The following is a 56,903-nucleotide window of genomic DNA, read 5'->3' on the forward strand; positions in this document are numbered from 1 at the left end:
CCGCGGCGGCGGGCGGCCTGCGCCCGGTCGCGCGCCTGCTGGCCGACGCCGTCGACCGGTTCGCGGACCCCGCGGCGCTGGTCCGGCTGCTGGCCGCGGCGCGGGCGTCGACCGACCTGCCGAGCCGGCGGCTCGCGCTGCTGGCGTCATGGTCGCTCGCGGAGAACGACGCGGACCTCGGGGCCTCCATCGGGTACGCCGAGGAGGCGTACCACCTCGCCGTCGGCACGGACGACCCGTGGACCGCGGTCATGGCCGCGGTGTCGCTCGCAGGCGCGTACAGCCAGAGCCTGCGGCCCCGGGAGGCGATGGACTGGCTGACCGCGGCGCGCACGGCCCTCGCGGCCCCGCAGATCACCCACCGCGACCTGATGGTCCAGGCGTTCGAGGACAGCCTGGAGCAGGTCTACGGCGTGACCCTGCTGAGCCTGGGCGAGTGGGACGAGGCGGAGCGGGTCTTCGAGGACGTCGCCCGCGCGACCACCGACGTGCGCGACGCGGAGGTGATGTCCGGCCTCGGGCTCGCGGAGGCCGAGCGCGGGCGCGGCGAGGTGGACCGCGGGCTGGCCCGGTACCGGGCGCTGCTGGCGCGCGCCGCGTCGCGGGGGAGCTCCGGTCCGTGGGTGCTGGTCGCGGTCGGGGCGGCGCTCGCGGCGCACGTGCTGGAGGGCCGGGCGGACGAGCCGGCGATCCGCGAGGCCGTGCGCGCGATCCGCGAGGACGACCTCACCGGCCGGGCGGGGTTCACCGACCGGCCGGTGCTCGGCACGCTGCTGACCGGGGTCGGGTCGTGGCGGGTCGCCGTGGCGCCCGAGGACCCGGGCGGCCTGGAGCTGCTGGCGCTGGCCGAGCGCATCGGCGCCCGGCAGGACTTCCCGTGCGGGGTGCTGGCGCCGCACCTGGCGCTCGCGGCCGCCCGGTACGGCGAGGCCGCTGTGGCGCGCGCGCGGGCCGGGGCCGCGGCGCTGGGGCACGGGGACGACGTGCTCCGCGCCCTCGCGCTGCTGCGCGCGGCGGGGGTGGGGGCGGCCTAGACCCGGCCCGTCCTCACCCCCCGCCGTCGCCCGACGCCGCGGCCCGGCGCCGGTCAGGCGCGGCGCATGTACGCCCGCACGGTCAGCGGCGCGAACACCGCCACCACGACCGCGGCCCCGAGCAGCGCCCAGCCCGCGTCCGCCGTGATCCCGTTGCCGACCGTCAGGTCCCGCGCGGCCGTCACCAGGTGCGACACCGGGTTCACGTCGACGAACGACCTCAGCCACCCGGGCAGGGTGTCCGCGGGGACGAACGCGTTGGACGCGAAGGTCAGCGGGAACAGCACGATCATCGAGATGCCCTGCACCGACGACGCGGACCGGGCGATCACGCCGAAGAACGCGAAGATCCAGGACAGCGCCCAGGCGCTGACGATCACCAGCAGCCCCGCCGTGACCACGCCGACGGCGCCGCCGTCCGGCCGCCAGCCCATGATCAGGCCCATCACCATCGTCAGCGTGGTGGCGATGAGGTAGCGGATGGTGTCGGCGAGCAGCGCGCCGGCCAGCGGGGCGATCCGGGCGATCGGCAGCGACCGGAACCGGTCGAAGACGCCCTTGTCCATGTCCTCGCGGAGCTGCACGCCGGTGACGACGGACGTCGTGATGACCGTCTGCACCAGGATGCCGGGGATGAAGAACGGCAGGTAGGACTGCACGTCGCCGGCGATCGCCCCGCCGAAGATGTACGTGAACATCAGCGTGAACAGGATCGGCTGCAGGGTCACGTCGAACAGCTGCTCGGGGGTCCGGCGGACCTTGAGCAGCCCGCGCCAGCCCATCGAGAACGACTGCCGGACGGTCGCGCCGAGGGTGACGCGGTTGCTGGCCGCGCGGGCCAGGGCCTGCGGGTCGACGACCGGGCGCGCCGGTCGGGTCGGGGTGAGCGTGGTCATGCGCGGGCCTCCTCGAGGTCGCGGTCGGCGGCGTCCTCGGCCGGCGCGGGCGCCGCGGAGGCGTGCCCGGTCAGCGTCAGGAACACCTCGTCGAGCGTGGGCTCCTGCACGGCGATGTCGTGCAGCGGGATGCCGGCGGAGCGCAGGGCGACCAGCAGGTCGCCGGCGGAGTCGGCGGTGGGGACCGGCGCGGAGAGCCGGCCGTCGGGCGCGCGGGTCGGCTCGACGCCGAGCACGGAGCGGGCGATCCGCAGCGCCTCGGGCTCGTCGGCCGGCTCGGCCAGGCCGATCTGCAGCCGCGAGGTGCCGACGGACGCCTTGAGCTCCGCGCCGGTGCCCTCGGCCACGAGCTGCCCGCGGTCGATGACGGCGATCCGGTCGGCCAGCTGGTCGGCCTCGTCGAGGTACTGGGTGGTGAGCAGGACGGTGGACCCGCCGGCGACGAGGCGGCGCACGGTGTCCCACATCTGCAGGCGGGTGCGCGGGTCGAGGCCGGTGGTCGGCTCGTCCAGGAAGATCAGCGGCGGCTGCGCGATGAGCGAGGCGGCCAGGTCGAGGCGCCGGCGCATGCCGCCGGAGAAGTTCTTCAGCGGGCGCGCGGCGGCCTCGGCCAGCCCGAACTCGTCGAGCAGCGCCGCGGACGTGCGGCGGGCGTCCGCGCGGGACAGGCCGAGCAGCCGCGCGAACAGCACGAGGTTCTCGGTCGCGGACAGGCTCTCGTCGACCGAGGCGTACTGGCCGGTGACGCCGATCAGCGAGCGCACGGCCTGCGCCTCGCGGGCGACGTCCCGGCCGAACACGGTGGCCGTGCCGGCGTCCGGGCGCAGCAGCGTCGCGAGCATGCGGATGGTGGTGGTCTTGCCGGCGCCGTTCGGGCCGAGGAAGCCGTACACGGCCCCGGTCCGGATCTGCAGGTCGATGCCGTCGACCGCGCGGTTGTCGCCGAAGGTCTTGACGAGCCCGCGGGCCTCGACGGCCCACGTGCTGCCGCCCGTGGATGTGGTCATGGTGGTGGTCCTCCCTGGTTGACGCGGACCACCCTCCGCCGCGACGCTCACACGGCGCTCACGTCCCGCTGACACCGCGCGTTTCGGCCGTGTGAACTCTTGCGCGGCACCGTGGCGCCGCCGGCGGCGGGCTGCGACAGTACCGACTGGGTCGACCGACCCACAGCGAGCCCGGCGACGAGGAGCACCACCATCGACCAGCCCGTGCGCCCCGTGGCCGTCGTCACCGGCGCCTCCTCCGGGATCGGCGCCGAGTTCGCGCGGCGGTTCGCCGCCCGGGGCTACGACCTGGTCCTCGTGGCCCGCCGCGCCGACCGGCTGGCCGAGGTGGCCGCCGGGCTCGAGGCCGAGCACGGCGCGCGCTCGACCGTGCTGACCGCGGACCTGACCGACCCGGGGGCGCCGGCCGCGCTCGCCGCCGCGCTCGCGGGGCGGGGGCTGCTGGTCGACGCGCTGGTCAACGCCGCCGGGTTCGGCACCTACGGGCCGTTCCACGCCGCGGACCCGGAGCGGGTGGCGGACGAGGTCCAGGTCAACGTCACGGCCCTCACGCTGCTGTCCCGGCTGCTGCTGCCGGACCTGCTGGCGTCGCGCCGCGGGATCCTGGTCAACGTCGCGAGCACGGCCGCCTACCAGCCGGGTCCGTCGCTCGCGGTGTACGCGGCGACCAAGGCGTACGTGCGCTCGCTGACCGAGGCGGTCTGGCAGGAGCACCGCGGCTCGCGGCTGCGCGTGCTGGCCCTCGCGCCCGGACCCGCCGAGACGGAGTTCTTCGCGGTCGCGGGGTCGGACCGGTTCCGCGTCGGCCAGGTCCTGCCGGTCCCGCAGATCGTGGACGTCGCGTTCCGCGCCCTCGACCGCCGGGACCCGCCGCCGTCGGTGGTCGCGGGCCTGCGGAACCGCGTGACCGCGGCCCTCGCGGGCGCGCTGCCGCGCCGCCTCGTGCTCGGCGTCGCCGGCCGCCTGACCGGGGGCGAGTGACGTGCGCCGGATGGCGGTCGAGCAGCGGCGGCGCGAGCTGGTCGACGCGGCGGTGCGGGTGATCGCGCGGGACGGGGTCGCCGCCGCCACCACGCGCGCGATCGTGGCGGAGGCCGGGATGTCGCTGGCGAGCCTGCACTACGCGTTCCCGTCGCGGGACCACCTGCTGGAGGCGGTGATCGCCGAGGTCACCGCGCAGGAGCGCCGCGCGGCGGAGGTGGGGCTGCTGCCGCTCGCGGCGGGGCTGCACGCCGGGGCCGCGACGCCCCCGCGGCTCGAGGACGTCGTCGCCGAGGGGCTGCAGCGGTACGTCGACCTGCTGGTCGAGCGCCCGGAGCGGGAGCAGGCGCTGTTCGAGCTCGCGCTGTACGCCATGCGGACCCCGGGGCAGCGCGCGGCGCTCGTCGCGCAGTACGCCGTCTACCAGGAGTCGGCCCGGGCCACCCTGGCGGCCGCCGCGCTCGCGGCGCGGAGCCGGTGGACGGTGCCGCTCGACCGGGCGGCGCGGGCGCTGGTCATGGCGACCGAGGGCCTGACGACCGTCTGGCTCGCGGACCGGGACACCGACGCCGCCCGGGAGACCGCCCGGTTCGCGGCCGGTGCGCTGGCGGCGCTCGCGGAGCCGGTGCCGGGCGAGCCGACGCCCGTCGGCGCCGCCGCGGGGACCGGGACCGCGGCGGGGACCGAGGAGGACGCCCGTGCTCACTGACACCGATCCGCGTGCCGCGGCGTACGTGAACCTGTACGCCGTGCTCGGCACCCTGCCCGAGCTGGTGCGCCGCGTCCCGGAGGCCCGCGAGCTGCTCGCCGCCAACCCGCGGCCGGTGACCGTCGCGTTCGTCGTCCGCGGCGGCCCGCGCGGCGTGCTCGCGTTCCGCGACGGGGCGGTGCGCGTCGTGCCGGACCGCTCGGTCGCCACCGTCGTGCTGCCGTTCGCCTCCCCGGCCGCGTTCAACCGGGTCGTCGACGGGACGGCGCAGCCCGTCCCGGTCACCGGCCTGCACCGCGCGGGGTTCCTGCTCCGGGTGCTCGCGCCGCTCACCGCGCTGCTCGCCCGGTACCTGCGGCCCTCCGACGAGGACCTCGCCGACCCGGCGTTCCGCGCCACGAGCACGGCGCTCGCGCTGCACGTCGCCGCGGCCGCGGCCGCCCAGCTCGGGAACGAGGACCGCGCCGGCCGGTTCAGCGCCGCGCACGTCGTCGACGGGGACGTCGCGCTCGAGGTCGACGGCGTGCTCGCCTGGACCCTGCGGGCGCGCGACCACCGCCTGACCTTCCTGGCCGAGCCGTCGCCGCGGCCCCGGGCGGCCCTCACGTTCGCCGACCTCGAGGTGGCCGGGGCCCTGCTCGCCGGCCGGGTCAGCGCGCTCGCCTGCATCGGCGACGGCCGGATGGCCATGCGCGGCACCATCTCGATGGTCGACAACGTCAACCGCATCCTCGACCGCGTCGGCCAGTACCTGGGGGAGTGACCATGACCACCACCGCACCGCGGACCCCGACCACCCCGTACACCTACGCCCGCAGCCGGGAGGCGTTCGAGCGCGCCCTGCGGGTCGTCCCGTCCGGGATCTACGGCCACCAGGGGCCCGCGGAGGGCTGCTACGTCCCGACGTCCGCCTACCCGCTGTTCTCGCAGCGCGCGGAGGGCACCCGGTTCTGGGACGTCGACGGCAACGAGTACATCGACTACATGTGCGGCTACGGCCCCAACGTGCTCGGCTACGGCGACCCCGACGTGCGCGCCGCCGCCGACGCGCAGGCGCGCCTGGAGGACGTCGTCACCATCCCGTCGACGGTGATGGTCGACTTCGCCGAGCTCCTGGTGGACACGGTCGCGAGCGCCGACTGGGCGTTCTTCGCCAAGAACGGCGGCGACACCACGACGCTCGCGGTGATGACGGCCCGCGCGGCCACCCGGCGCAAGAAGATCGTGTTCTTCGAGGGCTTCTACCACGGGGTCGCGCCCTGGACGCAGAAGCTCGACCACCCCGGGGTGCTCGAGGAGGACGTCGCGCACGCCGTGTACGCGCCGTGGGACGACCTCGCCGCGCTCGAGCGGCTGCTGTCCGAGCACCGCGGCGAGGTCGCGGGCCTGATCGCGCAGCCGTACCTGCACGGCAACTTCGCCGACAACCGGCTGCCGAGCCCGGGGTTCTGGGCGGGGGTCCGCCGGCTGTGCGACGAGCACGGCGTGGTGCTGATCGTCGACGACGTCCGCGCGGGGTTCCGGCTGGACCTGGCCGGGTCGGACCACCACTTCGGGTTCCGGGCCGACCTCATCTGCTTCTGCAAGGCGCTCGCCAACGGCTACAACGTGTCGGCGCTGTGCGGCCGCGACTCGCTCAAGGACGTGGTGAGCAGCCTGACGTACACGGGCTCGTACTGGATGAGCGCCGTGCCGTTCGCCGCGGGCATCGCCACGCTCACCAAGCTGCGCGAGCTGGACGCGCCCGCGCTGTTCGACCGGCTGGGCACCGAGCTCACCACGGGGCTGGTCGCCGCCGCGGCCGACCACGGGATGACGCTCGTGGCCTCCGGGGCGCCGGCGCTGTTCTACCTGCGGGTCGCCGACGACGACTCGCTGATGCTGCACCAGGAGTGGGTCGCCGAGTGCGTGCGGCGCGGCGTCTTCCTCACCTCGCACCACAACCACTTCATCAACGCGGCCCTGACCGGCGCGGACATCGCGCGGACCGTCGAGGTCGCCCACGAGGCGTTCGGCGTCGTCCGGGCGCGGCACCCCGAGCTCGGCTAGGCACGACGGCACCGCCCGCACCAGGGCACCACCCGCACCAGGCACCACCCAGCACCACGGCACCACCCAGCACCACCGGCACCACCACCAGACGGCCCGAGGGCGCGCCGCCGGCGACGACGACGGACGACGACGGGCGGGGCGATGGACGGCACGGGGACGGGCGCGCGCACGGCGCGGGTCGCGGTCGGGGCGGCGTACGCCGCGCAGGGCTTCGGCTACGCGACGGTGGTCACCGCGCTGCCGGCGTTCAAGGAGCGGCAGGGCATCGACGACACCGCGGTCTCGCTGGTGGTCCTGCTGGTGTGCGTGGCGGCCGCGGCCGGGTCGATCGCCGCCGAGCGGCTGGCCACGCGGCACGGCAGCCGGGCGGCGCTGCTCGCGGGCCTCGCGGCGCAGGCCGTCGCGCTGCCGGTGGTGGCGGTGTCGACGCCGGCGGTGCCGTTCGTGGCCGGGTTCGCGCTGTACGGGCTCGGGCTCGGGACGGTGGACGCCGCGGCGGGGATCCAGGGCGTGCTGGTCCAGCGGCGGTACGGGCGGCCGGTGATGTCCGGGTTCTTCGCCTGCTACACCGCGGCGGCGGTCGTGGGCGCCCTCGCGATGTCCGCCCTGGTCGGAGCGGCGGGAGTCCCGGGCGCGGCCGGCGCCCTGGTCGCGGCCGCCGCGGTGCTCGCCGGGGCGGCGCTGCTCGGGCGGTCGCGGCTGGTGCCGGTCGACCTGGCGCTCGCGGGCGGCGCGACGCCGGCCGCGCCCGCGGCCCCCCGTGGGCCCCTGCCCACCCGGGGCATCTGGGTGCTCGGCGCCGTCGTCCTGGCGGCGTTCGTCGCCGACTCGGCCGTCAGCACCTGGAGCGCCGTCTACCTGCACGACGTCCTGCTCGCGTCGGCGGCCGCCGCCCCGCTCGGCTACGCCGCCTACCAGGCGGCGGTCCTCGTGACCCGGCTCGCCGGGGACCGCCTCGTCGCCCGGCTCGGCCGCGCCGCGCTCGTGGTGACCGGCGCGGCGGCCGGGACGGCGGGGCTGCTCCTGGTCGCCCTGGTGCCGGCCGTCGGCGTCGCGGTCGCCGGGTTCGCGGTCGTGGGGGTCGCCGTCGGCGTGCTGGTCCCGCTCGCGTTCTCGGCGGCCGGCGACCTCGACCCTGCCCGCACGGACGAGGTGGTGGCGCGCGTGAACCTGTTCAACTACGCCGGCGCGGTGCTCGGCGCGGTCGCGGTCGGGCTGCTCGCCGACGGGCCGGGGCTGGCGCTCGGGTTCCTGCTGCCCGCCGTCCTGGTGGCGCCGGTGGCGGCCACCGCGCGCTCGCTCGCGCGTGGCGACGACGCGGCGGCGCGCGTGGGCGCACACTGAGGGCACCCGAGTCGAGGAGGCCTCCCGTGCTGACCAGCGTGCACCCGTTCCTGTGGTTCGACACCCAGGCCGAGCAGGCCGCCGCGCTCTACACGTCGCTGATCCCGAACTCGTCGGTGACGTCGACCCGCCGGTACCCCGACGGCGCGCCCGACGGCCTGGCGGGGACGGTGATGTCCGTGTCGTTCGAGCTCGACGGCCTGCCGGTCGAGGCGCTGAACGCGGGCCCGCAGTTCCGGTTCACCGAGGCGTTCTCGTTCTTCGTGTCGGTCGACACCCAGGACGAGGTCGACCGGCTGTGGGACGGGCTGATCGCGGGCGGCGGCGAGCCGTCGCAGTGCGGGTGGCTCAAGGATCCGTACGGCCTGTCCTGGCAGATCGTGCCGCGCGTGCTCGGCGAGCTCCTGGGCGACCCGGACCCCGCGCGCGCCCAGCGGGCGATGCAGGCGATGCTCGCGATGCAGAGGCTCGACGTGGCGGCGCTCCGCGCGGCGGCCGACGGCTGACCGGCCCCCGCCGACCTACCCTGGGGCGGTGACCGACACCGCCTCCACCCCCGGCCGGCGCGGACGCGTGACGATGCAGGTGCGGTGGTCGGACGTCGACCTGTTCGCGCACGTCAACAACGCCGCCTACCTCCGGTTCCTCGACGACGCCCGGTTCGCCCTCTTCCCGTCGATGGGCGTCGACCCGGCGGGCCGGCCCACCGACTCGCTGCTGGTCGTCGTGAAGCACGAGATCGAGTACCTGGCGCCGCTGCCGTTCCGGCCCGAGCCCATCGCCGTGGACGTGTGGGTGCCGCGCACCGGCCGGTCGTCGGTCGACTTCGGGTACGAGGTGCTGGACGTGGCGGGCCGGGACGGCGCCGATCCGGTCGTCTACCTGCGCGCCCGGTCCCGGATGGTGCAGCTCGACCGCGGGACGCACCAGCCGCGGCCGTTCGCGCCCGACGAGCGCGCGGTGTTCGAGACGTACCCCGGCGAGGCACCGGTCCTGCACGGCTGGTGACCGCGGGCGGCGGACCTCAGCCCGCGGGCGTCATCCCGAGCGCCGCGGCCAGCGTCCGCGTCACCCCGTTGCGGGTGTTCGCCGGCACGACGTACCGGGCCCGCGCCCGGACGTCCGGGTGCGCGTTGTCCATCGCGCACGACCAGCGGGCGCCGTCGAGCAGCCCGGCGTCGTTGAGGTAGTCGCCGAACGCCATCGTCTGCTCCGGCGTGACGCCGAGCCGGTCCTGCACCCGGCGCAGGGCGTGGCCCTTGTCCGCCGCGGGGCTCATCACGTCGATCCAGTGCTGCCCCGACACCACGACGCGCAGCCGGCCGGCGAGGTCGTCGAACGCGGGCGCGGTGACCTCCTCGACGGACCCGAAGTCGAAGACGGCGACCTTCAGCACCACGTCGTCCACCGCCGTGACGTCGGGGACCTCGACCAGGCGCGCGTAGTGCCGGCCCGCGTGCTCGGCGAACGCGTCGCCCACCCGCTCGATGTACGCGGCGCGCTGCCCGCACAGCACCAGGCCGACGTCGGCGCCCCGCCCGGCCAGGGCGCGCACCCGGTCGACGACCTCCGGCACGGCCTCGGCGGGCAGCGGGTCCGTCGACAGCGCCTGCTCGTGCTGCACGACGTAGGAGCCGTTCTCGGCGATGAACACGAGGTCGTCGCCGCGCGCGCCGAACAGCTCCCGGAGGTTCGCGTACTGCCGCCCGCTGGCCGGGGCGAACGCGATCCCGCGCCGCTCGAGCTCGTCCAGCACCGGCCAGAACGTGTCCGGCACCCGGCCGTGCCCGTCGAGGAGCGAGCCGTCCATGTCGGACACGACGAGGCGCACCTCGTCGACGTCGGGCAGGGCGGGCGGGTCGAGGACGGGCTCGGTGGTCGTCGCGGCGGGCATGCGCCCAGTCTCGCAGCCGCGCCGGGGTCCTCCGTCCGGGTGACGCGGCACCCAGCCCGCGCACAGCCGGGTCACGGGGACCGGCCGCACCGGATACGGTCGTCGGGCACCGAGCCGCGCCGCGCGGCCGGCGCGCAGGGGGCGCGGCGACGTCGCGCACGCGTGCCGCGCCGTCGACGGCCGGCTCCCCACGATCGAGGAGTCCCGCTATGCGCGTCACGCGCGGCATCGCCGCCCTGTCCCTGACGGCCGTCGCCGTCCTGGGCCTGTCCGCCTGTTCCTCCGACGCGGGCGAGAAGGCCGACAAGCCCGCCGCCGGCGCCGAGGCGTCCGCCCCGGCCGAGGAGGTCGCCGAGACCGGGTCCGACTTCGACCTCACGAAGGACGACTTCGTCGAGCGCGTGACCGCCGCGGCCCAGGCCGCCGGCACCGTCACCATGGACATGACCACCACGGGCTCCGGCGTCACGCAGACCGCCTCGGGCGTCATCCGCTACACCGACGGCGCGCAGGACCTGGCGATGACGATGGAGGTCCCGGGCGCCGGCACCATCGACTTCACGATGGTCGGCGGCGTCGTCTACATGCAGATGCCGGAGCTCACGGGCGACAAGTACCTGCAGATCGACCCGGCCGACACCAGCAACCCGCTCTCGCAGTCGTTCGCCGGCATGGAGGGCCAGTTCGACCCGACCGGCACGCTCGCCGGTCTCGGCGATGCGGTGAAGTCGTTCGAGAAGGTCGGCGAGCCGCAGGAGGTGGGCGGCGCCCTCGCGCAGGAGTACGCCGTGGTCATCGACTCGGCCGCGCTGTCCGACCCGGCCGTCGCCGAGGAGCTCGCCGCCGCGGGCACGTCCCTGCCGCCCGAGCTGACCTACAGCTACTGGATCGACGCCGACGACCAGATGCGCCGCGTGACCACCGAGGTCGCGGGCGTCAGCACGGACGTCACCTTCTCGGGCTGGGGCGAGCCGGTCGAGATCACGGCGCCGGCCGCGGACCAGCTCACCGACATGAGCAGCCTCGGGTTCTGAGCACCCCGCTCCGGCGACGGGCCGGGCACGCCTCCGCGGCGTGCCCGGCCCGTCGCCTGTGAGGCACACCTCGAGCGTTCGCCCGGCCGATCCGCTCAGGGCGCTGCCGCCCGGGCCGATCCGGACGTCGGCAGGGCGGGCGATCGGAGGTCGGCGGATGGGTGCGGTGGCGGACGGGCGGAACCGGTGGAGCGGGCTCCGGGCGAAGGTCCTGGGGGTCGCGGCGATCGGCGTGGCGACGGCCGTGGTGGCCGGGGTCGGGTCGCAGGTGTTCCTGGGCCGGGTCTCGGCGGCGAACGAGCGGCTGGCCGGGCTCCAGGAGGTGTCGACCGAGGTCGGCGAGGTCCGGACGATGAACGCCGACGTGTCGGGCTGGCAGGTGGCGTACGCGTGGGACACCCGCCGGATCGGCGGCCCGGAGGCGGTCGCGGCGGACAGCCCGAACCGCGCGGGCTACCTCGACTCGGTGCAGCGGCTCCGGGCGGCGCTCGACGCCGTCGACACCGACGGGCTGACGGCCGACGAGGCGGCGACCTTCGAGCGGGTCGCCACGCTCTGGGAGGACTTCTTCGCGGTCGACGACCAGGTGGTCGCCGCGTACCAGGAGGGCACCCCCGAGGCGCTGGACGCGGGCGACGCGCTCGTGACCGGCGACGGCTACGACGTCTACTACGCGATCGGCGACGCGACCACGGAGCTGCTCGGCTCGCTGGGCGACCGCACCGTGCAGGCGACCGAGGACGCCGCGTCGGCCGCGGCGACCGGCCGCGTCGTCACCGCGGTGCTGCTCGTCGCGGGCGTGGTCGCGGCGCTGCTCGCGGGGCTGCGGGTGTCCGGCAGCATGGCCCGCGCGGCGTCCCGGGTGCGGGCGTCCGTCGAGGCGATGGCGACCGGCGACCTGACCCGGGAGCCGGGCGTCCGGTCGCGCGACGAGCTCGGCGAGATGGCGACGGCGCTGGCCTCGGCGCAGACCAGCCTGCGCGCCACGATGGCCGGGGTCGTGGAGACCTCGCAGGCGGTGGCGGCCGCGGCCGAGGAGCTGTCGGCGGCGTCGTCCCAGGTCGCGTCGGGGTCCGACGAGACCTCGGCCCAGGCGGGCGTGGTCGCCGCGGCGGCCGAGCAGGTGTCCCGGAACGTGCAGACCGTGGCGGCGGGCGCCGAGGAGATGGGGGCGTCGATCCGGGAGATCGCGCAGAACGCCGCTCACGCCGCGAAGGTCGCCGGCCAGGCCACGGACGCGGCGACGGTCACGAACGAGCAGGTCGCCCGCCTCGGGGCGTCGTCCCAGGAGATCGGGAACGTCGTCAAGGTGATCACCTCGATCGCGGAGCAGACCAACCTGCTCGCGCTGAACGCCACCATCGAGGCCGCGCGCGCCGGCGAGGCCGGCAAGGGCTTCGCGGTGGTGGCCGGCGAGGTGAAGGAGCTCGCCCAGGAGACCGCGAAGGCGACCGAGGACATCGCGCGCCGGGTCGAGGCCATCCAGGGCGACACCGCCGGCGCCGTCGCGGCGATCGGCGAGATCGCCGAGATCGTCGCGAGCATCAACGACTACCAGCTCACCATCGCGAGCGCGGTGGAGGAGCAGACCGCCACGACGACGGAGATGTCCCGCTCGGTCGCGGAGGCCGCGACGGGGTCCGGCGAGATCGCGGTGAACATCACCGGGGTGGCGTCGGCGACGGCGACGTCCTCGCAGACGCTGGGGCAGATGGGCGACGCGATCCACGAGCTCGCGCGCATGTCCGAGGACCTGCGCGGCCGGGTGGCGCGGTTCACGTACTGACGCCGGTCGGGCGTGGCCGTCACGCCAGGGGCGAACACGGGACGCCCGACGCACCCCCCGCCGTTAGCATCGAACAACGCCGCCTCGCCGTGCGTGGGAGACCGGGCCGCAGAGCCCGACCGCGCCGGCGAGCACGCCGCTCGTGAGGAGTGCACATGTTCGAGAGATTCACGGACCGAGCCCGTCGCGTGGTCGTCCTCGCCCAGGAAGAGGCGCGGATGCTCAACCACAACTACATCGGCACCGAGCACATCCTCCTGGGTCTCATCCACGAGGGGGAGGGTGTCGCGGCCAAGGCGCTCGAGTCGCTCAACATCTCGCTCGACGCGGTGCGCGCCCAGGTGCAGGAGATCATCGGCGAGGGCCAGCAGGCCCCGAGCGGGCACATCCCGTTCACGCCGCGTGCCAAGAAGGTGCTGGAGCTGTCGCTGCGCGAGGCGCTGCAGCTCGGCCACAACTACATCGGGACCGAGCACATCCTGCTCGGCCTCATCCGCGAGGGCGAGGGCGTCGCGGCCCAGGTGCTCGGCAAGCTCGGCGCCGACCTGAACCGCGTCCGCCAGCAGGTCATCCAGCTGCTGTCCGGCTACCAGGGCAAGGAGCCCGTGGCCGCCGGCGGCCCGCAGGAGGGCCAGCCCTCGGGCTCCGCCGTCCTCGACCAGTTCGGCCGCAACCTGACGCAGGCCGCGCGCGAGGGCAAGCTCGACCCGGTCATCGGGCGCGAGAAGGAGATCGAGCGGGTCATGCAGGTGCTGTCCCGCCGCACCAAGAACAACCCGGTGCTGATCGGCGAGCCCGGCGTCGGCAAGACGGCCGTCGTCGAGGGCCTGGCCCAGGACATCGTCCGGGGCGACGTGCCGGAGACGCTGAAGGACAAGCAGCTCTACACGCTGGACCTCGGCGCCCTGGTCGCCGGCTCCCGCTACCGCGGTGACTTCGAGGAGCGCCTGAAGAAGGTCCTCAAGGAGATCCGCACCCGCGGCGACATCATCCTGTTCATCGACGAGATCCACACCCTCGTGGGTGCGGGTGCCGCCGAGGGCGCGATCGACGCCGCGAGCATCCTCAAGCCGATGCTGGCCCGCGGCGAGCTGCAGACCGTCGGCGCGACGACCCTGGACGAGTACCGCAAGTACGTGGAGAAGGACCCGGCCCTCGAGCGCCGGTTCCAGCCCATCCAGGTCTCCGAGCCGAACCTGCAGCACGCCATCGAGATCCTCAAGGGCCTGCGCGACCGGTACGAGGCGCACCACCGCGTCTCGATCACCGACGGCGCCCTGGTGGCCGCCGCGACCCTGGCCGACCGGTACGTCAACGACCGGTTCCTGCCGGACAAGGCGATCGACCTGGTCGACGAGGCCGGCGCCCGCCTGCGGATCCGCCGCATGACGGCCCCGCCGGAGCTGCGCGAGCTCGACGAGCAGATCTCGGACACGCGCCGCGACAAGGAGTCCGCGATCGACGAGCAGGACTTCGAGAAGGCCGCGCGCCTGCGCGACCAGGAGAAGCAGCTCGGCCTCAAGCGCCAGGAGAAGGAGAAGGCCTGGAAGTCGGGCGACCTGGACGCGGTCGCCGAGGTCGACGAGGAGCTCATCGCCGAGGTGCTGGCGCTGGCCACCGGGATCCCGGTGTTCAAGCTCACCGAGGAGGAGTCGAGCCGCCTGCTCCACATGGAGGACGAGCTGCACAAGCGGGTCGTCGGCCAGGAGTCGGCGATCAAGGCGCTCTCCCAGGCCATCCGCCGCACGCGTGCGGGTCTGAAGGACCCGAAGCGCCCCGGTGGCTCGTTCATCTTCGCCGGCCCCACGGGCGTCGGGAAGACCGAGCTGGCGAAGGCGCTCGCCGAGTTCCTGTTCGGGGACGAGGACGCGCTGATCCAGCTGGACATGTCCGAGTTCTCCGAGAAGCACACGGTCTCGCGGCTGTTCGGCTCGCCCCCCGGCTACGTCGGGTACGACGAGGGCGGCCAGCTCACCGAGAAGGTGCGCCGGAAGCCGTTCTCGGTCGTCCTGTTCGACGAGGTCGAGAAGGCGCACGCGGACATCTTCAACTCGCTGCTGCAGATCCTCGAGGACGGTCGCCTGACCGACTCGCAGGGTCGGGTGGTCGACTTCAAGAACACCGTGATCATCATGACCACGAACCTCGGCACCCGGGACATCGCCAAGGGCGTCCAGACCGGCTTCCAGGCCGGCGGCGACCTGTCGACGTCGTACGAGCGCATGAAGTCCAAGGTCAACGACGAGCTCAAGACGCACTTCCGTCCGGAGTTCCTCAACCGCGTCGACGACGTGGTCGTGTTCCCGCAGCTCTCGCAGCCGGAGATCTTCGCGATCGTCGACCTGATGATCGCCAAGCTCGACGCCCGCCTGCGGGACAAGGACATGGGCATCGAGCTCACCGAGGCGGCCAAGAAGCTGCTCTCGGAGAAGGGCTACGACCCGGTCCTGGGCGCCCGGCCGCTGCGCCGCGCGATCCAGCGGGAGATCGAGGACGCGCTGTCCGAGAAGATCCTGTTCGGCGAGCTCCACGCGGGTCAGCAGATCGTCGTGGACGCGCACGGCGAGGGCCTGCTCGGCGAGTTCGTGTTCCGCGGCGAGGAGCGCGGGCCGCGCTCGAAGGAGCCGGTCGGCGCGGGTGCCCGCACCGCCGGGACGCCGGGCTCCGGCACGGACGTCCCGCCGGCGCCGCCGATCGCGTCGTCCGGTGACGGCGGCACGGGCCTCCTGCCCGCCTGACGCACCGACCCACGACAGGGCCGGGTCGCACCCCAGGGGTGCGACCCGGCCCTGCGTGCGTCCGGGGTCGGCCGGCCCGTGCGCGGGCGGGTGACCAGGGCGAACAGGGCCCGAGAGCGGTTCACCCGGTCGTGCGCCCGGGTCCTGGGTGCCTGCACCCACCGGTCCCGGGAGCCCCTGGAGGAATACGCCTACCGTGGCGAGCATGCCGGGACAGGTGACGCTCAGCGACGTGGCCCGCGAGGCGGGCGTCTCCCTCGCGACGGCCTCGCGCGCCCTGAACGGCTCCGCGAACCGCACGGTCGGCGAGGACCTCCGCAAGCGGGTCCAGGCCGCCGCCGCGCGGCTGCGCTACTCCCCGGACGGCATCGCGCAGGCGATGGCCCGCGGGCGTACCACCTCGCTCGGGCTGGTCGTGCCCGACATCGCCGACCCGTACTACGCCGCGATCACCGCGGGCGTCGCCGAGGCCGCCGACCTCGCCGGCCTCACGCTGACCCTCGCCTCGACCGGCGGGGACGCGGCGCGCGAGGTCGAGATCGTCCGGCAGCTCGAGCGGCAGCGGGCGCGCGGCGTCGTCCTCGCGGCCGGCCGCGCGAGCGACGCGGCGGCGGACGAGCCCGTGCGCGCCGCGCTCGAGTCGTTCCGGGGCATCGGCGGCGCGGTCGCCGCGGTCGGCGGGCACGCGCTCGGCGTGAACAGCGTGGTGCTGGCCGACCGGGACGGCGCCGCCGACCTCGCCCGCGCCCTGCACGAGCGCGGCTACCGGCGGTTCGCGGTGCTCGGCGGGCCCGAGGGGAACGCCGCGGCGGACGACCGGCGGGACGGGTTCCTGGCGGCGCTGGCCGGGCTCGGCGCGCCGGTGCCGACGGCGCGGGTGCTGTCCGCTCCGGCCACCACGCGCGACGGCGGCCACGAGGCGATGTCGCGCCTGCTCGCCACCGGGGTCGACGACGTCGAGGCGGTGTTCGCGGTGACCGACGCGATGGCCGCCGGCGCGCTCGCCGCGGCGCACGCGGCCGGGGTGCGGGTGCCGGACGACCTCGCGCTCGCCGGCTTCGACGGGGTCGACGTGCTCCAGGACGTGCTGCCCGGGCTGACCACCGTGCGGCTGCCGCTCGCCCGCATCGGGCAGGAGGTGACCCGGCTCGCGCTGCGGCCCGCCGCGGCGGAGGCCGAGCTCGTGCCGCTGGCGGGCGAGGTCGTCGTCCGCGGCTCCACCCCGGGGATCCCGGCACGCTAACCGGTACGGTCGGGCACGTGGACGACGCCGGGTTGCACGTGGCGGACGCGGGATCGGGTCCGGTGGTCCTGCTGCTGCACGGGAACGGGGAGGACGGCGCCTCGCTGGCGCCCGTCGCCGCCGACCTGGCGCGGGACCACCGGGTGCTGTCGCCCGACGCGCGCGGGCACGGGCGCTCGCCGCGCGGGACCGGGCCGCTGACGATCGTGCGGATGGCGGACGACGCGGCGGCGGTGCTCGCGGCCGCGGGCGGCGCCGCCCCCGGCCCCGCGGACGTCGTCGGCTACTCGGACGGGGGCAATGTCGGCCTCGTGCTGGCGCTGCGGCACCCCGGCCTGGTCCGGTCGCTGGTCGTCTACGGCGCCAACGTCGACCCGGGCGGCCTCACCGCCCGGGCCCGTGCGGAGGTCACGGCGGCCTGGCTCGCGCAGCGGGCGCGCGGCGTCGTCGACCCGGCGGCGCGGGCACGGGCCGAGGTCACCGACCTGATGGTCCGGCAGCCGCGCATCCCGCTGCGGGCCCTCGCGCGGGTGCGGGTGCCGGTGCTGGTGGCCGCGGGCGAGCACGACGTGATCCGGCGCGCGCACACCGAGGCGATCGCGGCGGCGCTGCCGGCGGGGGAGTGCGCGGTCGTGCCGGGCGCGGACCACGGGCTGCCGATGTCCGACCCGGCGGCGTTCGTGCGGCTGGTGCGGGGGTTCTGGGCGGCGCACGCGGACTGACGGGACCGTCCCCGGTCGGGTCGGGTCGGGAGGGGCGAGGCGGTGGCGGCGCGGTGCCGGGCCCCTGGTCAGGGGACCGCGAGGGCCGCCAGCAGGTCCGCCACCTCGACCGGCCGCCCCGGCAGCGGGTCCCCGCCCGGCCGCAGCGCCGCCCGCAGCAGCGGCGCGCGCCGCGCGAGCAGCGCCGCGTTCAGCTCGTCCGGGAGCCCGGGCAGCGGGCGCAGCGCGGACGCGAAGGTCAGCAGGATCTCCGGGACCCCGATGTCGTCCCGCACGAGCCCGAGCCGCTGGGCGGTCCGGACGACCTCGCCCGCGGCGAGCGCCGTGGCCGCGCGGCGCTCGACGAGCTCCGGGGTGAACACGTCCGCGTCGCGGGCGCGCGGGACCAGCACGGGCAGCAGCAGCGGCAGCCCGGAGTCGAGGAAGCCGGTGAGGAACTGCTCCCACGCCGCGTGCGGGTCGTCGCCCGCCAGCCCGGCGCCGGCACGGTCGAGCAGGCCGCCGACGTGGGTCAGCCGGTCGGCCACCACGGCCCGCACCAGCGCGGACCGGTCGGGGAAGTGCCGGTAGACGGTGCCCACGCCCACGCCGGCGGCGCGGGCCACCGCCTCCATCGGCTCGTCGAGCCCCCGGGCCGAGTACAGGGTGCGAGCGGCGTCGAGCACCCGCTGCCGGTTCCGTGCCGCGTCCGCCCTCACGGGCCCAGGATAGGTTGCCTTAACCGGAATCGGAGGTTCCGGTTCGGTGCTACGGTGGGACGCGGACGGGCGCCGTCGGAGACGCCCCGATACCGGGAGGCGAGCGCCGTGCGCGCCATGATCCTCAAGGAGTTCCGCGAGCTGCGCCGGGACCGCCGGACCGTCGCGATGCTGGTCGTCCTGCCGCTGCTGCTGCTGACGATCTTCGGCTTCGCGGCCAACTTCACGGTCGACAGCCTCACCACGGTGGTCGTCGGGCCGGGCGCCACGGAGGCGGCCGACCGGATCGCCGGATCCCCCGCGGGCGGCACGCTCGACGTCCGGGACGTGCTCCCCGGCGACGACCGCGCGGACGCCGTCGACGCGCTCGCCGCCAACCGGTACGACGTGGCGGTCGTCACCGGGGAGGGGGCAGCCGCCGTCCCGGAGGTGCTGATCGACGGCACGAACCTGTTCGCCGCCCAGGCTGCGAACGTCGTGGTCGCGCGCCTCGGCGACGCCGTGCAGCCCGAGATCCTGTTCAATCCCGACCTCGAGACGTCGTGGGTCATGGTGCCCGCGCTGATCGGCCTGATCCTCACGTTCATCGGCACGATCATCACCAGCATCGGCCTGGTGAAGGAGCGGGCCGCCGGGACCCTGGAGCAGCTGGCGGTGATGCCGCTGCGCCCGGTCGACGTGATCGTGGGCAAGATCGCGCCGTACTTCCTGCTCGCCGCGCTCGACCTCGTCGTCGTCACGGTGCTGGGGATGCTCATCTTCGGCGTGCCGTTCACCGGGAACGTGGCGCTGTTCGCCCTCGCGGGGGCGATCTTCCTGTTCGTGGTGCTCGGCATCGGGGTGTTCATCTCGACCGTGTCGCAGAACGCCGGGCAGGCGATCCAGGCCGCGATCCTCGTGCTGCTGCCGCAGATCCTGCTGTCCGGGATCATCTTCCCGCTCGACGCGATGCCGATCGGGGTGCGCTGGATCGGGTACTGCCTGCCGCTCACCTACTTCACGCAGGTGTCGCAGGGCGTGATGCTGCGCGGTGCCGGGATCGACGCGCTGTGGCTGCCGATCACCGTGCTGGCGGGGATGGCCGTGCTGGTGTTCGGCGCCGCCGTCTGGCGGTTCCGCGCGTCCATCACGCCCCGCCGCCCGCGCGGTGCGGTGGCCGCCCCCGCCGCGCTGGCCGAGGTCGGACGGTGACCGCCGTGGCGGCGAGGGTGACGTGGGGAGTCCGCGACGTGACGGTGCGCCGCGGCGGGCGCGTCGTGCTCGACGCGCTCACGCTGCCGGTGCCGCCGGGGGAGATCACGGCGGTGGTGGGCGGGGACGGCGCGGGGAAGACCACGCTGGCCCGCCTGCTGGTCGGGCGCGAGGTCGCCGACGCGGGCGAGGTGCGGCGCGCCGACGCGCGCCGCACCGGCTTCCTGCCCGCCACCTCGGGGGTGTGGGCGGACCTGAGCGTGGCGGAGAACGTCGACCTGGTCGCGCGGGCCTACGGGCTCGACGCCGCGACGGCGCGCGGTCGCCGGGACCGGCTCCTGGGCGCGGCCGGCCTCGCGGACGTGCCGCACCGCCTGGGCCGGGAGCTGTCCGGCGGCATGCGGCAGAAGCTCGGGTTCTGCCTCGCGATGCTGCCGGACCCGGCGCTCGTGGTGCTCGACGAGCCGTCCACGGGCGTCGACCCGGTCAGCCGGGTCGAGCTGTGGCGGATGCTCTCCGCGGCGGCCGCCGGGGGCACCGCGGTCCTGGTGACGACGACGTACCTCGACGAGGCGGAGCGCGCGGCGACGGTGCTGGTGCTCGACGCCGGGTCGGAGGTCTACAGCGGCGACCCGGCCGCGGCGGCGTCCCGCGTGCGCGGCTCGATCGCGGTGCGGGCGGTCGGGGACCCCGCCGGCGGGGCCGACCAGGGATCAGCGCCGGTCGCGGAGTGGCGCCGCGGGGGCGCCGTGCACGCGCTCGTCGCGCGGGGCGCCGGGGCTGCCCCGGCGGACCTCGAGGACGCGGTGATCGCGCTGACCCTGGAGCGCCGCGGCCCGACCGGTGCCGCGCCGACAGCGGCCGCGCCGACCGCCGCGCGCCCAGGGGGTGCTCGGCACGTCGAGCGCGCACCCGCCGACTGCTCGCTCGACGTGTCGGATGCCCCCTCGGACCACGTGCGCGGCCGGGCCGCCGACGGCCCCGCGGCTGTCGAGGCCGCGCACGTCGTCACCGCCTTCGGCGGGTTCCGCGCCGTCGACGACGTCTCGCTCACCGTGCTCCCCGGCCAGGTGCTCGGCCTGCTCGGCGCGAACGGCGCCGGCAAGACGACGCTCATCCGCACCGTGCTGGGCCTGCTCGCCCCGACGTCCGGCACCGTGCGGGTGCTCGGTGGCGAGCCGTCGCGGGACACCCGGCGCCGGATCGGCTACGTGCCGCAGGGCCTCGGCCTGGCGGCGGACCTCACCGTCGCGGAGAACCTGGCGTTCGTCGCGGCGGCCTACGGCCTGGACGACGTGCCCGAGCCCCCGTCGGACCTGGCGGCGGAGCGGGACCGGCTGGTCGGGTCGCTCGGGCTGGGCCTGCAGCGGCGGCTCGCGTTCGCCGCGGCGCTGTCGCACGGCCCGGAGCTGCTGGTGCTGGACGAGCCGACGTCCGGCGTCGACCCGCTGGCCCGGGCCGCGCTGTGGGACACGGTGCACGAGCAGGCCGAGGCCGGGGTCGCGGTGCTCGTCACGACGCACTACATGCAGGAGGCCGAGCAGTGCGACGCGCTGGTGCTGATGTCCCGGGGCCGCCGCGTGGCCGCCGGGACGCTGGCGGACGTGCTCGACGGCACGACCGCGGTCGAGGTGGTGACGCCGGACTGGGCGGACGCGTTCGGCGCGCTGAGCGCCGCGGGGCTGCCGGTGACCGTCGCCGGCCGGGCCGTCCGGGTCGCCGGGGTGGACCCCGCCGACGTCGAGCGGGCGCTCGCCGGCGCGGGGGTGCGCGGCGAGGCCCGGCCGGTGCCGGCGCGGCTCGAGGAGGTGCTCACCCTCGGCTCGCGCTGAGCCGGCGGGCCGGCGCCGTCAGCGGAACGCGCCCACGGCCTCCGGGTACGCCTCGGCCAGCTCGCGGGTCTCCGCGGCCTGCGGGTCGGACAGCAGCGACCGCATCGACCCCGACTCCACGATCCGGCCCTCGCCGAGCACGTGCACGGTGTCGGCGAGCCGGTCGACCAGCCGCAGGTCGTGCGACACGACGAGCAGCCCGACCCCGGTGGCGGCGATGGCGGCCACCTGGTCGGCGACGGCCTCCCGCAGCGCCGGGTCGAGCGCGGTGGCGGGCTCGTCGAGCACGAGGATCTCGGGGCGCGTCGCCAGCGCGTCGGCGAGCGCCAGCCGCTGCTTCTCGCCGCCGGACAGCGAGTGCAGCGTGCGGTCGAGGAACCGCGGCTCCAGGCCCACGCGCGCGAGCACGTCCTCGGGCTCCAGCCCGGTGGCCCGCCCCGCCTTGCGGGAGTCGCTCAGCGTGGACTGGAGCACCTTGGCGACCGAGGTGCGGCTGTCGACGCCGACCAGGCCCTCCTGGTGCACGGCGCGCACGGTCGAGCGGAACGCCTTGGTCTCCTTGCGGGACATCTTGGTGACGGGGCGGGCGCCGTAGGTGGCGCGGCCCTGGGTCGGCTTGTGCCGGCCGAGCAGCACCTGGACGAGCGTCGACTTCCCGGCGCCGGAGCGGCCGATCAGCCCCACGGTCTCGCCCGGGGCGACCGACAGCGAGGCGCCCTGGAGCACCGCGGCGCCGCCGTAGCCCGCCCAGACGTCGTGCGCGGCGAGGGCGGCGCTCACCGGGTCACCCCCGGCGCTCCGAGCGCGGCGTCGGTCCGGTCGGCGTGGTCGTGCGGCGTACCCACAGCGTGTCCCTTCGAGCGATGACGGCCGTCGTGACAACGGCCGAGCCCCCCGCGAAGTTTCCGCGAGGGGCTCGGTCGGTGGCAAACGAGCGCGTCAGGCGCGTGCTGCCCGACGGCGCGCCGGGGGCAGGTCCTCCATGTCCTCGAGCTCGACGCCCTTGGTCTCCGGGACCTTGCCGAGCACGAAGAAGAACGACAGGCCCGCGAAGATGGCGTACATCAGGTAGGGCCCCGTCGCGCCGAAGGCGTCGAGCAGCGGCGGGAACGTCACCGTGATGAGGAAGTTCGCGATCCACTGCGCGGCCGCGGCGACGCCGAGCGCGGCGGCGCGGATCCGGTTCGGGAACATCTCGCCGAGCAGGACCCAGACCAGCGGGCCCCAGGACGCGCCGAAGAACACGACGAACGCGTTCGCGGCGACCAGCGCGACCGGCCCCCACGGCGACGGCAGCGACACGTCCTCGCCCGACCCGGAGGCCTGCGTGAACGCCAGCGCCATGACGGCGAGCGAGATCGTCATGCCCGCCGAGCCGGTGAGCAGGATCGGGCGGCGCCCCACCTTGTCGATGAGCGCGATCGCGATGAAGGTCACGGCCACGTTGGTGACCGAGGTGATCGTGGAGACGAGGAACGACTGGCTCTCGTCGAACCCGACGGCCTGCCAGAGCGTCGTGGAGTAGTAGAAGATCACGTTGATGCCGACGAACTGCTGGAAGACCGACAGCAGGATGCCGACCCACACCACGGGCAGCAGGCCGAAGCGCGGCCCGCGCAGGGTCGCCTGCTCCTCGAGCTCCTTGTCCTTCTCGATCGTCTTCTCGATCTGGGCGACCCGCTCGCGGGCGTCCTCGTCCGGGCCGAGCACGCTCTGCAGGACGGCGACCGCCTCGTCCCGACGGCCCTTGGCGACGAGGTAGCGCGGCGACTCGGGGATGCGCAGGGCGAGGATGCCGTAGATCGCGGCGGGCACCACGGCGACCAGGAACATCCAGCGCCAGGCCTCCCAGCCCAGCCACAGCTCCTCGGACGCGCCGCCCGCGGCCTCCTGCAGCAGCTGGTCGGAGAGCAGGGCGGCGAAGATGCCGAGCGTGATCGCGAGCTGCTGCAGCGAGCCGAGCCGCCCGCGCAGCGCCGCGGGGGCGATCTCGGCGATGTAGGCGGGGGCGATCACCGAGGCGATGCCGATGCCGACGCCGGCGAGGATGCGCCAGATGATCAGGTCCCAGACGCTGAACGCGATCGCGGACAGGATCGAGGACACGAAGAACAGGACGGAGCCGAGCACCATCACCTTGGTGCGGCCCCAGTGGTCGGCGAGCCGGCCGCCCGCCCAGGCGCCGACGGCGCAGCCGAGCAGCGCGACGGCGACGGCGAACCCGGTGAGGGTCGCGCCCAGGTCGAACTGGCCCTGGATCGCGTCGACGGCGCCGTTGATGACGGACGAGTCGAACCCGAACAGGAACCCGCCGACCGCGGCGGCGACCGCGAGGCCGATCGCCTTGTTGTGCGACGGGTGCCTCCCCGTCGAGGGTCGGGCACTGCCTTCGGCCATGACGTCTTCTCCTTGCTCCGCTCGTCCTGCGAAGAGAACACCTGGGCCGGAGCACGTCGTCGGGCGCCGGTCGAGGCGTTCTCACCTTTCACCCGCGCAGCGCATCCCGCACCCGGAAGGCCGGGGAAGACGCGCGGCGGGAACCCTAACCCGGGCGCCGGGTGGTCCGCGCGCCGGGCGCGTCCGGTCGCGACGGGGGTCCCGATCCGGCGGACAATCGACGGGTGACGCCTCACGACCGCCCCCGGTACCGCCGCCCCGCCATGCTCGACCCCCGCGACGCCGACCAGCTGCCCGGCGACGTGGACCCCGCCCTGCGCTCGCAGGTCGCCCACACCACGGCGGCCGCGATCGTGCACCGGGGGCGCGCGGAGGGCGAGGAGGACCCGGCGCTGGTCGAGCGGCTGGTGCGGCTGGTCGAGAACGAGGGCCTCGACGTCGTGGCGGCCCTGTGGTCGGACAGCCCCGCCACGACCCTGCCCGGCACCCTGTGGCGGCTGTACGTGCTGCGCGAGTGGGTGCGCCGCGACCCGGCGACCCTCGCCGACCGGTACCGCCTCGGTCTGGACGCCGCCCCGGTGCACCACGTCGTCGTCGGCGTGGTCAGCCCGCCCGGGCCGGAGGAGCTGCGCGTGCTGCTGGACGCCGTGCTGTCGGGCGTGTGGACCGGCGACCTCGCGGTGACCCTGGAGCGCGGGGCGGCGTTCTGCCGGGTGCTCGCGACCGGCGCGGCCTTCGACGCCGACCACCTCGACCTCACGGGCGACGACGCGTCCGCGCGGCTCACGCGCAGCGCGGGGTCGCTCGTGCGCACCGCCGAGGAGCTCGAGCAGGCGGCCCACCTGTGGCGGTCCGGCTCCCTCGAGTGAGGCCCCGCGGTCCTGTTCCCGCGGCGGCCGTGGCGATGCTCACCCGTCCCCGCCCAGGACGCGGCGCGGCGCGGCGCGTAAACTCGAACCCGACGCCGGGCCGCGGTAGCCCCGGGCTCCAACTCAAGCCGCTCCGAGCGGCCGCGCGCCGAGAGGCGCTTCCCGGTCCGGCGTCCTCACCCTCCCCGCCCGGCCCCGGCGTGTGACCTCCGTCCCACGCGCGGGCCGGGCGGTCGTGCGTCACGCTGAGGATGCTGTGCGTTCACCCTGGGTTCACTTGCGGGGTTGTGAGTTCACCCCGCGGCTGCCCTAGCCTGTGCCTGACCAAGCCCCTCTCCTGCGGAGCCTCTCGTGCGCCTGCGCCTCACCCCGCGCGACACCTCGTTCTTCGACCTCCTGGCCGCGTCGGCGGCGCACCTGGTCACCGGAGCCAACCTGCTCGCCGAGCTGCTGGGCGCGGACCGCGCGACCCGCAAGGCGCTCGCCAAGCAGATGAGCGACGTCGAGCACCTCGCCGACGAGGCGACCCACCAGATCATGCGGCGGCTGAACCAGACGTTCGTCACCCCGTTCGACCGGGACGACATCTACGGCCTCGCGTCCGCGCTGGACGACTGCATGGACTTCATGGAGGAGGCCGCCGACCTCATCGTCCTGTACAAGATCGACGAGCTCCCCCCGCGGGTCGCCGACCAGGTGCAGGTGCTGCAGCGCTCGGCCGAGCTGACCGCCGAGGCGATGCCCCGGCTGCGCTCGATGGAGAACCTCGCCGAGTACTGGGTCGAGGTCAACCGGCTCGAGAACCAGGCCGACAAGTCGCACCGCAAGCTGCTCGCGCAGATGTTCGACGAGATCACCGACCCGATCCTCCTGATGAAGCTCAAGGAGGTCGTCGAGAAGCTCGAGGACGCCGCCGACGCGTTCGAGAAGGTCGCGAACATGGTCGAGACCATCGCGCTCAAGGAGTCCTGAGCCCCGGTGGAACTCGCGCTCGTCGTGGTCGTGGTCGCCCTGGCCCTCGGCTTCGACTACACCAACGGCTTCCACGACGCCGCCAACGCCATCGCCACCTCGGTGTCGACGCGCGCGCTGACGCCGCGGGCCGCGCTGCTGATGGCCGCGGTCATGAACTTCACCGGCGCCCTGCTCGGGACCGAGGTCGCGGAGACGATCGCGACGTCGATCGTCGACCTCGGCGACGCGTCACCGCACCAGGCCCTCGTGGTCGTGCTGTGCGCCCTGGTCGGGGCGATCGTGTGGAACCTCATCACGTGGTGGTTCGGCCTCCCGTCGTCCTCGACGCACGCGCTCATCGGCGGCCTCGTGGGCGCCGGCCTCGCGGGCGGCCTGATGATCTACGGCTCGGCGATCGTCGACAAGGTCGTCCTGCCGATGGTCTTCTCGCCGCTGATCGGGTTCTTCCTGGCGTTCCTCGTCATGGTCGGCCTGCTCTGGCTCATCCGGAACGCGTCGCCGTCGCGGACGACCCGGCGGTTCCGCCTGGCGCAGACCGTGTCGGCGGCCGCAATGGCCCTCGGGCACGGCCTGCAGGACGCGCAGAAGACCATGGGCGTGATCTTCATGGCGCTGCTCACCGTCGGCTGGGCGAACCCGGACGAGGGCATCCCGCTGTGGGTGAAGCTGGCCGCCGCGACCGCGATCTCGCTCGGCACCTACTCCGGCGGCTGGCGCATCATGCGCACCCTGGGCCGGAAGATCATCGAGCTCGACCCCGCCCGCGGGTTCGTCGCCGAGTCGGTCTCCGCCGTGGTGCTCTACGTCAACGCGTTCGCGCTGCACGCGCCGGTGTCGACGACGCACACGATCACCTCGGCGATCATGGGCGTCGGGGCGACCAAGCGGCTGTCCGCGGTCCGCTGGGGCGTCGCGAAGAACATCGGCATCGCGTGGGTGCTCACCATCCCGGCGGCCGCCGCGGTCGCCGCGCTGGTGTACTTCATGCTGAGCCCGTTCCTCAGCTGACCGGGCGGCGCCGCCTCCGGACGTTCCCGAACGGGTACGAACTGGACATTCGTGACGTGGAAGCGATTCACTCGTCCCCATGACTGCGAAGAACCTGACCGTGCGCTGGATGTCCGCTGTGTCCCTGGCGGCCGGCGCCGCGCTCGCCCTGTCCGCCTGCGGCGCGGGCGACGCCCAGCGGGACGAGGCCTCCGGCGAGATCACGGCCGCCGCCGAGGCCGACGTGTTCACGATCCAGGTGGGCGACTGCCTCAACCTCGCGGAGATGGCGTCGGCGACCGAGATCGAGTCGCTGCCCACCGTGCCGTGCGGCGACGAGCACGACGGCGAGGTGTACGCCGAGACGCGGCTCAAGGGCGACGAGTACCCGGCCGACATCGACACCCAGGCCGACGAGTTCTGCTACGGCGAGTTCCCGACGTTCGTCGGCATGGACTACGAGACGTCGAGCCTCGACTACGGCCCGCTCACGCCGAGCACGGTGTCGTGGGACCAGGGCGACCGCGTCGTGCAGTGCATCCTCATGTCGGCCGAGCCGGTCACCGGGTCGCTCGAGGGCGCCGCGATCTGAGCCCCTCCCGCCGCGCACGACCGACGGCGCGCCGCCCTCCCGGGGTGGCGCGCCGTCGTCGTCGGCGGGGGTGTCAGCTGCCCAGCGGCGTGTGCAGCTCGACGTCCTCGACGCGCACCTGGTCCGGGGCGCCGCGGTCGGGGCGGACCACGTGGCACACGAGCACCTGGCCCGGGCGCAGGTACGGGTTCTCGGCGGGCAGCCGGTCGCGGACGTCCTCGGGGGCGTGCGCGCGCACGACGTCCAGCACCGTCGGCAGCACCGGCCGGTGGGTGCAGAGCGCGAGGTCCGACCGCGTGCGCAGCACCGCGGCGACCGCGTCGGCGGTCTTCTCCGGCGAGTCGGCGTGCTCCGCCTCGGTGAGCGGGTCGCGGCGGTCCGGGGTCAGCCCCGCCGCCGTGGCGTACGGCTCGACGGTCGCGCAGCAGCGGAGCCACGGGCTCGTGACCACCTCGGCGACGCCGTAGGCGGACAGCACCGGCACCAGCGCCCCGGCCTGCAGCCGGCCGACGTCGGTGAGGGGCCGCGTGCCCTCCTCGCCCTTCCACGACGACCGGCTCTTGGCGCGGCCGTGCCGGACGACCAGGACGGCGCGGGTGTCCAGCGTCCCCGCCTCGTGCGCCGCCACCAGGGCGTCGAGCGGGATGCGGTCGTCCTCCCGGGTGAGCCGCTTGCGCGCCACGTCGGCGTCCGCCCAGCGCACGGCGTCGATCTCGTCCCGCGACGCGTGCGCGGCGGGCGGGCGGGCGTGCAGGGCGGGCCGGTCCGGGCGGCCGGCGACCTGCGCCGCCCAGTAGTGCACCCGCTTGCGGCGGCCGTCCGCGAGCTTGTACTCCAGCCCGGGCAGGGGCCGGCCGAGCACGATCTCGAGCCCCGCCTCCTCCTCGACCTCGCGGACCGCGGCGGTCGTCACGTGCTCGCCCGGCTCGAGCTTGCCCTTCGGCCAGGACCAGTCCTTGTACCGCGGGCGGTGCACGAGCACGACCTGCAGGCGGCCCTGGCGGACGCGCCAGACCAGGGCGCCCGCCGCGCGGACGAGCGCGGTCGGCCCGGCGCTCACCGGCCCGAGCCCAGGCGGCGGCGCTGGCGGTAGATCAGCGTGGACTGCAGGTCGCGCAGCGGCCCGTCGGGGCCCTGCGCGTGCCGGGTCCAGGCGCCGTCCGGGCCGAGGTGCCACGACGAGGTCTCGTCGGCCATCGACTCGTCGAGCAGACCGACCAGCTCGGCGACCTGGTCGGGGTCGTCCAGCCGGACGAGGGCCTCCACGCGGCGATCGAGGTTGCGGTGCATGAGGTCGGCGGACCCGATGTAGACCTCCGGGCCGGGGAGCAGCGTGCCGCCCTCGCGGCCGATGTCGGCCACCTCCTCGGTGACCCCGGCGTCCGCGGCGAACGCGTACACCCGCGAGTGCTCCAGGAACCGGCCGAGGATCGACCGCACCCGCACCGTCTCGGACAGCCCCGGGACGCCGGGGCGGAGCGCGCAGATGCCGCGGACGCACAGGTCGACGGGGACGCCCGCCTGCGAGGCCCGGTACAGCGCGTCGATGGTCTCCTCGTCGACCATCGAGTTGACCTTGAGCTTGATCCACGACCTCCGGCCCGCGCGCGCGGCCTCCGCCTCGCGGTCGATCCGCTCGATCAGCCCCGAGCGCACCGAGCGCGGCGCGACCAGCAGCCGGTGGAACCGCGACTTCGGCGCGTAGCCCGACAGCTGGTTGAACAGCCGGGTGAGGTCCTGGCCGACGTCCGGGTCGCAGGTGAGCAGACCCAGGTCGGTGTAGATGCGCGCGGTCTTCGGGTTGTAGTTGCCGGTGCCGACGTGGCAGTAGCGGCGCAGGCCGTCGGACTCCTGGCGCACGACCAGCGACAGCTTCGCGTGCGTCTTCAGCCCGACGATGCCGTAGACGACGTGCACGCCGGCCTGCTCCAGCTTGCGGGCCCACTCGATGTTGGCCTGCTCGTCGAACCGGGCCTTGATCTCCACGAGCGCGAGCACCTGCTTGCCGGCCTCGGCGGCGTCGATCAGCGCGTCCACGATCGGGGAGTCGCCCGACGTCCGGTAGAGCGTCTGCTTGATCGCCAGCACCTTGGGGTCGGCCGCGGCCTGCTCCAGGAACGTCTGCACCGAGGTGGAGAACGAGTCGTACGGGTGGTGCAGCAGGATGTCCCGCGCCCGGATCGCGGCGAACACGTCCGTCGGGTTGGCGCTCTCCACCTCGGCCAGGAACCGGTGCGTGGTCGGCACGAACCGCGGGTACTGCAGGTCCGCCCGGTCCAGGTCCGCGATCAGGTTGAGGCCGGTGTGGTCGAGCGGCGCGGGCAGCTCGTAGACCTCGTCCTCCGCGACGCCGAGCTCGCGGACCAGCAGCGACCGGATGCGCGGGCTGATCGAGTCCGCGATCTCCAGGCGGACCGGCGGGCCGAACTTCCGGCGCAGCAGCTCCTTCTCCATCGCCTGGAGCAGGTTCTCCGCGTCGTCCTCCTCGACCTCCACGTCCTCGTTGCGGGTGACCCGGAACGTGTGGTGCTCGCTGACCTCCATGCCGGGGAACAGCTGGTCGAGGTGCTGGGCGATGACGTCCTCGACCGGCACGAACGACATCGGGCCGCGGTCGGAGGCGGAGCCGGACGCGTCGGTCGGGCGGCCGCGCCAGTCGACCGCGATGTACCGGGGGAGCAGCGGCGGCACCTTGACCCGCGCGAAGTGCTCCTTGCCGGTCGACGGGTTCACCACGACCACGGCCAGGTTCAGCGACAGGCCGGAGATGTACGGGAACGGGTGCGCCGGGTCGACCGCCAGCGGGGTCAGCACCGGGAAGATCTGCTTCCGGAAGTACTTGCGCAGCCGGTCCTGCTCGGCCTCGCCCAGCTGCTCCCAGCGCACCAGCGTGATGCCCTGGGTCGCCAGCTCGGGCTGCACCTGGTCGGCGAACACCTGCGCGTGCCGGGCGGCGAGCTCGTGCGCGCGCTGGCTGATCGCCTCCAGCACCTGGCGCGGGCTGAGGCCCGAGGCCGCCGTGACGGCCAGGCCGGTCGCGATGCGGCGCTTCAGGCCGGCGACCCGGACCATGAAGAACTCGTCCAGGTTGGACGCGAAGATCGCGAGGTACCGCACCCGCTCCAGCAGCGGCTGGGTCTCGTCCTCCGCGAGCTCGAGCACGCGCTGGTTGAAGGCCAGCCAGCTGACCTCGCGGTCGAGGAACCGGTCGGCGGGCAGCGGCGCCTCGGGCGCGGCGGCGGCCTCGTCGCCGCGGGCGCCGTCGCTCATCTCGATGTGCTCGGCGATGTGCGCGGCGAGCTCGGGGGCCAGCGTCCGGGGGCGCTGCGACGTCGTGGCGGTCGCGGCCTGGCCGTCCGCCTCGGCGGGTGCCGGCGGGGCGGCCGCGCGGGTCCGCGGGGTGGAGGTGCGGGTGCCCGTGGACCGGGCGCCTGTCCGGCCCGTGCTGGTGCTGGTGCGCCCGGCGGCGGCCGTGGCGGCGGGCGCGGCGCGGCGGGTGCGCGGCTTGCGGGGCGCGCCGTCGGAGGCGGTGGCGTCGGTCATCCCCACATGGTGGCACCAGGAGGTGTCCGACGGGTGACCGAAGGGCGACCCGGGGGAGCGCCCGCTAGCCGGCGGCGTGACCCACGTGCTCCTCGACCCAGTCGCGCAGGTGGGCCAGGGGCGCCCCGGCGCTCACGCCGAGCGGGGTCAGCGCGTACTCGACGCGCGGCGGCACCTCGGCGAACACCGTGCGGGTCAGCAGGCCGTGCTCCTCCAGCCGGCGCAGGGTCGCGCTGAGCACCTTGGGGCTGATCCCCTCGAGCCGGGCCCGCAGCTCGCCGAACCGCAGCGGACCGCCGTCGAGCGCGCCGATCGCCAGGGCGGACCACTTGTTGGCGAGCAGGTCCAGCATCTCCCGGCACGGGCAGGCGGCCGCGTACACGTCGTTCCGGTCGCAGGTGGCGGCGTGGTCGAGGGCGGGCACGACGCCGACAGTACCCTTCGGTAACCAGGTGCCCTTGACGGTAACCACGGGGCCGGGCGGAGAGTGCGGGCATGACCACGACGCGCACCACCCCCGCCATCGCCGCCCTCCGCCCGCTGCCCGTCGACGACCCGGACGCCTTCGTCGCGGTCGACGCCGCGCTGCCCGACCTGCGCCCGCACGACCTGCTGGTCGAGGTCGCCGCGGTGTCGGTCAACCCGGTGGACGTGAAGCGCCGCGCCTCCTTCCGCCCGGACGGCGCGCCGCTCGTGCTCGGCTTCGACGCGGTCGGCACGGTGCGCGAGGTCGGCCCGGCGGTCACGCTGTTCGCGGCGGGCGACCGGGTGTTCCACGCCGGCACCATCGACCGGCCGGGCACGAACGCCGCGCTGCACGTGGTCGACGAGCGGATCGTCGGGCACGCCCCCGCGTCGCTGTCCGACGCCGACGCCGCCGCCCTCCCGCTCACCTCGATCACGGCCTGGGAGATGCTGGTCGACCGGCTGCGGCTCACCGAGGCGTCGACGGGCACCCTGCTGGTCGTCGGGGCGACGGGCGGGGTCGGGTCGATGGTGCTGCAGCTCGCCGAGGCGCTGCTCCCGGGGATCCGCACCATCGCCACGGCGTCGCGGCCCGAGGGCGTCGACTGGGTGACCTCGCTCGGGGCCGACGCGGTCGTCGACCACCACGGCGACCTCCGCGCCCAGGTGCGCGAGGCGGCCCCGGACGGGCTGGACGCCGTGATCACCGCCCACTCCGCCGGCCAGGTGCCGCTGTACGCGGACCTGCTGCGCCCGTTCGGCTCCGTCGTCGCGATCGACGACCCGGGGACGCTGGACGTCGTGCCGCTCAAGGCGAAGTCGATCGCCTGGCACTGGGAGCTGATGTTCACGCGCCCGGTGCAGCAGACCCCGGACCTCGTCGAGCAGCACCACCTGCTGGACCGGGTGGCCTCGCTGGTGGACGACGGGCGGCTGCGCACGACCACGACGACGCGGCTGAGCGGGTTGACGCCCGAGACGCTGCGGGACGCGCACCGGCTCGTCGAGTCGGGCCGCACGATCGGCAAGGTGGTGATCGAGGCCTGAGGGCGTCCCGGACGCGCGCTCAGCCCACGCGGTAGACCACGTCCACCGCCGACCGCCCGAACCCCGCCGCCCGGTAGACCCGGATCGCCGGCGCGTTGTCGCCCTCGGTGTAGAGCACCACGCGCGGCACCCCGCGGTCGGCCAGGTGCGCGAGCATCCGGGCGGTCAGCGCGGGCCCGAGCCGCCGGCCCTGGGCCGCGGGGTCGACACCGAGCGCGTAGATCTCGCCCTCGCCCGGCCCGGCCACCTTGGTCCAGCCGAAGCCCAGCAGCGTCGCGCCCTCCTCGGCGAGCAGGAAACCCGCAGGGTCGAACCACGGCTCGGCCTCCCGGGCCTCCAGGTCCGCGCGGGTCAGCCGGCCCTGCTCGGGGTGCTGCGCGAAGGCCCGCGCGTTCACGGCGACCCAGGCGTCCTCGTCGCGGCCCGGCTCGAAGGGGCGGACCGTCACGCCGGCGGGCAGCGGGGCGGTGTCGGGGTCCGGCGCGACCAGCGGGTCGAGGGCCATCTGCCACAGCTCGCGGACGGCGGGCAGGCCGCGGGAGGCTGCGAGTGCGCGGGCCGGGGCGACGTCGCCGTGCGCCCACACGGACACCGCGTCGCCGCCACGGGCGCGGGTCGCGGCCAGGGCGGCGTCGAGCAGGGCGGTGCCGGTGCCGCGACGACGGGCTTCCGGGTGCACGACGAGCTCGGCCGTGGCGAGCGCCGGGTCGCGGAGGTCGACCTGGGCGTAGCCGGTCGCGGCGTCCGCGTCGCCCGCGAGCACGTGGACGACGTCCGGGCCGCCGCCGGTCAGCCAGAGCAGCGGCTGCTCGGACAGCGGGGCGACGCCGTCGTGGGCCGCCGCGGCGGCGGCGAGGTCGCGGACGGCGGCGGCGGTGGCGGCGGGCAGGGCGCCGGCGCGGCGGGAGAGGTCGGGCACGGCCCCATCCCACCACCCGGGCGGTGCGGGCGCGCGCACCGGGCGCGGGCGCGGCAGCGCGGGCCGCGGGCGGCGCGCACGATGCGGCGCCCGCGGGGAACGACCGGCGGGGGTGCCGCGTTGCACCAGGCATGCCCGACGTGAACCCGACCGCCGCCTCGGCGGACGTCGTGGTCGTCGGCGCCGGGCAGGCCGGGCTCGCCGTGGCGGCGCACCTGGAGCGCTCGGGCTTCGTCCCGGCGGCGCCGACGGGCACCGACCGCCCCGCCCCCGGCGGCCGCGCAGCGGGCCGCGCCGCGGACGGCCGCCCCACCTACGTGGTGCTGGACGCGGCCGCCGGACCCGGCGGCGCCTGGCGCGAGCGCTGGCCCGGCCTGACGATGGCCACGGTCAACGGCGTGTACGAGCTGCCCGGCCGCCCGCTGCCGACCTTCGACGCCGACGAGCCCGCGAGCCGCGCCCTGACCCGGTACTTCGGCTCCTACGAGCGCGACCTCGGGCTCGCCGTCCGGCGGCCCGTCGAGGTGCGCCGGGTCCGGGACGTCGGCGGGCCGGGCCGGTTGCTGGCCGTCGAGACCGAGGAGACCGAGCGTGTGCCGGTCGCGGCGCCCGACCCGGACGACGGCCTCGGGGGCGGCGTCGGCGCCTGCCGGGCGGAGGCCGCGACCGCGCGCCGCCGGGTGACCCGGACCTGGCACGCGCGCGCCCTGGTGAACGCGACGGGGACGTGGACCCGGCCGTTCTGGCCGACCTACCCGGGTGCCGCGCTCTTCGCGGGCATCCAGCGGCACACCCACGACTACCGGTCGCCGGAGGAGTTCGCCGGCCGCCGGGTGCTCGTGGTCGGCGGCGGGATCTCCGCGGTGCAGCACCTGCTCGCGATCGCCCCCGTGGCGGCGTCGACGACCTGGGTCACCCGCCGCCCGCCGGACTGGCGGGACGCCGAGTTCAGCCCGGAGCTCGGCCGCGAGGCCGTCCAGCGGGTCGACGACCGCACCCGGGCCGGACTGCCGCCGCAGAGCATCATCGCCGCCACCGGCCTGCCGCTCACCGACGCGTACCGGGACGGCATCGCGCGCGGGGTGCTGGTGGCGCGGCCGATGTTCGCGCGGCTGGTGCCGGACGGGGCCGAGTGGGACGAGGCCGCCGCGCGCGGGCCGCTCGCCGACGGCTGGGTCACGGGCCCCGAGCACGTCGAGGCGGACGCGGTGCTGTGGGCCACCGGATTCCGGGCGGCGCTCGACCACCTGCGGCCGCTCGGGCTCCGCGGCAGCGGCGGCGGGATCGTCATGGACGGCACCCGCGTGGTCGCCGACCCGCGCGTCCAGCTGGTCGGGTACGGGCCGAGCGCGAGCACGGTCGGCGCCAACCGCGCGGGCCGCGCCGCGGTCCGCCAGCTCCGCCGCTACCTCGGCGTCTGACCCGCGCGGCGGGCCGCGACCGCCAGCGCCGCGAGCAGTGCCAGCAGGGCGCCGGCCAGCAGCGCCATCGCGGTCGACTGCGGGAGCGTCCGCGCCAGGAGGCCCAGCCCCATCGCGGGCAGGCTCAGCCCGAGGTACGCGACCAGGAACAGCCCGGCCAGCGCCTCGCCCCGCTGGTGCCGCGCCGCCGACGCGGCGACGGTGCCCGACGCGGCCGCGAACAGCAGGCCCGCGCCGGCGCCGGTCACCAGCCCGCCGGCGAGGAACACGTCGAGCCGCTCGGCCAGCATCCCGGCGGTGAGCACGACCAGGCCGGCCGCCTGCGCCGCGAGGCCCGTCCGCAGCCGCGTCGCCGGCCGCACCCGGGTCGTCGCCGCCTGGACCGCGGCCGCGGCGCCGAACACGACGAACACCACGAGCCCGGCGAGCAGCCGCGAGGTGTGGTGCAGCGTGCCGCCCACGAACCCCGGGGCGACCGATGTGAAGACCCCGAACACCGCGAACGACGCGAATGCCGCCGCGTACGCCAACCGCTGCGCCGCGGGGTCGCCGCCCGCCCGGCGCGGGCGCTGCGGCCGGTACGCCGGGCGCACCGCGGGGCGGTGGACCGTCTCCGGCGCGATCAGCACCCCGACGGCGCCCAGCAGGAGCAGCGCGGCGAACACCAGGTAGGGCAGCCGCAGCGGGGCCACCCCGGTCTGCGCGAGGGCGCCCGCGGCGAGCGCGCCGGCGCCGAGGCCGCCGATGTTGGCGACGACGGCGACGACCTGCGGCCGGTGCCCCGCGTCCTCCGGGCGGTGCGCGGCGTGCAGCTCGGCGAGGTGGGCGGTCGCCGTGGCGGTGAGCATGCCGACGCCGAGGCCGCTGACGAACCGCGCGACGAGCAGCGTCGCGAGCCCGGTGCCGGACAGGAACAGCGCGGCGGCGACGAGCTCGAGCGCCAGGGCGGGGAGCAGCACGCGCCGGCGGCCGAGCCAGTCGGACACGTGCCCGGCCAGGACCAGCGCGAGCGCCACGCCGACCGCGTAGGCGGCGAACACGACCGTGACGGTGAACGTCGAGAACCCGTCCGCCTCCTGGTACAGCGGGTAGAGCGGCGCGGGGACGGTGGAGAACGCCATCGTGGCGAGGAAGGCCGCGGCGACGAGCCAGAAGCCGGCGCGGTGCCGCGCGGGGGAGGCGGCGGGCGCGGGTCCGGCGGCGGGGGCGGCCGACAGGTCGCCGGGGTCCGCCGGGTCGGGCGCGCCCGGTGCGGGCGGGGCGGACGGCCGGTGGGAGCGGGGGAGCGTGGGGGTGGACATCGGGTGGCCGTCCTCTCGGTCGGGTGCGTGCTCCGCCTACGGTGCGCCCGGGCGCGGCATCGCGTCCAACGGTGGTTCCTGCTCGCTCCCATCGGGGAGAGCGATACCATTCCCTCATGGAGCTCCGGCAGCTCGGCGCCTTCGTCGCCGTCGTGGAGGAGGGCACGTTCACCGCGGCGGCCGGGCGGTTGCTGCTCGTGCAGTCCGCCGTGTCGGCGTCGGTCCAGGCGCTGGAGCGCGAGGTCGGCGCGCCCCTGCTCACCCGCGGTCCGCGCCGGGTGGCGCTGACCGATGCGGGCGCCGCGCTGCTCCCGCACGCCCGCGCCGCGCTCGACGCCGCCCGGGACGCCCGCGAGGCCGTGGACCTGGTGCGGGGCGGGCTGTCCGGGACCGTGCGGGTGGGGACGATGCCGTCCGTCGGCCTCGTCGACGTGCCCGCGCTGCTCGGCGCGTTCCACCGCGCGCACCCCGGCGTCGCGCTCCGGCTCAGCGCGTCGACCTCGGGGTCCGCGGGCCTGGCCGCGGCGGTGGCGGACCGGCACCTGGACCTCGCGTTCGTGTCGCTGCCCGCCGGGGCGGCGCCGGGCGTGCGGCTGATCGACCTCGCCTCGGCGCCCATGGACCTGCTGGTGCCGGCGGGGCACGACCTCGCGGCACGGGGCGGTGGCCGGCCGGTCGACCTCGAGGAGCTCGCCGGGCTCGACTTCATCGACTCGCCGGCGGGGTACGGCAACCGCGCGGCGACCGACGCGGCGTTCACCGCCGCGGGGCTGGAGCGCCGGGTGACGGTGGAGGTCGCCGACATCGGGACCGTGGCGGGCTACGTGCGGCACGGGCTGGGGGTCGCGATCGTGCCGCGGTTCACCGCCGAGGCCGCGCCCGACCTCCCGGCGGTCGCGCTCGCCGCCGGGCCGCGCTGGCCGCTGGCGCTCGCGGTGCCGCGGGACCGGCGGCCGTCGGCGGCCACGGCCGCGCTGGTCCGGCACGTGCGCGAGCACGCGGTGCGCTGACCGCGGCGCCCGCGCCGTGCGGCGAGGTCGTCACTCCGTGGTGAGGTCGTCACTCGGGAGTGACGACCTCGTCAGCATGTGACGACCTCACCAGCGTGTGTCGACCTCGAGGACGCGTGACGACCTCGCTCAGCGCCCGCCCCCGCCGGCTCAGGCCGGCGGCGGGCAGCCGCAGGACTCGCGCCGCACCACCCGCACGGGCAGCCGGTGCGACTCCGGCTCCTCCGCCGGCGCCCCCGCGTGCCGCACGAGCACCTGCACGGCCAGCCGCCCCATCGCAGCCATCGGCTGCCGCACCGTCGTGAGCGACGGGCGCGCCAGCCGCCCCGCGAGGATGCCGTCGAAGCCGGTCACCACGACCCGCTCCGGCACGGGGACCCCGCGCGCGGCCAGCAGGTCGAGCACGCCGAGGGCGAGCTGGTCGCTCGCGCACACCAGCGCGCGCGGCAGCCGGTCCTCGGCGGCGAGCGCGGCCAGCACCTCGAACCGGTGCGGCTCGGCGAGGTCGGTCGGGTCGAGGGGCTCGGCCGGCTCGGGCAGCCCGGCGGCGGCGACCGCCTCGCGGAAGCCGGCGAACCGCTCCGCGTAGTCGGGGGTGGTCAGCCGCCCGACGAAGCCGAGGTCGCGCAGCCCGTGGTCGCGGACCAGGTGGTCGACGACGTCCCGCATCCCCGCGCGGTTGTCGACGCCGATGTGGTGCAGGCCGTCGGCGACCGGCGGGGTGCTGAACGCGACGACGGGGATGCGCCGCGCGACGTTCTCGAGCGTGCCGACGGGCGTCGGGCCGGGGAACACCGCGAGGCCGTCGACGCGGCCCGCGACCTCCGTCACCGACGCCCCCGAACCGCTGCCGCTGCTCAGCAGCAGGGCCTGGCCGCGCTGCCAGCACTCGAGCTCGAAGCCGCGCTGCACCTCGTCCACGTACAGGGGGAAGGCGCGCGGGTCGGCGTCGGGGTCGGTGTCGTCGACCGGGGTCGGGGTGGCGACCGGACGCGCGCCGTCGGCGCCCTTCTGCGGGGCCGCGAGCATGAGGTCGAACGAGTACAGGCCGAGGGCTCCGGTGCGCCCGTGCGCCAGGCCGCGGGCGCTGGCGTTCGGCACGTAGCCGAGCTCGCTCGCGGCGACGAGCACCGCGGCGCGGGTCGAGTCGCGGACCCGCTCGGGCTGCCGGAAGGTGAACGACACCGTGGCGATCGACACCCCCGCGCGCTCGGCGACGTCGTAGACGGTCGGTCGACGCGGCACTGCACCACCTCCTCGGGGCCCCGCACGATGGTAGGGGTTCCGGCGCCCCGGACCGGTCCCCCTTGCGCCGATCATTCTATGCGCATAACATCTCCCAACATCTAAGCGCATAGAAGCGCGAGGCGCCCGCCGCACGCGCCACCCGTCCGTTCGAGGAGGAACGAACCATGATCCGTCCCGCTGCGCGCGTCGCCGTCGTGACCGCGCTCGCCCTGACCGCGCTGACCGCGTGCGGCCGCTCCGACGACACCGGCGGCGGGGCCACCGACGCCGCGACGCTGTCCGAGGGCGCCGCCTCCGGCGAGCTCACCGTCTGGGCCATGGGCGCCGAGGGCGAGGCGCTGCCCGACTTCGTCCAGGAGTTCACGGACGCCAACCCGGACGTCGACATCGAGGTCGTGCCGATCCCGTGGGACGCGGCGCGCGACAAGTTCCAGACCGCCATCGCCGCCGGCACCACGCCGGACGTCGCGATGATGGGCACCACGTGGATGGCGGAGTTCGGCGACGCGTTCGCCGCCGTCCCGGACGCCATCGACACCAGCGGCATCTTCGAGGGCTCGCTCGGCACGGCCGAGCTGGACGGCACCGCGATCGGCGTCCCCTGGTACGTCGACACCCGGGTGCTCTACTACCGGACCGACCTCGCCGAGCAGGCGGGCTGGACCGAGGCACCGGCCACGCAGGAGGACCTCAAGCAGATGGCCGGCGACATGCAGGCCAAGGCGGGCGCCGACTACGGCATCCGGCTGCAGTCCGCGGGCAACGACTCGTTCCAGGGCTCGCTGTGGGCCCCGTGGTCGAACGGCGCGAGCCTGATGAACGACGACCAGACCGAGTGGACGCTCGACACCCCGGAGATGGTCGAGGCCTACGACTACTACACGTCGTTCTTCTCGGACGGCGTCGCCAACGCCTCGGCCGACCGCAGCGCGGGCGCCCAGGAGGCGGAGTTCGTCGCGGGCACCACGCCGATGCTCATCGACGGCCCGTTCATGATGGGCCAGCTCGCCACGCTCGGCGGCGAGGGCTTCGAGGACAAGTACGCCACGGCGCGCATCCCGGCCGGGGAGTCGTCGACCTCGTTCGCGGGCGGCTCCAACCTGGTCGTGTTCCAGGACTCCGACAACGCCGACGCCGCGTGGAAGCTCGTCGACTGGCTGACCCAGCCCGACGTCCAGGTGAAGTGGTACGACGTGACCGGTGACCTGCCGTCGCAGCAGTCCGCGTGGGACGACCCGTCGCTGGCCGACGACCAGAAGCTGGCCGTGTTCGGCGAGCAGCTCGAGGACACCCAGGCCCCGCCGGTGAACACCGCGTGGGTCCAGGTCGGCGCGGCCGCCGACTCCGTGCTCGAGCGGATGACCGTCAGCGGCGAGGCGCCCGAGGAGGCCCTCGCGGAGCTGCAGCAGCAGGCGACGTCGATCGGCGTGGGCTGACCGCCATGACCACCACAGCCGCACCCCGCCCGGCCGGGTCCACGCGACCCGGCCGGGCGCCGGCCCCCGCCTCCCGCGGGCCGGCCGCCGCACGCCGCCGGCGCCAGGGGATGGTCGCGTGGATGTTCGCGCTGCCGTTCGTCCTGGTGTTCGGGTTCTTCATGCTCGTGCCGCTGGTGTCGTCGTTCGCGATGTCGTTCACGGACTTCACCTCGCGGGACGTGCGCACGCCGTTCGCGGTGAACTTCGTCGGGCTGGACCAGTACGTCGCGCTGCTCGGGGACGCGCGGTTCCTCAAGTCCCTCAGCGTGACCGGCACGTTCGTGGTCGTCGGCATCCCGGTGACGATGGCGGTCGCCCTGGCGCTCGCCGTCGCGCTGAACTCCGGGATCAGCCGGTTCCGGTCGGCGTTCCGCGTCGGGTTCTACGCCCCGGTCGTGACCAGCATCGTCGCGGTGTCGGTGGTGTGGCGGTACATCCTGCAGCCGGACGGGCTGCTCAACACCGCGCTCGGCTGGGTCGGGATCGAGGGGCCGAACTGGCTGAGCTCGACCACCTGGGCGCTGCCGTCGCTGATCCTCATGGCCGTCTGGCGGAACGTCGGCACGCTCATGGTGATCTTCCTGGCCGGCCTGCAGGCCGTGCCGGCCGAGGTGCAGGAGGCCGCGGTCATGGACGGCGCGTCCCCGTGGCGCCGGTTCCGCAGCGTGACGCTGCCGCTGCTCCGCCCGACGCTGCTGCTCGGCGCGGTGCTCATCTCGGTCGGCTACCTGCAGTTCTTCGAGGAGGCCTTCGTGATGACGCAGGGAGGGCCGCTCGACTCCACGCTGTCGACCGCGTTCTACACGTTCGAGCAGTTCGGCTTCGGCAAGTACGGGTTCGCCTCCGCGGCGTCCTACGTGCTGTTCCTGGCCATCGCGCTCCTGAGCCTGCTGCAGTTCCGGCTGCTGCGGTCGGCCGACTGACACGGCTAGGGGAGGGAACAATGTCCACGATCACCCCGCCGTCGCCGCAGCCTGCCGTCGACCGGCTCGCGCAGCCGGCTCCGTCTCGTCGCCGTCGCCGGCCCACCGGCCGCGCGCTCACCTACACCGTGCTCGTCGTCGGCGTGCTGCTCTGGCTGCTGCCGTTCGTCTGGATGGTGCTCGGGTCGGTCAAGACGCAGCGCGAGATCCTGACGAAGCCGCCGACCATCTGGCCGCAGGACCCGACGTTCGACAACTTCGGGCGCTGGTTCACCGACCTGAACTTCGGGCAGTTCTTCACGAACTCGGTGATCGTCGCGGTCGTGACGGTGCTCGGGAACCTGCTGTTCTGCTCCATGGTCGGCTACGCGCTGGCCAAGATGGACTTCCCGGGCAAGAAGGCGCTGTTCGCGCTGGTCATGATCATGCTGATGGTCCCGGGCGTCGTGACCTTCGTGCCGCTGTTCGTGCAGGTCACCTCGCTGGGCCTGCTCAACACGTACCCGGCCCTGATCCTGCCGTTCCTCACCCAGCCGCTCGGGGTGTTCCTCATGCGGCAGTTCATGCTCGGCATCCCCGAGCCGCTGATGGAGGCCGCGCGGATCGACGGCGCCGGCGAGCTGCGCATCTTCGCCCGGGTGGTCATGCCGCTCTGCGGCCCGCCGCTCGCGACGCTCGGGATCCTCACGTTCCTCGGCTCGTGGAACAACTTCCTGTGGCCGCTCGTCGCGGCGCAGAGCCAGGACATGTACACGCTGCCCGTCGCGCTCTCCCTGTACTCGACGGGCCAGCAGGCGACCGACTACGGCCTGCTGCTGGCCGGCGCGGTGCTCGTCATCACGCCGATCCTGCTGCTGTTCGTCGCGCTGCAGCGGTACTTCGTCCAGGGCATCGCCACCGTCGGCCTGAAGTAGCCGGCCCCCCGGCACCTCGCACACCGCACCACCGGAAGGACCCCGCATGTCCGTCAGCCGCCAGTTCCCCGAGGGCTTCCTCTGGGGCGCCTCCACCGCCGCGCACCAGGTCGAGGGGAACAACGTCAACTCCGACTGGTGGGTGCGCGAGCACGCGCCGGGCACCGACCTGGCCGAGCCGTCCGGCGACGCCGCCGACTCCTACCACCGGTACCCCGAGGACATCGCGCTGCTCGCGTCGCTCGGGATGAACTCCTACCGGTTCAGCATCGAGTGGGCGCGGATCGAGCCGGAGCAGGGGTTCGTGTCCAAGGCGCAGCTCGCGCACTACCGCCGCATGGTCGACACCTGCCGCGAGCACGGCCTCACGCCGTCGGTGACGCTGCACCACTTCACGCACCCGCGCTGGTTCGCGCGCCTCGGCGGCTGGCGGAACCCGGACGCCCCCGCGCTGTTCGAGCGGTTCACCGAGATCGCGCTGCCCGTCCTCGGCGACGACGTCGAGTGGGTGTGCACCATCAACGAGCCCAACATGGTCGCGATGACCCGCGGCGAGGAGGGCACCGAGATGACGGCGTCCCGCCTCCCGGCGCCGGACCCGCAGATCACCGACGCGCTGATCGAGGCGCACCGCCGGTCCCGCGGGGTGCTGGCGCAGCTGCCGCAGGTGCGGTCGGGCTGGTCGGTGGCGACCCAGGCGTACCACGCGGCGCCCGGGGCCGAGGAGGCCACCCAGGCCTACGGGTACCCGCGGGAGGACATCTTCCTCGACGCCGCGAAGGGCGACGACTGGATCGGCGTGCAGGGCTACCTGCGCACCTTCGTCGACCAGCAGGGCAACCCGCTGCCCGTCCCCGAGGGCGCCGAGACCACGCTGACCGGCTGGGAGTACTTCCCGCCCGCCATCGGCATCGGCATCCGCAACGCGTGGGAGCGGACGGGCGGCGTGCCGATCGTGGTGACCGAGAACGGCATCGCCACGCAGGACGACGCCCGCCGGATCGACTACACGCACGACGCGCTGGTCGGGGTGCACGAGGCCATGGCCGACGGCATCGACGTGCGCGGGTACCTGCACTGGTCGGCGCTCGACAACTACGAGTGGGGCTCCTACGCGCCGACCTTCGGGCTCATCGCCTGGGACCGGGACACGTTCGAGCGCACCCCGAAGCCCAGCGCGCACTGGCTGGGCGAGGTCGCCCGCACGGGGCTGCTCACGCACCCGACGCGCTGACGCGGGTCCGGGCGCTGCTGCGCCGAGACAGGACGTCACGCCGAGAGTGGGCCGTCGGGCGTCCTGTCTCGGCGCGACAGTCCTCTCTCGACAGGCCGTGCGGCGCGCGGGTGTCCGCGGTCCAGTCCGGTCGCCGGGCTGAGCCCCCCCCGGGGGGTCCGGTCCGATGCTGTCGGCGCGTCAGGAGGCGCGACGCGGCGCGAGCAGCTGGTGCGCGCGCTGGTGCGAGACGCCCAGCACGGCACCGATGTCGCGCTGGGGCACGTCGCGCTCCGCGAGGTCCCGGGCGAGGGACCGCGTGTGCTCCGCGAGGCTGCGCTCGAGCTCGGACAGGGCCGCGCGCTCGCGGGCGATCTCGGCCAGGCGGTCCGCCACGTCGACGTCGCCGACGCGGTCGATGCTGAGGGTGAGGTCGACGTCCCCGGGGTCCACGTCGAGCGTCACCGCGACGAGAGAGCGCGCCATCGGGGCGGCCTCCGACAGGCGCCGTGCCTGCGTCAGCCCGTCCACCTCGGGGACGGCGACCATCCACCACCGGCCCTCGCGGGTCACGTGCGCGGTGTAGCGCGGCCGCGTCGAGACCGTCACCGGCTCGTCGTGCATGTCGTCCCTCATCCCTCGTGGCCGGCCGCCCGGTCGATCGCGGTCCGGATCTTCCGGTAGACGCCGGGGGAGATCCTGCGGTGCCCGTCGGGGACCGCCACCACCTCGCCGCCCGGATGCGCCCACAGCGTGTGCGAGCCGCTGGTCCGCCGTGGCGAGAACCCCGCAGCCCGGAGCTCGGCCAGCACCCGTCGTGTCGGCTGGTCGCTCACCATCCCGACAAGCCTAGGGCCCTTGCCGAAGGTCGGCAAGGGCCCTAGGCGTCCGGTCGCGCCCGCCGACGTCAGCGGGCGGCGGCCGGCTCCGGGGAGCGGGTCGGGGACTGCTCGGCCGCCGGCTCGTCGTCCGTGAACAGGTCCTCCGCCTGGGCGCTGTCGTACTGCGCGCGGTCGAGGATGCCCTCGCGCTTCGCGACGATCGTCGGCACCAGCGTCTGCCCGGCGACGTTCACCGCGGTGCGGCCCATGTCGAGGATCGGGTCGATCGCCAGCAGCAGGCCGACGCCCGCCAACGGCAGGCCGAGGGTCGACAGCGTGAGGGTGAGCATGACGATCGCGCCGGTGAGGCCGGCGGTCGCGGCGGACCCGACCACGGACACGAACGCGATCAGCACGTAGTCGAGCACCGACAGGTCGATGCCGAAGATCTGCGCGACGAAGATCGCCGAGATCGCCGGGTAGATCGACGCGCAGCCGTCCATCTTGGTGGTCGCGGCCAGCGGCACGGCGAACGACGCGTACTCCGACGGCACGCCGAGGTTCCGCTCGGTCACGCGCTGCGTCACGGGCAGGGTGCCGATCGACGACCGGGACACGAACGCCAGCTGGATCGCCGGCCAGGCGCCGCGGAACCAGCGGGCCACGCCGAGGCCGTTGGCCCGCAGGATCACCGGGTAGACCACGAACAGCACCAGCGCGAGGCCGACGTACACGGCGATCGCGAACCGGCCGAGCGACGCGAGCGAGTCCCAGCCGTACGACGCGACCGCGTTGCCGACCAGGCCGAGCGTGCCGAGCGGCGCCAGGCGGATGACCCACCACAGCACCTTCTGGATCACGGCCAGCGCGGACCGGACGAACGTGAGGAACGGCTGCGCCTTCGACCCGGTGCGCAGCACCGCGATGCCGACGACGATCGCGATGACGACGATCTGCAGGACGTTGAAGCTGACGGACGTGCTGAGCGAGCCGTCCTCCGCCGCGGAGGTGCTCGCGCCGAGGCCGAGCGGGTTGCCCGGGATCAGGCCGTCGAGGAAGTCGGTCCAGGAGCCGGTGCGGCCGGCCTCGTAGCCGTCCTCGACGGACAGGGTGGTGTGGTTGCCGGGCTGCAGCACCAGGCCCAGGCCGATGCCGATGACCACGGAGATCAGCGCCGTGATCGCGAACCACAGCAGGGTCCGCCAGGCCAGGCGCGCGCCGTTGGCGACGTTCTGCAGGTTGGCGACCGACGCGACGATCGCGGCGAAGATCAGCGGCGGGACGATCGCGCGCAGCAGCGTGACGAACGACGAGCCGACGGTGTCGAGCGTGCTGGTGAGCCAGTTCGGCGACTCCGCGTCGGTGCCCGCGTTCACGGGACCCATCGCGAGCGCGACCCAGCCGAGCGCGACGCCCAGCACGAGCGCCGCGATGATCTGGAAGCCGAAGTTGCCGAGCAGGGTGCGGACGCGCGAGCGCTCCCGCACCGCGGGGGCGGTGGAGGACATGCAGCAGCCTTTCGCGGGCGCACGACAGGGCGCGCCCGTGGGGTGGGAGGAGGCCCGCGCGACGCGGGCGAGGGGGACGGAGGCGGCTGCTCAGCGACAGAGCGCGCTGGCGACCCGGCGCAGGTCGACGGCGCGACGCGCGGTGAGGTCCCACCCGGTCACTGACGCCCCCTGCTGCTCGGTCCCGGTCGGCCGGCGCGACCCCGGTGGGGCGGCGGCGGACCGACGCGTGCCCCGCACGGTGGCGGGGCACGCGTCCAGTCTACGGCGGGGGCGCCGGGTCAGCCCTTCGGGGCCGCCAGGCCCTGCTGGATCAGGTCCATCACCGACGAGTCGGCCAGGGTCGTCGCGTCGCCGACCTGCCGGTGCTCGGCGACGTCCCGCAGCAGGCGCCGCATGATCTTCCCGGACCGGGTCTTCGGCAGCTCCGGCACGACGAGGATCGTCCGCGGCTTGGCGATCGGGCCGATCTGCTGCGCGACGTGCGCCCGCAGCTCGGTCGCGGTCTCCTCGGCCGACTGCTCGGCCGCGCCGCCGCGCAGGATCACGAACGCCACGACGGCCTGCCCGGTGGTGTCGTCGTGCGCGCCGACGACCGCCGCCTCCGCGACCGACGGGTGCGACACCAGCGCCGATTCGATCTCGGTGGTCGACAGCCGGTGCCCGGACACGTTCATCACGTCGTCCACCCGGCCCAGCAGCCAGATGTCGCCGTCCTCGTCCTTCTTGGCACCGTCCCCCGCGAAGTAGATCCCGGGGAACCGCGCCCAGTACGTGTCCCGGAACCGCTGCTCGTCGCCCCAGATGCCGCGGAGCATCGCCGGCCACGGCTCGGTGAGCACGAGGTACCCGCCCGAGCCGTTCGGCACCGGGTGCGCGTCGTCGTCGATGACGTCCGCGGCGATGCCCGGCAGCGGGGTCTGGGCGGAGCCCGGCTTGGCGACGGTGACCCCCGGCAGCGGACTGATCATGATCGCGCCGGTCTCGGTCTGCCACCAGGTGTCGACGACGGGGGTGCGGTCGCCGCCGATGACCCGGCGGTACCAGGTCCAGGCCTCGGGGTTGATCGGCTCGCCGACCGACCCCAGCACCCGCAGGCTCGACAGGTCGAACTGGCCGGGGACGTCCTCGCCCCACTTCATGCAGGTCCGGATCGCCGTCGGCGCGGTGTACAGGATCGAGACGCCGTACTTCTGCACGATCTCCCACCACCGGCCGCGGTGCGGGGTGTCGGGGGTGCCCTCGTAGATGACCTGGGTCGCGCCGTTGATCAGCGGCCCGTAGACGACGTAGGTGTGCCCGGTGACCCAGCCGACGTCGGCCGTGCACCAGTAGACGTCGGTCTCGGGCTTGAGGTCGAAGACGTTGAGGTGCGTCCACGCCGCCTGGGTCAGGTAGCCGCCGGTGGTGTGGAAGATGCCCTTCGGCTTCCCCGTGGTGCCCGACGTGTAGAGGATGAACAGCGGGTGCTCCGCCTCGACCGCGACCGGCTCGTGGGTGTCGGACGCGCCGTCGACGGCGTCGTGCCACCAGACGTCGCGGCCCTCGGTCCACGGCACGTCCTGGCCGGTCCGCCGGACGACGAGCACGCTCCGGACGACGTCGCCGCTGCCCTTGGCGAGCGCCTCGTCGACCGTGGGCTTCAGGGCGCTCGCCGCGCCGCGTCGGTAGCCGCCGTCCGCGGTGATCACCACGCGGGCGTCCGCGTCGAGGATCCGGGTGTGCAGGGCCTCGGCCGAGAAGCCGCCGAACACCACCGAGTGCGGGGCGCCGATCCGGGCGCACGCCAGCATGGCGATGACGGCCTCGGGGATCAGCGGCAGGTAGATGGCGACCCGGTCGCCGGTCCGCACGCCGAGCGCCGTGAGCGCGTTCGCGGCCCGGGACACCTCGCGCTGCAGGTCGGCGTACGTGAGCGTGCGGGTGTCCCCGGGCTCGCCCTCGAAGTGCAGCGCGACCCGGTCGCCGTGGCCCGCCGCGACGTGCCGGTCGACCGCGTTGTACGCGGCGTTGAGCCGGCCGTCGCCGAACCACCGGGCGCGCGGCGCGCCCGACCAGTCGAGCACCTCCTGGAACGGCTCGGCCCAGTCGAGGAGCGAGCGGGCCTGCTCCGCCCAGAACTCGAGCCGCGCCGCGTTCGCCCAGGAGTAGAGCTCGGCGTGCGCGTTCGCCTGCGCGGCGAACGCCGGGTCCGGCGGGAACCGGCGGTCCTCGGTGAGGAGGTTCTCCAGCCCAGGCGCGGGGGTGTCCGGGGTGGTGCTGTCGGGGGCGGTGCCGTCCGCGGGGGTGGGGGCCCCGTCGGGTGCGGACTGCGGGGTGGAGCTGTCGAGGGCCACGTGTGCCTCCAGCGCAACGACGTCGGTGCGGTCTGGCGCGGCTCGGGTGCCGCGTCTCTCGGCACTCTAGTAGGACTTTCGTCCCTGGCGAGTGCGGTCCGCGGCTGGGCTCGGGGGCGTGGCCCGGGGTGGTGCGAGCGGGTCCGCGGGGCGGGCGGGGTGCGGGGGCGCCGGGCGGGCGGGGTGCGGGCCGCCCGCCCCTGTGTCAGGTCCGGGGCAGCCAGCGGCGGCGGGCGGCGGCCAGCACGAGGCCCGCGACCAGCAGCAGCGCGCCGACGACGAAGACGGACCCGGACGTCGCGGTGACGGTCGCCCGCACCACGGAGTACTCGGTGCCGTCGGTGGCGATCCACCGCACGATGTCGACGTGCGTGGTCGCGGGCACGTAGAGCAGCACGACGCCCACCACCGAGGCGACCAGGCCCGCGGTGACCGGGACGGCGGGCGTCCACAGTCCGAGGCCCAGCACGACCGCCAGCACGAGGACGCCGGCCGTCACCAGCACCACGCCGAGCACGTCGTAGGACGCGTCCCAGCCGGGGGCCTGCGCCGCCAGCACGCGCGACTGCCCGAACAGGACCGTCCAGACGCCGATCGCACCGACGACCAGCCCGACCAGCGCGCCGAGCACGTGCCGGAGCGCGCCGCCGCCGGGGCGGTGCGCGGGCTCCGCGACCGGCTCGGGGGTGCCCGCGTCGGCACGGCGGCCCCGGGACCGGGTCCCCTGCTCGTCGTCGGGCGCGGTGTGCTGCGCGCCGGGGATGGTGGGCGCGGGCGGGCCGGCCGGTGCGGGCGCGGAGGAGTCGCCGTACGGGACCGTGGCGTCGGAGGGGCCGGTGCCGGGCAGGCCGGCGTCGGGCGCCTCGGTGCCCGCGCCGGAGTCCCGCGTGAGCACCGCGGCGGCGCGCGCCTCGGCGCCGCGGATGCTGGTGCGCCGCACGGGGTCGGTCGGCGTCGGGGCGGCCGGGCCGGCGGCGGCCGCGCCGGGGGCGACGCCGCCGGCCGGGGTGGTCGGGAGCGGGGCGGTCGGTGCACCCGCGCCGTCGGCGGCGAACCGCGCGGAGCCCGGGCCGCCGGGGGTGCCGGGCCCGCCGGGCGTGCCCGGGCCGCCCGGGGTTCCGGGTCCGCCGGGGGTCCCGGGCAGACCGGGGGCGTGCAGCGCGGCGGCGCCGGGCAGGTCGGCGGCCGGTGCCTCGTCGGGCGCGGGCGCCGGCGGGGTGGGCGCCGGGCGGGTCGCGCGGTGCGCGCTGGTGCCGCGGGAGGGGGTGCCGGTGGCGCGGGCGGTGCTGGGGGCGGTGCCCGCTCCCGCGGCGGTGCCGCTGCTCGGGGCGGTGCTCGCGCCCGGCGCGGTGCCGCTGCTCGGGGCGGTGCCCGCGCTCGGGGCGGCGGGGCCGGTCGCGGGAGCGGTGCTCGCGCCGGCCGCCGCGCCGGGGGCGTCGCCCGCCCCGCCGGTCCGGGCCGGTGCGCCGGCGCCGGCCGCGGGGACGGCGGGCACCCGCTCGGTGGGCGTGGTCGCCGGGCGCGCGGTCGACGCCGCGTCCCCGCCCTCCGGCCGCGCCGCGCCCGCGCCCGCGCCGGCGGCGTCGGGGGCGCCGGGTTCCGACGCGCGCTGCCCCGCGGTGTCGGGCGCGGTCGACGGCGTGTCGTCCTGCTCGCGGTCCGAGGTGCTGCTCATGTCTGCTCCCTTGTCGCCGGCTCACGGTGCGCGGGGCAGGAGCGTCGGGCGCCTCCCGCGCAGCGGGTTCGGTGTCGACGCGGCCGCGCTGGTCACGTCGGTGCTCCGTCCGACCGTAGAGCGCCCGGTCGCCGCCCGCCCCACGGCGCGCCCGAGATGTCCGGATCCCGGGGCGATGTCCGGTCCGGACACGACCCCGGCACGACCCCGGACCGGCCTCAGCGCGTCGCGGCCGCGAGCGCCTCGGGCTCGGGCGCGGCCGGCCCGGCGGGGGCGACCGGCACGCGCGGCGGGGCCGCCGCGACGGCGTTCGCCGCGCCGACCAGCAGACCGCCGCCGACCAGGTTGCCCAGCCCGACGAGCAGGACGTTCCGCGCGAACTCGGCGACCGTCGCCCCCTCCAACCCGCCGACCAGGCCGAACGAGAACGTCGTCATGTTGGCGACCACGTGCTCGAAGCCCGAGGTGATGAACACCATGACGCACGCGAAGATCACGACGATCTTGGCGACCTCGTTCTGCAGCCGGCCCGCGCACCAGATGGCCAGGCAGACCATGAGGTTGCACAGGACGCCGCGGAAGAACAGCTCGGTGCCGGTCTCCTCGGCCTTGTGGGCGATCATCGACGCGATCATCCGGCCGGCGGGCCGGTCGGGCCCCAGCGCGCCGGACAGGTGCAGGACCACCGCCAGCACGAACGCGCCCAGCAGGTTGCCGACCAGGCAGGCCAGCAGCGTCGCGCCGGCGCGCGCCCAGGAGATCGCCCCGCGCATCGCGCCCTGGGTGAAGACCATCATCCCGGAGGTGGCGAGCTCGCCGCCGGCGACCACGACGATCGTCAGCGCGACCCCGAACACGAGCCCCTGGACCAGCGGCGTGAACCCCGACCCGACGTCGGCCAGCGGGCCGCCGGCCGTCGCCATGATGACGACGCCGAGCCCGATGTACGCGCCGGCGAGCATGGTGTTGACGAGGTAGACGCCGGGACGGCGGGCGAGGTCGGTCTTCGCCCGGGCCGCCTGCGTCTGGTAGTCGAGGGCCTCGGCGACGCTGAGCATGCGCCCAGCGTCCTGCCCCGCGAGGCGCCAGACGTGGGACGAAAGGCACGCCCGCGCGCGGGGTCAGTCCCGGGACAGCGCGACGACGACCTCGTAGTGCCCGGTCTGCGGGAACATGTCGAGCAGCCGGGCCCGGCGCGGCCGGAGCGACGGCATGGCGGCCAGGTCCCGGGCGAGCGACGCGGCGTTGCACGACGAGTAGACGACGTCCCGCACGCCCGACTCCTCGAGCCACCCGGCCAGCGCCGGCCCGATCCCGCGCCGCGGCGGGTTCACGACGACCAGGTCGGGCGGCGCCGCGGCCCCGAGCGCGAACGCGGTCGCGTCGCCCGCGGCGAACCGCACGCCCGCGAGGCCGAGGTCGTCCCGGCTCTGCTCGGCGCTCGCCACGGCCTCCGCCGAGGTCTCGATGCCGACGACGGTGCGGCCCGGCCGCGCGACGTGCAGGGCGAAGCCGCCGACGCCGCAGTACAGGTCCCACACGGAGCGCGGGGCGGCGGCGTCCACCCAGTCCCGGCCGATCCGGTACAGGGCCGCGGCGACGTCGGTGTTCGTCTGGAAGAAGCTCTGCGGCCGCAGGTGCAGGTCGACCTCGTTCACCCGCATCCGCAGGGTCGACCGCTCGGTCAGCACGACCTCGGTGTCGCCCTCGAGGACGGCCTTGTGCTCGGGGAGCAGGTTCGCCGACACGACGACGGCGCGGGGCAGCGCGGCCAGCAGCCACGGCAGGTGCTTGCGCAGCCGGGGCAGCGCCTCGGACGACCGGAGGACGAACCGCACCATGAGCTCGCCGTCGGGCGACTCGGTGACCAGCACGTACTTGAGCTCGCCGCGCCGGGTCGGCACGTCGTAGGGCACGAGGCGGGCGAGCGTCACGAACTCGGCGAGCACCGGCAGCGCGGCCTGCAGCGAGGCGGGGTAGAGGGGGCAGTCGCGCAGGTCGACCCCGACGCCGCCGGGGTCGAGGATGCCGAGCGTCGGGGCGTCGACGGTGCCGCCGACGGCCATCTTCGCCTTGTTCCGGAAGCCGGCCTCGGCGCTCGCCACCGGGGGCAGCCAGTCGAGCGGGCCGAACGGGTCGACCAGGTCGCGGCAGCGCTCCTGCTTGGCGGCGAGCTGGTCGGCGTAGGGCTGCTCGATCCAGGTGCAGGAGCGACACCGGGCGGCGTCGAAGTGGTGGCACTGCACCGGTCGATCCTACGTGCGTGCGGGCGCGGACCCCCGGGCTGACCGGGCCCGCGCGGGCTCAGATCCCGGGGACCGGCACGACCGCGACCGACCCCGTGTCGGCCCGCGGGCCGGCGATCGCGCCCGCCACCTGCGCCACCGCCGCGGCCACGGTGGACGCGACATCGGGGTGGAACACGCTCGGGATGATGTAGGCCGGGTTCAGCTCGTCGTCGGTCACCACCGAGGCGAGGGCCCGCGCCGCCGCGAGCAGCATGGCGTCGGTGATGACGTGCGACCGCGCGTCGAGCAGCCCCCGGAACACGCCCGGGAACGCCAGGACGTTGTTGATCTGGTTCGCGACGTCGCTGCGGCCGGTGCCGACGACCGCCGCGTAGCGGGCCGCCTCGGCGGGGTCGATCTCCGGGCGCGGGTTGGCCATCGCGAACACGATCGCGTCCCGGGCCATCGTCGCGACGTCCTCGCCGGTGAGGATGTTCGGCGCGCTCACCCCGATGAACACGTCCGCGCCGGCCAGGGCGCCGCGCAGCTCCCCGGTGACGCCGCGCGGGTTCGTGCGCTCGGCGATCCAGCGCAGCTCGGGCGACGCCAGCTCGCGGCCGGTGTGCACGATGCCGTCGATGTCCGCGACCACGACGTCGTGCACGCCCGCCGACAGCAGCAGCTTGAGCACCGCCGTCCCGGCCGCGCCCGCGCCCGACAGCACGACCCGGACCTGGTCGATCTGCTTGCCGACCACCTTCAGCGCGTTCGTCAGCGCCGCCGTCACCACGATCGCCGTGCCGTGCTGGTCGTCGTGGAACACCGGGATGTCCAGGCGCTCGCGGAGCCGGCGCTCGATCTCGAAGCACCGGGGCGCCGAGATGTCCTCGAGGTTGATCCCCGCGAACACCGGCGCGACCCGCACGACGGTCTCGACGATCTCGTCCACGTCCTGGGTGTCCAGCGCCAGCGGGAAGGCGTCGATGCCGGCGAACCGCTTGAACAGCGCCGCCTTGCCCTCCATCACCGGCAGCGACGCCAGCGGCCCGATGTCCCCGAGCCCCAGCACCGCGCTGCCGTCCGTGACCACGGCGATCGTGTTCCGCTTGATCGTCAGGCGGCGGGCGTCGTCGGGACGGGCCGCGATCGCCTCGCACACCCGCGCGACGCCGGGGGTGTAGGCCATCGACAGGTCGTCGCGGTTGCGCAGCGGCACCTTGGACTCGATCGACAGCTTGCCGCCGAGGTGCATGAGGAAGGTCCTGTCGCTGACCCGCTCGACGTCCACGCCGGGCAGCGCGCGCAGGGCCGCGACGATCTGCGCCGCGTGCTCCTCGCCGCTCGTGGCGCACGTGACGTCGACCGTCAGCCGCTCGTGCCCCGACGCCGTGACGTCGAGGGCGGTCACGATGCCGCCCGTCTGCTCGATGGCGGACGTCAGCTCGGAGACGGCCGTCGGCCGGGCCTCCACGTGCAGGCGCGCGGTGATGGACGAGGACACGCTCGGCGTCGAGGGCATGGGGTCAGTGTGACCCGGAACACGCTCGCGCGCCCAGGTCGGCGGCCCGGCGCGCCGCCCGCCGGGTCGTCGCTCGTAGGGTGGCCGCGTGCTGCCCGTCGCCCCGCCCCCGCCCGCGGGCGACGACCCGCTCGCGCCGCTGCTCGACCTGCCCGGCGTGCGCGACGCCGTCGACCGGGCGCGGACCGCGTGCGAGGAGCTGCGCTGGCACGAGGCGTTCCGGAGGCGGTGGCGCGAGGTCCGGGCCGAGGCCGACCTCCGGGCGGCGCGCGCCGGGGCGGCGGTCGACGGGGCGCGGGTGCCGCTGGACGTGCTGCGCGGGGTCGCGACGGGCGTGGACCGGGTCGGCTCGGGAGGCGATCCCGACCCGGCGGCGGGCGGCGACCCGGCCGACCTGCGCGTCGCCGTCGGCGCGCTGCGGGCCACGGCGCTCGCGGCCACCTGGCGGCCCGACCTCGGCGGCCGCTCGGCCGCCGTACTGCCGCCGCTCGGCCAGGTGCTCGCGCGCCTGCACGCCGCGGCCGGCGCCGGGTGGCTGCCCGAGGCGGACCTGGGCCGCGTGCGCGCGGGGGACGCCGCACCCCGCGACCTGACCGGGCTGGGCCCGGCGCCCGACGGTGCCGAGGCCGCCGAGCGCCTCGTGCTGCTCACCCGCACCGTCGGGGCCACCCGGGTGCCCGCGCTCGTGGTCGCCGCGGTGGTGCACGGGGAGCTGCTGGCGGTGCGGCCGTTCGCGGCGGCCAACGGGACCGTGGCGCGGGCGGCGGCGCGGCTGCTGGTCTGCGCGCGCGGGCTCGACCCGACCGGCGCGGTCGTGCCGGAGGCGGCGTGGGCGGCAGCGCCGCTGCCCTACCTGGCCACCGCGGCGCGGTTCGCGACGGGGACGCCGGAGGGCGTGGCCGCGTGGATCGGGGCGTGCGCCGACGCGGTGGTCGCGGGTGCGGCCGAGGGGCGGCGGGTGGCGGACGCGGTGCTGGCGGGCCGGCTGGGCTGAGCCGGCGGTCCAGGGGGGGTGGCCGGGCCGGTGGCGCGCCGCCGGTCTGGTCCGGGACGAACAGCGGCGCCCGGGGAGGGCGCCGCTGCCGAACGGACGACCGCGAGGGTTATCAGGCGTGCACGTGGTCAGTCGAGACGGGGTCGAGCCCGTTCGACGCGTCCTATGCGTGGACGGATCGCGCGTGGGTTCCCTCGGGCCGTTCTGTTGTGCTCCCCATCACAGCGGACCCCGGCCGGCCTGGGAAGGGCTCACGGCGAACTCCCAGGTCGGCCCGCGCCGTCGCCCGGATGGCGGGACGGCTGACCGGATGCCGGACGGTGCCGGGGCTCAGGCGCGGCGGCGTCGGTCGCGGGCGGCGCGCGAGGCCCACGCGGTCAGTCCCGCGGCGGCGACCAGGGCGGCCACCCCCGCCAGCACCAGGCCGTCCCGCCCGGCCGGACCGGTGAGCTGCCGCAGGGCGGCCCGCCGTCGACCGGCCGCGACCGCCACGTGCCGGCGGAACACCAGCGGCGTCCAGCCCTCGCGCTCCGCCAGCCGCCGCAGCGCACGGTCCGGGTTCACCACGAACCCGTGGCCGACCACGCGCAGCATCGGCGCGTCCGTGTCGGAGTCCGTGTACGCCGACGACGCGGCGAGGTCGTACCCGCGGCGCCGCGCGAGCTCCTGCATCGCGCGCGCCTTCGCGGGGCCGTAGGCGTAGAAGGCGATCTCGCCGGTGTACCGCCCGTCGGCGACGCCCATCCGGCTGGCGATCACCTCGTCCGCCCCGATCAGCTCCGCGATCGGCTCCACCAGCTCCGCGCTCGACGCCGACACGACCACGACGTCGTGCCCGGCCGCGTGGTGCTCGGCCACCAGGTCCAGCGCCTCGGCGTAGACCACGGGGCCGATCGCGTCCTGCAGGCTGGCGGCCACGATCGACGACACCCGCTCGACGTCCCAGCCCGCCACCATCGCGGACAGCTGGGCCCGCACGCGCTCGGTCCTGCCCTCGGTGGCGCTGCCGAGGAGGAACGCGAGCTGGGCCGCCGCGGAGCGGAGCGCCGCCCGCCGGGTGAGCAGGCCGCCGGACAGGAACGGGCGCGCGAACGCGCTCGCCGCCGACGTCGCGATGACCGTCTTGTCGAGGTCGAAGAACGCGGCGGCGCGCGCGGGCGGTGCTCCGCCGACGGGGGACGCGGACGAGGTGGGGCGGTGGGTCATCGGGACGGGTGCCTCCTGGATCGAGGGTATCGAGCCGCGCCGGGACGACCACAGGGGCACCGGGCGTGCGTCGTCCCCAGGGACCGGGCCGTCGGACCTCGGGACGGCGCCGCGCTGACGGCAGCCTCGGGGGACGCGGGAGCTGCGGTCCGGGTCGGCCGGGCCGGTGACCGCCGGGAGGTGCGATGGCGAGGAGCGGGCGGCCGGCGTCCGGGGCCGGGGTGGTGGGCGTGGTCGGCGCGCGCGGGGGTGCCGGGGCCACGGTGACGGCAGCGGCGCTCGCGGCGGAGCTCGCTCGGCGCGGCACGGCGGTGCTGGTCGACACAGGGCCCGGGCCCTCCGTCGACACCGTGCTCGGGCTCGAGGCGCACCCCGGCCTGCGCTGGCCGGACCTGGACGGCGCCCGCGGGGCTGTCGACCCGGCGCTGCTCGCCGGCAACCTCATGCGGTGGGGTCGGTGCGGGGTGCTGCCCACCGACGACGCCCGCCCCGGTCCGCCGCCGCCGGGGGCGCTGGGCGACGTGATCCGGGCGCTCGCGGCAGCGCACGGGTCTGTGGTGCTCGACCTGGACCGGACCGCCGTGCTCGGCGCCGCGGCGGAGGGCGGTGGGCCGGCGGTGCGGGACGGGCCGGCGGAGGCGGGTGGGCCGGCGGGGACGGGTGGGCCGGCGGGCGCGGGCGCCGGGGTCGGCGCGGGTGAGGGCCCGGCGGTGCGGGGGGCGACGCTGCTCGCGGCCTGCCGGACCGTGCTCGTGGTGGTGCCGCGCGACGTCCCCGCGGTCGCGGGCGCGCGGCTGCTGCGGGACGGGCTCGTCGGCGCGGGGCGGCGCGTGGGCCTCGTCGCGCGGGCGCCCGCCCCTGGCGGCCTCGGGGTCCAGGAGGTCGCGGCCGCCGTCGGGCTGCCGGTGGTGGCCTCCCTGCCCTGGGCGCGGGGGTTGGGCGCGGCGGTCGACAGCGGGGTCGGCCCCGCACTGCCGCCCGGGCTGGCCCGCGGGGTCCGGCGGCTGGCGCGGCGGCTCACGTGACCGGCGACGCCGTCTCCCGCGACGTCCGCCAGGACGGACCCGGGGTCGCCGACCTCGTCGCGACCGTCCGGCACCGGCTCGCCGCGGAGGGCGGACCGGTGACCGGGGCCCGGGTGTCCGCGGCGCTCCGCGGGAGCGGGCGCGTGCTGGGCAGCGCCGCGCTCGCCGAGCTGGACGCGGTCGTCCGCGCCGAGATCGTGGGCGCGGGACCCCTGCAGGCGCTGCTCGACGACCCCGCGGTGACGGACGTGCTGGTGAACGGTCCCCGGGACGTCTGGGTCGAGCGGGACGGGCGGCTGCAGCGGGCGGCCGTCGACCTCGGGGATCCCGCGCGGGTCCGGGCGCTCGCGGTGCGGCTGGCGGCGGCGGCCGGGCAACGCCTCGACGACGCGCGACCCGCCGCGGACGCCCGCCTGCCCGACGGCACCCGGCTGCACGCGGTGCTGCCGCCCGTGGCCGACGGGTGCACGCTGCTGTCCCTGCGGGTGCTCCGGCACCGGGCGTTCACCCTCGACGAGCTGGTCCGCGACGGCACGGTGCCCGCCGGGGCCGGCGGGGTGCTCCGCGCGCTGGTCGCCAGCCGGTCGAACCTGCTCGTCTCCGGCGCCACGGGCACCGGCAAGACCACCCTGCTCGGCACGCTGCTGTCGCTCGCCGACCCGGGCGAGCGGATCGTCCTGGTCGAGGAGGCGGGCGAGCTCGCGCCGCGGCACCCGCACGTCGTCCGGCTGCTCGCGCGGCGGCCGAACGTCGAGGGGTCGGGCGGGGTCGACCTCGGCGACCTCGTGCGCGAGTCCCTCCGGATGCGGCCCGACCGGGTGGTGCTCGGCGAGTGCCGCGGCGCCGAGGTCCGCGACGTGCTCAGCGCGCTCAACACCGGCCACGACGGCGGCTGTACCACGGTGCACGCGAACGCGGCCGCGGACGTCCCGGCCCGGCTGGAAGCCCTCGGCGCGCTCGCGGGGCTGTCGCGGGAGGCGCTCGCGGCCCAGGCGGCGAGCGCGATCCACGCCGTCCTGCACCTGCGCCGGGACGGGGGCCGGCGCCGGCTCGCCGAGATCGCCACGGTCGGGCGCGACCCCGGGACCGGGACCCTGGTCGTCCGCACCGCGCTCGCGGCCGGGCCCG

At 75.7% G+C, this 56,903-nt stretch carries 50 protein-coding genes (1 of these 50 running past the window's edge); 29 read left to right on the plus strand and 21 right to left on the minus strand.

The features are described from left to right. Positions 1–1,034: hypothetical protein (locus AC3WUG_RS04745; protein WP_492326597.1), on the plus strand; the 1,034-nt coding region annotated here is incomplete at its 5' end. Between the two features lie 53 nt (positions 1,035–1,087). Here AC3WUG_RS04745 and AC3WUG_RS04750 read toward each other — a convergent pair. Continuing rightward, a complete protein-coding gene (locus tag AC3WUG_RS04750; RefSeq protein WP_492326598.1) occupies positions 1,088–1,930 on the minus strand; it encodes an ABC transporter permease in 843 nt (280 codons plus the stop codon). After that, positions 1,927–2,937 (minus strand): ATP-binding cassette domain-containing protein, encoded by a 1,011-nt coding sequence (locus AC3WUG_RS04755; protein ID WP_492326599.1) that lies wholly within the window; start codon positions 2,935–2,937, stop codon positions 1,927–1,929. The genes AC3WUG_RS04750 and AC3WUG_RS04755 overlap by 4 nt, the downstream gene beginning before the upstream one ends. 204 nt (positions 2,938–3,141) lie before the next feature. On the opposite strand from AC3WUG_RS04755, the gene AC3WUG_RS04760 reads away from it, so the two are divergent. The 7 genes from AC3WUG_RS04760 to AC3WUG_RS04790 all read left to right on the plus strand — a co-directional run bounded on the left by AC3WUG_RS04760 (position 3,142) and on the right by AC3WUG_RS04790 (position 9,031). After that, positions 3,142–3,918: an SDR family NAD(P)-dependent oxidoreductase gene (locus AC3WUG_RS04760; RefSeq protein ID WP_492326600.1), complete on the plus strand. Its 777-nt coding sequence runs from the start codon at positions 3,142–3,144 to the stop codon at positions 3,916–3,918. Between the two features lie 10 nt (positions 3,919–3,928). Continuing rightward, positions 3,929–4,627 carry a TetR/AcrR family transcriptional regulator gene (locus AC3WUG_RS04765; RefSeq protein ID WP_492326601.1) on the plus strand — a complete coding sequence of 233 codons (699 nt, stop codon included), beginning with the start codon at positions 3,929–3,931 and terminating at the stop codon, positions 4,625–4,627. Beyond that, positions 4,617–5,390 (plus strand): hypothetical protein, encoded by a 774-nt coding sequence (locus tag AC3WUG_RS04770; protein WP_492326602.1) that lies wholly within the window; start codon positions 4,617–4,619, stop codon positions 5,388–5,390. The genes AC3WUG_RS04765 and AC3WUG_RS04770 overlap by 11 nt, the downstream gene beginning before the upstream one ends. A gap of 2 nt (positions 5,391–5,392) precedes the next feature. Beyond that, positions 5,393–6,676 carry an aminotransferase class III-fold pyridoxal phosphate-dependent enzyme gene (locus tag AC3WUG_RS04775; protein WP_492326603.1) on the plus strand — a complete coding sequence of 428 codons (1,284 nt, stop codon included), beginning with the start codon at positions 5,393–5,395 and terminating at the stop codon, positions 6,674–6,676. Between the two features lie 144 nt (positions 6,677–6,820). Next, the gene (locus tag AC3WUG_RS04780) at positions 6,821–8,023 is read left to right on the plus strand and encodes an MFS transporter (RefSeq protein WP_492326604.1); all 1,203 of its coding nucleotides are present in this window, start codon (positions 6,821–6,823) and stop codon (positions 8,021–8,023) included. A gap of 26 nt (positions 8,024–8,049) precedes the next feature. Continuing rightward, positions 8,050–8,529: a VOC family protein gene (locus tag AC3WUG_RS04785; RefSeq protein ID WP_492326605.1), complete on the plus strand. Its 480-nt coding sequence runs from the start codon at positions 8,050–8,052 to the stop codon at positions 8,527–8,529. Positions 8,530–8,557: 28 nt separating this feature from the next. Further along, positions 8,558–9,031, plus strand: a complete 474-nt coding sequence (locus tag AC3WUG_RS04790) for an acyl-CoA thioesterase (RefSeq protein ID WP_492326606.1) — start codon at positions 8,558–8,560, stop codon at positions 9,029–9,031. Between the two features lie 16 nt (positions 9,032–9,047). On the opposite strand, the gene AC3WUG_RS04795 is transcribed toward AC3WUG_RS04790, so the two are convergent. Continuing rightward, the gene (locus AC3WUG_RS04795; protein ID WP_492326607.1) at positions 9,048–9,917 is read right to left on the minus strand and encodes a Cof-type HAD-IIB family hydrolase; all 870 of its coding nucleotides are present in this window, start codon (positions 9,915–9,917) and stop codon (positions 9,048–9,050) included. A gap of 209 nt (positions 9,918–10,126) precedes the next feature. On the opposite strand from AC3WUG_RS04795, the gene AC3WUG_RS04800 reads away from it, so the two are divergent. The 5 genes from AC3WUG_RS04800 (at position 10,127) to AC3WUG_RS04820 (ending at position 17,440) form a co-directional block, all read left to right on the plus strand. Beyond that, entirely contained in the window at positions 10,127–10,951 is an 825-nt protein-coding gene (locus AC3WUG_RS04800; RefSeq protein WP_492326608.1) for an SCO4651 family lipoprotein, read from the plus strand. A gap of 166 nt (positions 10,952–11,117) precedes the next feature. After that, positions 11,118–12,737: a methyl-accepting chemotaxis protein gene (locus tag AC3WUG_RS04805; RefSeq protein ID WP_492326609.1), complete on the plus strand. Its 1,620-nt coding sequence runs from the start codon at positions 11,118–11,120 to the stop codon at positions 12,735–12,737. Between the two features lie 155 nt (positions 12,738–12,892). Next, entirely contained in the window at positions 12,893–15,475 is a 2,583-nt protein-coding gene (locus tag AC3WUG_RS04810) for an ATP-dependent Clp protease ATP-binding subunit (RefSeq protein ID WP_492326610.1), read from the plus strand. A 205-nt stretch (positions 15,476–15,680) separates the two neighbouring features. Beyond that, entirely contained in the window at positions 15,681–16,718 is a 1,038-nt protein-coding gene (locus AC3WUG_RS04815) for a LacI family DNA-binding transcriptional regulator (protein WP_492326611.1), read from the plus strand. Between the two features lie 17 nt (positions 16,719–16,735). Then, positions 16,736–17,440 (plus strand): alpha/beta fold hydrolase, encoded by a 705-nt coding sequence (locus AC3WUG_RS04820; RefSeq protein ID WP_492326612.1) that lies wholly within the window; start codon positions 16,736–16,738, stop codon positions 17,438–17,440. A 68-nt stretch (positions 17,441–17,508) separates the two neighbouring features. On the opposite strand, the gene AC3WUG_RS04825 is transcribed toward AC3WUG_RS04820, so the two are convergent. Continuing rightward, on the minus strand, positions 17,509–18,138 hold the full coding sequence (locus AC3WUG_RS04825; protein WP_492326613.1) for a TetR/AcrR family transcriptional regulator: 630 nt from the start codon (positions 18,136–18,138) through the stop codon (positions 17,509–17,511). Between the two features lie 117 nt (positions 18,139–18,255). On the opposite strand from AC3WUG_RS04825, the gene AC3WUG_RS04830 reads away from it, so the two are divergent. Further along, positions 18,256–19,329, plus strand: coding sequence for an ABC transporter permease (locus AC3WUG_RS04830; protein ID WP_492326699.1), 1,074 nt, complete (start codon positions 18,256–18,258; stop codon positions 19,327–19,329). A 38-nt stretch (positions 19,330–19,367) separates the two neighbouring features. Then, positions 19,368–21,161, plus strand: a complete 1,794-nt coding sequence (locus AC3WUG_RS04835; RefSeq protein ID WP_492326614.1) for an ATP-binding cassette domain-containing protein — start codon at positions 19,368–19,370, stop codon at positions 21,159–21,161. A gap of 18 nt (positions 21,162–21,179) precedes the next feature. On the opposite strand, the gene AC3WUG_RS04840 is transcribed toward AC3WUG_RS04835, so the two are convergent. Further along, entirely contained in the window at positions 21,180–21,941 is a 762-nt protein-coding gene (locus AC3WUG_RS04840; protein ID WP_217616421.1) for an ABC transporter ATP-binding protein, read from the minus strand. Between the two features lie 159 nt (positions 21,942–22,100). Continuing rightward, a complete protein-coding gene (locus AC3WUG_RS04845) occupies positions 22,101–23,558 on the minus strand; it encodes a sugar porter family MFS transporter (RefSeq protein WP_492326615.1) in 1,458 nt (485 codons plus the stop codon). 263 nt (positions 23,559–23,821) lie between these two features. On the opposite strand from AC3WUG_RS04845, the gene AC3WUG_RS04850 reads away from it, so the two are divergent. From AC3WUG_RS04850 to AC3WUG_RS04865, 4 genes are all read left to right on the plus strand, one after another. Further along, positions 23,822–24,427: a hypothetical protein gene (locus tag AC3WUG_RS04850; protein WP_492326700.1), complete on the plus strand. Its 606-nt coding sequence runs from the start codon at positions 23,822–23,824 to the stop codon at positions 24,425–24,427. A gap of 351 nt (positions 24,428–24,778) precedes the next feature. Next, positions 24,779–25,399, plus strand: a complete 621-nt coding sequence (locus AC3WUG_RS04855) for a DUF47 domain-containing protein (RefSeq protein ID WP_147795301.1) — start codon at positions 24,779–24,781, stop codon at positions 25,397–25,399. Positions 25,400–25,405: 6 nt separating this feature from the next. Continuing rightward, positions 25,406–26,410, plus strand: a complete 1,005-nt coding sequence (locus tag AC3WUG_RS04860; RefSeq protein ID WP_492326616.1) for an inorganic phosphate transporter — start codon at positions 25,406–25,408, stop codon at positions 26,408–26,410. Positions 26,411–26,489: 79 nt separating this feature from the next. Beyond that, positions 26,490–26,981 (plus strand): septum formation family protein, encoded by a 492-nt coding sequence (locus tag AC3WUG_RS04865; protein ID WP_492326617.1) that lies wholly within the window; start codon positions 26,490–26,492, stop codon positions 26,979–26,981. Between the two features lie 73 nt (positions 26,982–27,054). On the opposite strand, the gene AC3WUG_RS04870 is transcribed toward AC3WUG_RS04865, so the two are convergent. The 3 genes from AC3WUG_RS04870 to AC3WUG_RS04880 all read right to left on the minus strand — a co-directional run bounded on the left by AC3WUG_RS04870 (position 27,055) and on the right by AC3WUG_RS04880 (position 30,948). Then, positions 27,055–28,041 carry an NUDIX hydrolase gene (locus AC3WUG_RS04870; protein WP_492326618.1) on the minus strand — a complete coding sequence of 329 codons (987 nt, stop codon included), beginning with the start codon at positions 28,039–28,041 and terminating at the stop codon, positions 27,055–27,057. Then, positions 28,038–30,251: an RNA degradosome polyphosphate kinase gene (locus AC3WUG_RS04875; RefSeq protein ID WP_492326701.1), complete on the minus strand. Its 2,214-nt coding sequence runs from the start codon at positions 30,249–30,251 to the stop codon at positions 28,038–28,040. The genes AC3WUG_RS04870 and AC3WUG_RS04875 overlap by 4 nt, the downstream gene beginning before the upstream one ends. Before the next feature lie 337 nt (positions 30,252–30,588). Continuing rightward, on the minus strand, positions 30,589–30,948 hold the full coding sequence (locus AC3WUG_RS04880) for a winged helix-turn-helix transcriptional regulator (RefSeq protein ID WP_492326619.1): 360 nt from the start codon (positions 30,946–30,948) through the stop codon (positions 30,589–30,591). Between the two features lie 71 nt (positions 30,949–31,019). On the opposite strand from AC3WUG_RS04880, the gene AC3WUG_RS04885 reads away from it, so the two are divergent. After that, positions 31,020–32,036, plus strand: coding sequence for a zinc-binding alcohol dehydrogenase family protein (locus AC3WUG_RS04885; RefSeq protein ID WP_492326620.1), 1,017 nt, complete (start codon positions 31,020–31,022; stop codon positions 32,034–32,036). A gap of 19 nt (positions 32,037–32,055) precedes the next feature. On the opposite strand, the gene mshD is transcribed toward AC3WUG_RS04885, so the two are convergent. Then, positions 32,056–32,955 carry a mycothiol synthase gene (gene mshD / locus AC3WUG_RS04890; protein ID WP_492326621.1) on the minus strand — a complete coding sequence of 300 codons (900 nt, stop codon included), beginning with the start codon at positions 32,953–32,955 and terminating at the stop codon, positions 32,056–32,058. A 131-nt stretch (positions 32,956–33,086) separates the two neighbouring features. Here mshD and AC3WUG_RS04895 point away from each other — a divergent pair, with 131 nt between their 5' ends. Beyond that, positions 33,087–34,376 (plus strand): NAD(P)-binding domain-containing protein, encoded by a 1,290-nt coding sequence (locus AC3WUG_RS04895; RefSeq protein WP_492326622.1) that lies wholly within the window; start codon positions 33,087–33,089, stop codon positions 34,374–34,376. On the opposite strand, the gene AC3WUG_RS04900 is transcribed toward AC3WUG_RS04895, so the two are convergent. Continuing rightward, positions 34,361–35,677, minus strand: coding sequence for an MFS transporter (locus AC3WUG_RS04900; protein ID WP_492326623.1), 1,317 nt, complete (start codon positions 35,675–35,677; stop codon positions 34,361–34,363). The genes AC3WUG_RS04895 and AC3WUG_RS04900 overlap by 16 nt on opposite strands. A 116-nt stretch (positions 35,678–35,793) precedes the next feature. Here AC3WUG_RS04900 and AC3WUG_RS04905 point away from each other — a divergent pair, with 116 nt between their 5' ends. Further along, complete coding sequence (locus AC3WUG_RS04905) at positions 35,794–36,687, plus strand: LysR family transcriptional regulator (RefSeq protein WP_492326624.1); 894 nt, start codon at positions 35,794–35,796, stop codon at positions 36,685–36,687. A gap of 150 nt (positions 36,688–36,837) precedes the next feature. On the opposite strand, the gene AC3WUG_RS04910 is transcribed toward AC3WUG_RS04905, so the two are convergent. Further along, on the minus strand, positions 36,838–37,932 hold the full coding sequence (locus AC3WUG_RS04910; protein ID WP_492326625.1) for a LacI family DNA-binding transcriptional regulator: 1,095 nt from the start codon (positions 37,930–37,932) through the stop codon (positions 36,838–36,840). A gap of 167 nt (positions 37,933–38,099) precedes the next feature. On the opposite strand from AC3WUG_RS04910, the gene AC3WUG_RS04915 reads away from it, so the two are divergent. Genes AC3WUG_RS04915 through AC3WUG_RS04930 form a run of 4 tightly spaced genes read left to right on the plus strand, consistent with a single transcriptional unit; the run spans position 38,100 to position 42,484 of the window. Beyond that, complete coding sequence (locus AC3WUG_RS04915) at positions 38,100–39,371, plus strand: extracellular solute-binding protein (protein ID WP_492326626.1); 1,272 nt, start codon at positions 38,100–38,102, stop codon at positions 39,369–39,371. Positions 39,372–39,376: 5 nt separating this feature from the next. Then, on the plus strand, positions 39,377–40,336 hold the full coding sequence (locus tag AC3WUG_RS04920) for a carbohydrate ABC transporter permease (protein ID WP_492326627.1): 960 nt from the start codon (positions 39,377–39,379) through the stop codon (positions 40,334–40,336). A 20-nt stretch (positions 40,337–40,356) separates the two neighbouring features. Beyond that, a complete protein-coding gene (locus AC3WUG_RS04925) occupies positions 40,357–41,250 on the plus strand; it encodes a carbohydrate ABC transporter permease (RefSeq protein ID WP_492326628.1) in 894 nt (297 codons plus the stop codon). A 46-nt stretch (positions 41,251–41,296) separates the two neighbouring features. After that, on the plus strand, positions 41,297–42,484 hold the full coding sequence (locus AC3WUG_RS04930) for a glycoside hydrolase family 1 protein (protein WP_492326629.1): 1,188 nt from the start codon (positions 41,297–41,299) through the stop codon (positions 42,482–42,484). A gap of 180 nt (positions 42,485–42,664) precedes the next feature. Here AC3WUG_RS04930 and AC3WUG_RS04935 read toward each other — a convergent pair whose 3' ends face one another. The 8 genes from AC3WUG_RS04935 to AC3WUG_RS04970 form a co-directional block, all read right to left on the minus strand. Continuing rightward, positions 42,665–43,087 carry a hypothetical protein gene (locus AC3WUG_RS04935; protein WP_492326630.1) on the minus strand — a complete coding sequence of 141 codons (423 nt, stop codon included), beginning with the start codon at positions 43,085–43,087 and terminating at the stop codon, positions 42,665–42,667. 8 nt (positions 43,088–43,095) lie between these two features. Then, positions 43,096–43,302 (minus strand): type II toxin-antitoxin system HicA family toxin, encoded by a 207-nt coding sequence (locus AC3WUG_RS04940; RefSeq protein ID WP_492326631.1) that lies wholly within the window; start codon positions 43,300–43,302, stop codon positions 43,096–43,098. A 68-nt stretch (positions 43,303–43,370) separates the two neighbouring features. Beyond that, positions 43,371–44,792, minus strand: coding sequence for a dicarboxylate/amino acid:cation symporter (locus tag AC3WUG_RS04945; protein WP_492326632.1), 1,422 nt, complete (start codon positions 44,790–44,792; stop codon positions 43,371–43,373). A gap of 281 nt (positions 44,793–45,073) precedes the next feature. Next, entirely contained in the window at positions 45,074–47,128 is a 2,055-nt protein-coding gene (acs, locus tag AC3WUG_RS04950) for an acetate--CoA ligase (protein WP_492326633.1), read from the minus strand. A 205-nt stretch (positions 47,129–47,333) separates the two neighbouring features. After that, on the minus strand, positions 47,334–48,803 hold the full coding sequence (locus tag AC3WUG_RS04955) for a hypothetical protein (protein WP_492326634.1): 1,470 nt from the start codon (positions 48,801–48,803) through the stop codon (positions 47,334–47,336). 218 nt (positions 48,804–49,021) lie between these two features. Next, positions 49,022–49,861, minus strand: coding sequence for a formate/nitrite transporter family protein (locus tag AC3WUG_RS04960; protein WP_492326635.1), 840 nt, complete (start codon positions 49,859–49,861; stop codon positions 49,022–49,024). 63 nt (positions 49,862–49,924) lie between these two features. After that, complete coding sequence (gene rlmC, locus AC3WUG_RS04965; RefSeq protein WP_492326636.1) at positions 49,925–51,049, minus strand: 23S rRNA (uracil(747)-C(5))-methyltransferase RlmC; 1,125 nt, start codon at positions 51,047–51,049, stop codon at positions 49,925–49,927. Between the two features lie 58 nt (positions 51,050–51,107). Beyond that, a complete protein-coding gene (locus tag AC3WUG_RS04970; protein WP_492326637.1) occupies positions 51,108–52,550 on the minus strand; it encodes an NAD-dependent malic enzyme in 1,443 nt (480 codons plus the stop codon). A gap of 88 nt (positions 52,551–52,638) precedes the next feature. On the opposite strand from AC3WUG_RS04970, the gene AC3WUG_RS04975 reads away from it, so the two are divergent. Beyond that, positions 52,639–53,544, plus strand: a complete 906-nt coding sequence (locus AC3WUG_RS04975; RefSeq protein ID WP_492326638.1) for a cell filamentation protein Fic — start codon at positions 52,639–52,641, stop codon at positions 53,542–53,544. 330 nt (positions 53,545–53,874) lie between these two features. On the opposite strand, the gene AC3WUG_RS04980 is transcribed toward AC3WUG_RS04975, so the two are convergent. Continuing rightward, the gene (locus AC3WUG_RS04980; protein ID WP_492326639.1) at positions 53,875–54,750 is read right to left on the minus strand and encodes an HAD family hydrolase; all 876 of its coding nucleotides are present in this window, start codon (positions 54,748–54,750) and stop codon (positions 53,875–53,877) included. A 185-nt stretch (positions 54,751–54,935) separates the two neighbouring features. Between AC3WUG_RS04980 and AC3WUG_RS04985 the strand changes: the two genes are divergently transcribed. Then, positions 54,936–55,775 (plus strand): CpaE-like family protein, encoded by an 840-nt coding sequence (locus AC3WUG_RS04985; protein WP_492326640.1) that lies wholly within the window; start codon positions 54,936–54,938, stop codon positions 55,773–55,775. Then, a protein-coding gene (locus tag AC3WUG_RS04990) for a TadA family conjugal transfer-associated ATPase (RefSeq protein ID WP_492326641.1) crosses the window boundary here: on the plus strand, positions 55,772–56,903 show its 5' portion. The gene runs 104 nt beyond the window's last position; only the first 1,132 of its 1,236 coding nucleotides appear in the window; the start codon lies at positions 55,772–55,774; its stop codon lies beyond the right edge, outside the window. The genes AC3WUG_RS04985 and AC3WUG_RS04990 overlap by 4 nt, the downstream gene beginning before the upstream one ends.

Source organism: Cellulomonas sp. EB106-03-03-XG116 (genome assembly GCF_058792015.1).

Excerpts from the sequence above, each read along its gene's own strand:
- AC3WUG_RS04970 (WP_492326637.1), bottom strand. The coding sequence starts at position 52,550 with ATGCCCTCGACGCCGAGCGTGTCCTCGTCCATCACCGCGCGCCTGCAC.
- AC3WUG_RS04795 (WP_492326607.1), bottom strand. The coding sequence starts at position 9,917 with ATGCCCGCCGCGACGACCACCGAGCCCGTCCTCGACCCGCCCGCCCTG.
- AC3WUG_RS04900 (WP_492326623.1), bottom strand. The coding sequence starts at position 35,677 with ATGTCCACCCCCACGCTCCCCCGCTCCCACCGGCCGTCCGCCCCGCCC.
- AC3WUG_RS04885 (WP_492326620.1), top strand. The coding sequence starts at position 31,020 with ATGACCACGACGCGCACCACCCCCGCCATCGCCGCCCTCCGCCCGCTG.
- AC3WUG_RS04915 (WP_492326626.1), top strand. The coding sequence starts at position 38,100 with ATGATCCGTCCCGCTGCGCGCGTCGCCGTCGTGACCGCGCTCGCCCTG.
- AC3WUG_RS04980 (WP_492326639.1), bottom strand. The coding sequence starts at position 54,750 with ATGACCCACCGCCCCACCTCGTCCGCGTCCCCCGTCGGCGGAGCACCG.
- AC3WUG_RS04865 (WP_492326617.1), top strand. The coding sequence starts at position 26,490 with ATGACTGCGAAGAACCTGACCGTGCGCTGGATGTCCGCTGTGTCCCTG.
- AC3WUG_RS04960 (WP_492326635.1), bottom strand. The coding sequence starts at position 49,861 with ATGCTCAGCGTCGCCGAGGCCCTCGACTACCAGACGCAGGCGGCCCGG.
- AC3WUG_RS04935 (WP_492326630.1), bottom strand. The coding sequence starts at position 43,087 with ATGCACGACGAGCCGGTGACGGTCTCGACGCGGCCGCGCTACACCGCG.
- AC3WUG_RS04875 (WP_492326701.1), bottom strand. The coding sequence starts at position 30,251 with ATGAGCGACGGCGCCCGCGGCGACGAGGCCGCCGCCGCGCCCGAGGCG.
- AC3WUG_RS04800 (WP_492326608.1), top strand. The coding sequence starts at position 10,127 with ATGCGCGTCACGCGCGGCATCGCCGCCCTGTCCCTGACGGCCGTCGCC.
- AC3WUG_RS04810 (WP_492326610.1), top strand. The coding sequence starts at position 12,893 with ATGTTCGAGAGATTCACGGACCGAGCCCGTCGCGTGGTCGTCCTCGCC.
- AC3WUG_RS04765 (WP_492326601.1), top strand. The coding sequence starts at position 3,929 with ATGGCGGTCGAGCAGCGGCGGCGCGAGCTGGTCGACGCGGCGGTGCGG.
- AC3WUG_RS04755 (WP_492326599.1), bottom strand. The coding sequence starts at position 2,937 with ATGACCACATCCACGGGCGGCAGCACGTGGGCCGTCGAGGCCCGCGGG.
- AC3WUG_RS04930 (WP_492326629.1), top strand. The coding sequence starts at position 41,297 with ATGTCCGTCAGCCGCCAGTTCCCCGAGGGCTTCCTCTGGGGCGCCTCC.
- AC3WUG_RS04920 (WP_492326627.1), top strand. The coding sequence starts at position 39,377 with ATGACCACCACAGCCGCACCCCGCCCGGCCGGGTCCACGCGACCCGGC.
- AC3WUG_RS04850 (WP_492326700.1), top strand. The coding sequence starts at position 23,822 with ATGCTCGACCCCCGCGACGCCGACCAGCTGCCCGGCGACGTGGACCCC.
- AC3WUG_RS04830 (WP_492326699.1), top strand. The coding sequence starts at position 18,256 with ATGATCCTCAAGGAGTTCCGCGAGCTGCGCCGGGACCGCCGGACCGTC.
- AC3WUG_RS04845 (WP_492326615.1), bottom strand. The coding sequence starts at position 23,558 with ATGGCCGAAGGCAGTGCCCGACCCTCGACGGGGAGGCACCCGTCGCAC.
- AC3WUG_RS04925 (WP_492326628.1), top strand. The coding sequence starts at position 40,357 with ATGTCCACGATCACCCCGCCGTCGCCGCAGCCTGCCGTCGACCGGCTC.
- AC3WUG_RS04780 (WP_492326604.1), top strand. The coding sequence starts at position 6,821 with ATGGACGGCACGGGGACGGGCGCGCGCACGGCGCGGGTCGCGGTCGGG.
- AC3WUG_RS04940 (WP_492326631.1), bottom strand. The coding sequence starts at position 43,302 with ATGGTGAGCGACCAGCCGACACGACGGGTGCTGGCCGAGCTCCGGGCT.
- AC3WUG_RS04775 (WP_492326603.1), top strand. The coding sequence starts at position 5,393 with ATGACCACCACCGCACCGCGGACCCCGACCACCCCGTACACCTACGCC.
- AC3WUG_RS04955 (WP_492326634.1), bottom strand. The coding sequence starts at position 48,803 with ATGAGCAGCACCTCGGACCGCGAGCAGGACGACACGCCGTCGACCGCG.
- AC3WUG_RS04905 (WP_492326624.1), top strand. The coding sequence starts at position 35,794 with ATGGAGCTCCGGCAGCTCGGCGCCTTCGTCGCCGTCGTGGAGGAGGGC.
- AC3WUG_RS04945 (WP_492326632.1), bottom strand. The coding sequence starts at position 44,792 with ATGTCCTCCACCGCCCCCGCGGTGCGGGAGCGCTCGCGCGTCCGCACC.
- AC3WUG_RS04815 (WP_492326611.1), top strand. The coding sequence starts at position 15,681 with ATGCCGGGACAGGTGACGCTCAGCGACGTGGCCCGCGAGGCGGGCGTC.
- AC3WUG_RS04750 (WP_492326598.1), bottom strand. The coding sequence starts at position 1,930 with ATGACCACGCTCACCCCGACCCGACCGGCGCGCCCGGTCGTCGACCCG.
- AC3WUG_RS04895 (WP_492326622.1), top strand. The coding sequence starts at position 33,087 with ATGCCCGACGTGAACCCGACCGCCGCCTCGGCGGACGTCGTGGTCGTC.
- AC3WUG_RS04985 (WP_492326640.1), top strand. The coding sequence starts at position 54,936 with ATGGCGAGGAGCGGGCGGCCGGCGTCCGGGGCCGGGGTGGTGGGCGTG.